The 57,487-nt window shown below is 57.2% G+C and carries 50 protein-coding genes and 2 pseudogenes (1 of these 52 cut by a window edge); 15 read left to right on the top strand and 37 right to left on the bottom strand.

Annotation, left to right across the window (positions count from 1 at the left end):
- The first annotated feature begins 155 nt into the window (after positions 1-155).
- From ssb1 to H7R76_RS21935, 4 genes are all read left to right on the top strand, one after another.
- Positions 156-692 (top strand): single-stranded DNA-binding protein SSB1, encoded by a 537-nt coding sequence (gene ssb1 / locus H7R76_RS21950; RefSeq protein WP_064546676.1) that lies wholly within the window; start codon positions 156-158, stop codon positions 690-692.
- A gap of 236 nt (positions 693-928) precedes the next feature.
- Positions 929-2,539, top strand: a complete 1,611-nt coding sequence (locus H7R76_RS21945) for a gamma-glutamyltransferase family protein (RefSeq protein WP_286187622.1) — start codon at positions 929-931, stop codon at positions 2,537-2,539.
- Positions 2,540-2,571: 32 nt separating this feature from the next.
- Positions 2,572-3,891 (top strand): oxalate/formate MFS antiporter, encoded by a 1,320-nt coding sequence (oxlT, locus tag H7R76_RS21940; protein WP_374956747.1) that lies wholly within the window; start codon positions 2,572-2,574, stop codon positions 3,889-3,891.
- Positions 3,892-3,905: 14 nt separating this feature from the next.
- Positions 3,906-4,610, top strand: coding sequence for a GntR family transcriptional regulator (locus tag H7R76_RS21935; RefSeq protein WP_106928541.1), 705 nt, complete (start codon positions 3,906-3,908; stop codon positions 4,608-4,610).
- Positions 4,611-4,616: 6 nt separating this feature from the next.
- Here the strand turns inward: H7R76_RS21935 and H7R76_RS21930 are convergent, their stop codons facing one another.
- The 3 genes from H7R76_RS21930 to soxS all read right to left on the bottom strand — a co-directional run bounded on the left by H7R76_RS21930 (position 4,617) and on the right by soxS (position 7,074).
- Positions 4,617-6,110 (bottom strand): MltF family protein, encoded by a 1,494-nt coding sequence (locus tag H7R76_RS21930; protein ID WP_227673992.1) that lies wholly within the window; start codon positions 6,108-6,110, stop codon positions 4,617-4,619.
- Positions 6,111-6,241: 131 nt separating this feature from the next.
- Positions 6,242-6,523, bottom strand: a complete 282-nt coding sequence (locus H7R76_RS21925) for a YjcB family protein (RefSeq protein ID WP_106928537.1) — start codon at positions 6,521-6,523, stop codon at positions 6,242-6,244.
- 221 nt (positions 6,524-6,744) lie between these two features.
- Positions 6,745-7,074, bottom strand: a complete 330-nt coding sequence (gene soxS / locus H7R76_RS21920) for a superoxide response transcriptional regulator SoxS (RefSeq protein ID WP_106928535.1) — start codon at positions 7,072-7,074, stop codon at positions 6,745-6,747.
- An 87-nt stretch (positions 7,075-7,161) separates the two neighbouring features.
- Here soxS and soxR point away from each other — a divergent pair, with 87 nt between their 5' ends.
- The 3 genes from soxR to H7R76_RS21905 all read left to right on the top strand — a co-directional run bounded on the left by soxR (position 7,162) and on the right by H7R76_RS21905 (position 11,207).
- Positions 7,162-7,620 (top strand): redox-sensitive transcriptional activator SoxR, encoded by a 459-nt coding sequence (gene soxR / locus H7R76_RS21915; RefSeq protein ID WP_106928533.1) that lies wholly within the window; start codon positions 7,162-7,164, stop codon positions 7,618-7,620.
- Between the two features lie 395 nt (positions 7,621-8,015).
- Positions 8,016-9,365: an NCS2 family permease gene (locus H7R76_RS21910; protein WP_106928531.1), complete on the top strand. Its 1,350-nt coding sequence runs from the start codon at positions 8,016-8,018 to the stop codon at positions 9,363-9,365.
- A 195-nt stretch (positions 9,366-9,560) separates the two neighbouring features.
- The gene (locus H7R76_RS21905; protein ID WP_106928529.1) at positions 9,561-11,207 is read left to right on the top strand and encodes a Na+/H+ antiporter; all 1,647 of its coding nucleotides are present in this window, start codon (positions 9,561-9,563) and stop codon (positions 11,205-11,207) included.
- Positions 11,208-11,279: 72 nt separating this feature from the next.
- Here the strand turns inward: H7R76_RS21905 and H7R76_RS21900 are convergent, their stop codons facing one another.
- Positions 11,280-12,164 (bottom strand): LysR family transcriptional regulator, encoded by an 885-nt coding sequence (locus tag H7R76_RS21900; RefSeq protein ID WP_106928527.1) that lies wholly within the window; start codon positions 12,162-12,164, stop codon positions 11,280-11,282.
- A 102-nt stretch (positions 12,165-12,266) separates the two neighbouring features.
- Here H7R76_RS21900 and H7R76_RS21895 point away from each other — a divergent pair, with 102 nt between their 5' ends.
- Entirely contained in the window at positions 12,267-12,677 is a 411-nt protein-coding gene (locus tag H7R76_RS21895) for a CidA/LrgA family protein (protein ID WP_106928525.1), read from the top strand.
- The gene (locus H7R76_RS21890; RefSeq protein WP_106928524.1) at positions 12,670-13,359 is read left to right on the top strand and encodes an LrgB family protein; all 690 of its coding nucleotides are present in this window, start codon (positions 12,670-12,672) and stop codon (positions 13,357-13,359) included. The genes H7R76_RS21895 and H7R76_RS21890 overlap by 8 nt, the downstream gene beginning before the upstream one ends.
- Before the next feature lie 83 nt (positions 13,360-13,442).
- Here the strand turns inward: H7R76_RS21890 and H7R76_RS21885 are convergent, their stop codons facing one another.
- Positions 13,443-14,732, bottom strand: coding sequence for an ABC transporter substrate-binding protein (locus tag H7R76_RS21885; RefSeq protein ID WP_374956748.1), 1,290 nt, complete (start codon positions 14,730-14,732; stop codon positions 13,443-13,445).
- Positions 14,733-14,836: 104 nt separating this feature from the next.
- Complete coding sequence (locus tag H7R76_RS21880) at positions 14,837-16,132, bottom strand: Gfo/Idh/MocA family protein (protein ID WP_106928520.1); 1,296 nt, start codon at positions 16,130-16,132, stop codon at positions 14,837-14,839.
- Between the two features lie 48 nt (positions 16,133-16,180).
- Here H7R76_RS21880 and H7R76_RS21875 point away from each other — a divergent pair, with 48 nt between their 5' ends.
- Together H7R76_RS21875 and H7R76_RS21870 are read left to right on the top strand one after the other, a co-directional pair.
- Entirely contained in the window at positions 16,181-17,758 is a 1,578-nt protein-coding gene (locus H7R76_RS21875) for a hypothetical protein (protein ID WP_182966487.1), read from the top strand.
- 397 nt (positions 17,759-18,155) lie between these two features.
- Positions 18,156-21,131 carry an alpha-mannosidase gene (locus H7R76_RS21870; RefSeq protein ID WP_182966485.1) on the top strand — a complete coding sequence of 992 codons (2,976 nt, stop codon included), beginning with the start codon at positions 18,156-18,158 and terminating at the stop codon, positions 21,129-21,131.
- Between the two features lie 66 nt (positions 21,132-21,197).
- On the opposite strand, the gene H7R76_RS24980 is transcribed toward H7R76_RS21870, so the two are convergent.
- The 5 genes from H7R76_RS24980 to acs all read right to left on the bottom strand — a co-directional run bounded on the left by H7R76_RS24980 (position 21,198) and on the right by acs (position 26,829).
- Positions 21,198-21,683 (bottom strand): type 2 periplasmic-binding domain-containing protein, encoded by a 486-nt coding sequence (locus H7R76_RS24980; RefSeq protein WP_227673933.1) that lies wholly within the window; start codon positions 21,681-21,683, stop codon positions 21,198-21,200.
- A gap of 6 nt (positions 21,684-21,689) precedes the next feature.
- Positions 21,690-22,493 (bottom strand): ABC transporter substrate-binding protein, encoded by an 804-nt coding sequence (locus H7R76_RS24975; protein WP_227673932.1) that lies wholly within the window; start codon positions 22,491-22,493, stop codon positions 21,690-21,692.
- A gap of 288 nt (positions 22,494-22,781) precedes the next feature.
- Positions 22,782-24,431: a cation/acetate symporter ActP gene (gene actP, locus H7R76_RS21860; RefSeq protein ID WP_035895955.1), complete on the bottom strand. Its 1,650-nt coding sequence runs from the start codon at positions 24,429-24,431 to the stop codon at positions 22,782-22,784.
- A complete protein-coding gene (locus tag H7R76_RS21855; protein WP_106928512.1) occupies positions 24,428-24,742 on the bottom strand; it encodes a DUF485 domain-containing protein in 315 nt (104 codons plus the stop codon). Before H7R76_RS21855 ends, actP begins: the two co-directional genes overlap by 4 nt.
- Positions 24,743-24,870: 128 nt before the next feature.
- The gene (gene acs / locus H7R76_RS21850; RefSeq protein WP_182966483.1) at positions 24,871-26,829 is read right to left on the bottom strand and encodes an acetate--CoA ligase; all 1,959 of its coding nucleotides are present in this window, start codon (positions 26,827-26,829) and stop codon (positions 24,871-24,873) included.
- A gap of 414 nt (positions 26,830-27,243) precedes the next feature.
- Here acs and gltP point away from each other — a divergent pair, with 414 nt between their 5' ends.
- Positions 27,244-28,557 carry a glutamate/aspartate:proton symporter GltP gene (gene gltP, locus H7R76_RS21845; RefSeq protein WP_182966481.1) on the top strand — a complete coding sequence of 438 codons (1,314 nt, stop codon included), beginning with the start codon at positions 27,244-27,246 and terminating at the stop codon, positions 28,555-28,557.
- Between the two features lie 127 nt (positions 28,558-28,684).
- Here the strand turns inward: gltP and H7R76_RS21840 are convergent, their stop codons facing one another.
- The 7 genes and pseudogenes from H7R76_RS21840 to H7R76_RS21800 all read right to left on the bottom strand — a co-directional run bounded on the left by H7R76_RS21840 (position 28,685) and on the right by H7R76_RS21800 (position 38,838).
- Positions 28,685-29,368, bottom strand: coding sequence for a tetratricopeptide repeat protein (locus H7R76_RS21840; protein WP_106928506.1), 684 nt, complete (start codon positions 29,366-29,368; stop codon positions 28,685-28,687).
- A gap of 92 nt (positions 29,369-29,460) precedes the next feature.
- Positions 29,461-31,598: pseudogene (gene fdhF / locus H7R76_RS24970) on the bottom strand (formate dehydrogenase subunit alpha).
- A gap of 289 nt (positions 31,599-31,887) precedes the next feature.
- Positions 31,888-33,342, bottom strand: coding sequence for an MdtP family multidrug efflux transporter outer membrane subunit (locus H7R76_RS21820; protein WP_182968057.1), 1,455 nt, complete (start codon positions 33,340-33,342; stop codon positions 31,888-31,890).
- A 2-nt stretch (positions 33,343-33,344) separates the two neighbouring features.
- Positions 33,345-35,312 (bottom strand): multidrug efflux transporter permease subunit MdtO, encoded by a 1,968-nt coding sequence (gene mdtO / locus H7R76_RS21815; RefSeq protein ID WP_106928502.1) that lies wholly within the window; start codon positions 35,310-35,312, stop codon positions 33,345-33,347.
- Positions 35,312-36,343 (bottom strand): multidrug transporter subunit MdtN, encoded by a 1,032-nt coding sequence (mdtN, locus tag H7R76_RS21810; RefSeq protein ID WP_106928500.1) that lies wholly within the window; start codon positions 36,341-36,343, stop codon positions 35,312-35,314. Before mdtN ends, mdtO begins: the two co-directional genes overlap by 1 nt.
- Positions 36,344-36,362: 19 nt before the next feature.
- A complete protein-coding gene (locus tag H7R76_RS21805; RefSeq protein WP_182966477.1) occupies positions 36,363-36,638 on the bottom strand; it encodes a YtcA family lipoprotein in 276 nt (91 codons plus the stop codon).
- Positions 36,639-36,855: 217 nt separating this feature from the next.
- Positions 36,856-38,838 (bottom strand): alkyl/aryl-sulfatase, encoded by a 1,983-nt coding sequence (locus H7R76_RS21800; RefSeq protein WP_182966475.1) that lies wholly within the window; start codon positions 38,836-38,838, stop codon positions 36,856-36,858.
- 280 nt (positions 38,839-39,118) lie between these two features.
- Here H7R76_RS21800 and yjdP point away from each other — a divergent pair, with 280 nt between their 5' ends.
- Positions 39,119-39,445, top strand: a complete 327-nt coding sequence (gene yjdP / locus H7R76_RS21795) for a DDRRRQL repeat protein YjdP (RefSeq protein ID WP_106928496.1) — start codon at positions 39,119-39,121, stop codon at positions 39,443-39,445.
- Here the strand turns inward: yjdP and phnP are convergent.
- The 17 genes from phnP to kdgT form a co-directional block, all read right to left on the bottom strand.
- On the bottom strand, positions 39,442-40,200 hold the full coding sequence (gene phnP, locus H7R76_RS21790; protein WP_182966473.1) for a phosphonate metabolism protein PhnP: 759 nt from the start codon (positions 40,198-40,200) through the stop codon (positions 39,442-39,444). The two genes, yjdP and phnP, sit on opposite strands and share 4 nt — an antisense overlap.
- Before the next feature lie 9 nt (positions 40,201-40,209).
- Positions 40,210-40,644 (bottom strand): aminoalkylphosphonate N-acetyltransferase, encoded by a 435-nt coding sequence (phnO, locus tag H7R76_RS21785; RefSeq protein ID WP_106928492.1) that lies wholly within the window; start codon positions 40,642-40,644, stop codon positions 40,210-40,212.
- Positions 40,631-41,188, bottom strand: a complete 558-nt coding sequence (gene phnN / locus H7R76_RS21780) for a ribose 1,5-bisphosphokinase (RefSeq protein WP_182966471.1) — start codon at positions 41,186-41,188, stop codon at positions 40,631-40,633. The genes phnO and phnN overlap by 14 nt, the downstream gene beginning before the upstream one ends.
- The gene (gene phnM / locus H7R76_RS21775; RefSeq protein ID WP_182966469.1) at positions 41,188-42,324 is read right to left on the bottom strand and encodes an alpha-D-ribose 1-methylphosphonate 5-triphosphate diphosphatase; all 1,137 of its coding nucleotides are present in this window, start codon (positions 42,322-42,324) and stop codon (positions 41,188-41,190) included. Before phnM ends, phnN begins: the two co-directional genes overlap by 1 nt.
- Positions 42,321-43,007 (bottom strand): phosphonate C-P lyase system protein PhnL, encoded by a 687-nt coding sequence (phnL, locus tag H7R76_RS21770; protein ID WP_182966467.1) that lies wholly within the window; start codon positions 43,005-43,007, stop codon positions 42,321-42,323. The genes phnM and phnL overlap by 4 nt, the downstream gene beginning before the upstream one ends.
- A 125-nt stretch (positions 43,008-43,132) precedes the next feature.
- A complete protein-coding gene (gene phnK, locus H7R76_RS21765) occupies positions 43,133-43,891 on the bottom strand; it encodes a phosphonate C-P lyase system protein PhnK (RefSeq protein ID WP_106928484.1) in 759 nt (252 codons plus the stop codon).
- The gene (gene phnJ / locus H7R76_RS21760; RefSeq protein WP_182966465.1) at positions 43,888-44,733 is read right to left on the bottom strand and encodes an alpha-D-ribose 1-methylphosphonate 5-phosphate C-P-lyase PhnJ; all 846 of its coding nucleotides are present in this window, start codon (positions 44,731-44,733) and stop codon (positions 43,888-43,890) included. Before phnJ ends, phnK begins: the two co-directional genes overlap by 4 nt.
- Complete coding sequence (locus tag H7R76_RS21755) at positions 44,726-45,790, bottom strand: carbon-phosphorus lyase complex subunit (RefSeq protein ID WP_106928480.1); 1,065 nt, start codon at positions 45,788-45,790, stop codon at positions 44,726-44,728. The genes phnJ and H7R76_RS21755 overlap by 8 nt, the downstream gene beginning before the upstream one ends.
- 1 nt (position 45,791) lies before the next feature.
- Complete coding sequence (phnH, locus tag H7R76_RS21750) at positions 45,792-46,376, bottom strand: phosphonate C-P lyase system protein PhnH (protein WP_182966463.1); 585 nt, start codon at positions 46,374-46,376, stop codon at positions 45,792-45,794.
- Positions 46,373-46,825: a phosphonate C-P lyase system protein PhnG gene (gene phnG / locus H7R76_RS21745; RefSeq protein ID WP_182966461.1), complete on the bottom strand. Its 453-nt coding sequence runs from the start codon at positions 46,823-46,825 to the stop codon at positions 46,373-46,375. Before phnG ends, phnH begins: the two co-directional genes overlap by 4 nt.
- Positions 46,826-47,551, bottom strand: a complete 726-nt coding sequence (gene phnF, locus H7R76_RS21740) for a phosphonate metabolism transcriptional regulator PhnF (protein ID WP_182966459.1) — start codon at positions 47,549-47,551, stop codon at positions 46,826-46,828.
- Between the two features lie 20 nt (positions 47,552-47,571).
- On the bottom strand, positions 47,572-48,354 hold the full coding sequence (gene phnE, locus H7R76_RS21735; protein ID WP_182966458.1) for a phosphonate ABC transporter, permease protein PhnE: 783 nt from the start codon (positions 48,352-48,354) through the stop codon (positions 47,572-47,574).
- Positions 48,355-48,452: 98 nt separating this feature from the next.
- Positions 48,453-49,469, bottom strand: coding sequence for a phosphonate ABC transporter substrate-binding protein (phnD, locus tag H7R76_RS21730; RefSeq protein ID WP_182966456.1), 1,017 nt, complete (start codon positions 49,467-49,469; stop codon positions 48,453-48,455).
- 23 nt (positions 49,470-49,492) lie between these two features.
- Positions 49,493-50,281, bottom strand: a complete 789-nt coding sequence (gene phnC / locus H7R76_RS21725; protein WP_182966454.1) for a phosphonate ABC transporter ATP-binding protein — start codon at positions 50,279-50,281, stop codon at positions 49,493-49,495.
- Between the two features lie 130 nt (positions 50,282-50,411).
- Positions 50,412-50,858, bottom strand: coding sequence for a VOC family metalloprotein YjdN (gene yjdN, locus H7R76_RS21720; protein WP_106928466.1), 447 nt, complete (start codon positions 50,856-50,858; stop codon positions 50,412-50,414).
- Between the two features lie 184 nt (positions 50,859-51,042).
- Positions 51,043-51,378, bottom strand: coding sequence for a zinc ribbon domain-containing protein YjdM (locus H7R76_RS21715; protein WP_106928464.1), 336 nt, complete (start codon positions 51,376-51,378; stop codon positions 51,043-51,045).
- A 253-nt stretch (positions 51,379-51,631) separates the two neighbouring features.
- Positions 51,632-52,630, bottom strand: a complete 999-nt coding sequence (kdgT, locus tag H7R76_RS21710; RefSeq protein WP_106928462.1) for a 2-keto-3-deoxygluconate transporter — start codon at positions 52,628-52,630, stop codon at positions 51,632-51,634.
- 665 nt (positions 52,631-53,295) lie between these two features.
- On the opposite strand from kdgT, the gene proP reads away from it, so the two are divergent.
- Positions 53,296-54,798: a glycine betaine/L-proline transporter ProP gene (gene proP / locus H7R76_RS21705; RefSeq protein WP_182966452.1), complete on the top strand. Its 1,503-nt coding sequence runs from the start codon at positions 53,296-53,298 to the stop codon at positions 54,796-54,798.
- A gap of 205 nt (positions 54,799-55,003) precedes the next feature.
- Here the strand turns inward: proP and H7R76_RS21700 are convergent, their stop codons facing one another.
- The gene (locus H7R76_RS21700) at positions 55,004-56,368 is read right to left on the bottom strand and encodes an HlyD family type I secretion periplasmic adaptor subunit (RefSeq protein WP_106928458.1); all 1,365 of its coding nucleotides are present in this window, start codon (positions 56,366-56,368) and stop codon (positions 55,004-55,006) included.
- A pseudogene (locus tag H7R76_RS21695) lies at positions 56,355-56,954 on the bottom strand (ATP-binding cassette domain-containing protein); the annotation flags it as partial. The gene H7R76_RS21700 and the pseudogene H7R76_RS21695, both read right to left, overlap by 14 nt.
- On the opposite strand from H7R76_RS21695, the gene H7R76_RS21690 reads away from it, so the two are divergent.
- Positions 56,935-57,487, top strand: a protein-coding gene (locus H7R76_RS21690) for an IS3-like element ISEc27 family transposase (protein ID WP_148116659.1) whose coding sequence is annotated in 2 segments (ribosomal slippage) — positions 56,935-57,250 and positions 57,250-57,487 — 1,230 coding nt in all (it continues 676 nt past the right edge of the window). Because the reading frame shifts where the segments join, the coding sequence is not laid out codon by codon here. The pseudogene H7R76_RS21695 and the gene H7R76_RS21690 overlap by 20 nt on opposite strands.

The raw sequence follows: 57,487 nt of genomic DNA, 5'->3' as shown, positions 1-57,487 counted from the left end.
ATTGGGTGCCTGCTTCCAGCGTGCAATGCAAAAATGTCGTCACCCAGTTTGTTTGTCTGAATAGACCTCACATGCTATCAAAGCGCCACTTTGTAATGCTACAATCCCCCGTTTACACTTATTAAGTAACTAGACTCGTATCAGGAGAGACAATCATGGCCAGCAGAGGCGTCAACAAGGTGATTCTCGTCGGTAATCTGGGCCAGGACCCGGAAGTACGCTATATGCCGAATGGTGGCGCAGTCGCCAACATTACGCTGGCTACTTCCGAATCCTGGCGTGATAAAGCGACCGGGGAAATGAAAGAGCAGACCGAATGGCACCGTGTAGTGCTGTTTGGCAAGCTGGCGGAAGTGGCAGGTGAATACCTGCGTAAGGGCTCTCAGGTTTATATCGAAGGCCAGCTGCGTACCCGTAAATGGACCGATCAGTCCGGCGTTGAAAAATACACCACCGAAGTCGTGGTCAACGTGGGTGGCACCATGCAGATGCTCGGCGGCCGTCAGGGCGGCGGTGCACCGGCAGGCGGCAACATGGGCGGCGGCCAGCAGCAGGGCGGTTGGGGTCAACCTCAGCAGCCGCAGGGCGGCAACCAGTTCAGCGGCGGCGCGCAGTCTCGCCCGCAGCAGCAGTCTGCTCCGGCACCGTCTAACGAACCGCCGATGGATTTCGATGACGATATCCCGTTCTGATAAGCCGCCGCTCAACGGCCCTTATTAAGACGTTCAAAACCCTGCTCCGGCAGGGTTTTTGCTTTTTTATTGCGCACCATCTGCCCACATCAGCACCGCTTCGGTGCGTCAATTGCTCTGTATTGCGCTCATTATTTTCGGCTTAATTAGATTAACTAAATGAAAATTAATATAAATTTATATCTGGCACGTTTTGTGCCTACATCAGTGTATACACACATGTAGGCAAGGTGCAGATGATGACTCAGATCCAATCAGCAAAATGTATGCAGGGCATGGCCGTTGCGCCGCACTCGCTGGCTGCGGAAAGCGCGGTGGCCGTTTTACGCGATGGCGGTAATGCGGTTGAAGCAATGGTGGCTGCGGCGGCGACTATTGCTGTGGTTTACCCGCATATGAACGGCATCGGCGGTGATGGATTCTGGTTAATCTCCCGGCCCGGCGAAGAACCTGTGGCGATTCAGGCCTGTGGCTTCGCGGCGGAAAAAGCGAATATCGATTTTTATCGCCAGGCGGGTTATGCACAGGTGCCGGTGCGCGGACCGTTGGCGGCCAATACCGTTGCGGGCACGATTGGCGGTTGGGAACGTGCGCTGGAGTGGGCGAGAGAATATGAGGCAAATGCGCCGCTGCCGTTAACGCGCTTGTTAAAGGACGCCATACACTATGCGCGTCATGGCGTGCCGGTTACCGCAGGGCTGCATCAACAGATTGCCGTACGGCTGCCACAGCTGGGCCAGTATCCAGGATTTTGCGGTCTGTTTGCGCCTGAAGGGCAGGCGCTCGGCCCAGATGAATTGCTGCTTCAGCCTGCACTCGCCAACACGCTGGAACGGCTGGCAACCCATGGGCTGGGTGATTTTTACCACGGTGAGACCGCCCGCCTGATCGCCAGCGAACTGGAGGCAGCCGGAAGCCTGCTGCGCTTTAGCGACCTTGACGCTTATCGTGCCGCACGGGTGAAGCCGCTGGCGCTGGAAACGGAGAGAGGGACGGTTTATAACCTTCCACCGCCGTCGCAGGGCCTGGTTTCGCTGCTGATTACGGGCATGATTGAGCAGCAGCGTAACAAGGGGGCTATTGCCGACGAAGCCGATTTTGTCCACCACTGTGTCGAAGCCACCAAGCTGGCTTTCAGCCTGCGCGATAGCCATATCACTGATCCGGCCCACATGACACTGGATCCACAATCGCTGCTGACGGCAGACAGCATCGCTCAGCTCAGCGCGCAGATTGTTCCCGACCGGGCGGAGGCCTGGGGTAAAGGTCGCGGGCCGGCGGATACCATCTGGATGGGCGTTATTGATGCTTCCGGCACGGCGGTCAGCTTTATTCAGAGTATCTATCACGAATTTGGCAGCGCGGTGGTTCTTGCCGATAGCGGCATCATCTGGCAGAACCGCGGAAGTAGTTTTTCGCTGGATCCCAATGCCACTAACCCCCTACAGCCGGGTCGTCTGCCGTTCCATACCCTTAACCCAGGGTTGGCGAGGCTGAGCAATGGCGACGCGCTGGTCTACGGCAGCATGGGCGGCGACGGCCAGCCGCAGACGCTGGCAGCCATCTTTGACCGCATCCTCCATCAGAACATGACGCCTCAGGCGGCGGTCGCCGCGCCGCGCTGGTTATTAGGGCGCACCTGGGGTGAGAGCAACGACACGCTTAAGATTGAAAGCCGCCTTAGAGCGGAGACTACCGAGACCCTCAAACAGTACGGCCATGACGTCGAGATATACCCCCCTTATGACGACCTCATGGGGCATGCCGGGGCAATCCTCCGGCACCGCAACGGCATGCTGGAAGGCGGAAGCGACCCGCGCAGCGACGGTGGCGTCGCCCGCTGGTAACCCAGCATTTTTCCAAATGAAACATTCCTGGAATGACGCGGCGCGCAAAGCGTGCCCGCTTTCTGGCGACATTTTTTCGTCTATTGGAGCGTAAAATGACCGTTCTCAGAGAACCTTTGGTGGCACCAAAATTGGGCAAATGGGCGCAGCTGGTGCTGGGTCTTATCTGTATGGCCTCTATCTCCAGTCCGCAGTATGTGTGGACGCTGCTGACCAAACCGCTGACGGAAAAGCTGGGCGTAGGCCTGCCGGAGCTGCAGGTGACCTTTTCGCTGTTAATTATTCTACAGACCTTTTTTTCCCCCTTTCAGGGGCGGCTGGTTGAACGATTTGGCCCCCGGCTGTTGATTTCCATTGGCACGGTGATGGCGGGAATGAGCTGGGTGCTCTCCGCTCATATTAACGGCCTGATGGCGCTGTACCTGGTGTACGGCTGCATCGGTGGATTGGGCACCGGGATTGTGTATATCGGCGTGGTGGGGCTGATGGTGAAGTGGTTTCCGCAAAACCGTGGTTTTGCTGCGGGGGCGGTGGCTGCGGGTTACGGCATGGGGGCGATATTAACCACCTTCCCGATCTCGATTTCTCTGGGTCACTACGGTCTGGAGCAGACCATGACCGTGTTCGGCATCGTCTTCGCCGCCGTGGGGTTGCTGGCCAGTCAGGGGCTGAGCCTGCCGCCCAATTCGACCGCGCAGCCCGCCAGCCGGAAAATCGTGCAGGGAACGCGTCAGTTTTCCTCTCGTGAAATGCTGCGCCAGCCGCTGTTCTGGCTGATGTTCGCCATGATGGCGATGATGTCCACCTCCGGGCTCATGGTCACCTCGCAGATGGCCATCTTTGCCGAGGATTTCGGCATCAGCAAAGCCGTGGTATTCGGTATGGCCGCGCTGCCGCTGGCGTTGACCATCGACCGCTTTACTAACGGGCTGACACGGCCGCTGTTCGGCTTTATTTCTGACCGCTACGGTCGTGAAAAAACCATGTTCATCGCCTTTGCCCTTGAAGGGGTTGCGATGACGCTATGGCTCGCCTGTCGCGAGGACCCGCTGCTGTTTGTGCTGCTTTCCGGGGTGGTGTTCTTCGGATGGGGCGAAATTTTCTCTCTGTTCCCCTCGACGCTGACCGACACATTCGGCAGTGAGAATGCCGCCTCGAACTACGGCTGGTTGTATATTTCGCAGGGGATAGGCTCCATCTTTGGCGGGCCGCTGGCTGCGCTGTTGTACCAGCACACTCAAGGGTGGCATGTGGTCTTCGGCTGTGCAATTACCCTTGATTTCGTCACCGCAGGGCTGGCACTGTGGGTGCTGAAACCCTGGCGTGCACGCTTTATTCGCCAGCACAGTTAATCGCGGAGCACTTTATGACGTTCACGACATCGGAACCCACGCCGCTTCTTGCGCATTCAGATCGCGTATTTCTGCAGCTGCGACAGGAGATTTATCAGTTCGTCCTGCTGCCCGGCGATCGTTTTACGGAGGTGGACATTGCCCGCCGCCTGGGGTGTTCCCGCACGCCGGTTCGCGAAGCGCTGCTGCGGCTGCAAAACGAGGGGCTGGTCAGGCGCTGTTTACGTAACGGGTGGGAAGTCTTCCCCATCGATTTCGATGTCTATGAAGATCTGTACGAGACGCGCGCGCTGATTGAAGTGAATTCGGTGCGCAGTCTATGCAGTTCTACGTCAGTAAAAGTGAATCGGCAGGTACTCGCCGGGCTGAACGCTATCTGGCGGGTTGCGCCGCAGGAGATGCTGGCGTGCGATGATATTGCCTCGCTGGACGAGCAGTTCCATCTGGCGCTAACCGAGGCTGCGGGCAACCGGGAGTTAACGGCTATTCTGACCAATATCACCAACCGCATTCGCATTATGCGGCGGCTCGATTTTGAATATGAATCCCGTATTACCCAGACCTACAGAGAGCATGCTGAGCTGCTGGAAGCCATTGAACAGCGCGATGAAGCGCGCGCGATAGCGCTGATCTCGGCGCATATTCAGGATGCTTACCAGGGCGCCAGCACCATAACCCTGCGACGCTTGCAGGGGGTGCGGGTCAAGCAGATTCTGTAACCGGGGCTAGCCGTTGTTTTTATCGGTCGCGGGCAAAATCGGCGGTTTCCCCATCGCCGCCCGCTTCCGGTTCATCTCATCCAGAATCAGCCGGTAGGCGATGAAGTACTTGTAGATATTGCTCACGTAGGTCACCGTCTCGGCGCCAATTTTCTCGGCAGCCAGATTTTCCACGTTGCCAAACCAGACGTTGGGGTCAAAACCGCGTTTTGCTGTCTCCTGGCGCAAACGCGCAATGCGTGCGGGCCCGGCGTTGTACGCGGCAAAAGAAAACAACGCCTTATCCAGCTGCGTCATCGGCTCGTCGCCGTAGTAGTGGTCAATCATCCAGCGCATATACTTCACCCCGGCATGAATGTTCGGGTCCAGCTGTTTAATGTCGCCCACCTTCAACGCTTTACCGGTGCCAGGCATCACCTGCATCACGCCAATCGCGCCGACATGACTGCGCACCGACTGATTAAGTCGTGACTCCTGGTAACCCTGCGCGGCCATTAGCAGCCAATCAACGTCATAGCGGTCGCCGTACTTGCGGAAAATCTCCACCATCGTCAAAAACTTGCGCCGTTCTTTTTCCGCGGCGGCGTTTTTAACGTATTTCGCGTTCTTCAGATAGCGCAGCAGCAGGGTATTTCCCAGCGTACTGCCCTGGCGGTTATCTTTGATAAAGCCGTTGAGCGCCGCCAACAGCTGCGGCTCATCCTGGCGCACAGCCCAGGCAATACTGCCGTTTTCGCGCAGGACGATATCTTCATGAACCTGAATTTTAGGGAAAACCTGTTTCCAGAACAGCGCCTTGTGACGATCGACGATGATAAGCGGGATCAGCCCGGCACTCAGCATTTCCAGCAGATCTTCATCTTCCAGCGCTTCGGGCGCGGGCTGGATAATGACCGGCGGCCGGGAGGCTGAAGCAAAGCGCGCGTTAAGCGCGACCAGGCTCTCATAGTAGCTCGACGATCGGCGGACAAAGACCGTCTTGCCGGAGAGATCGTCAATATTCTTTACCGTGGGGGAGGCGGGGCCGGAGATTAACAGTTCCTGGATATTGTTGTAGATAGGGTCGGTGAAGGCGACCGCCTGCTGGCGCGAGGGGGTTATCGTCAGGTTCGCGGCGGCAATATCGCCCTTGCCGGCGTTAAGCGCGGAAAGAAGATTATCGCGAGTGACCGGCACAAAAATGATACGCACCTTGAGATGGCGCTGTTGCAGCTTTTTCTCTTTGGCGAGCCGGGCGTTCAGCGCTTTTTCAAATTCGGCGAAAATATCGTGTGTGGCGCCGCGCTGCTGACCTTTATCAATAAAAAAGAAGGTCTTACTGTAGGTGGTGAGGACCCGAATAACGCGCCTGTCGAGCATGCCCGGCAGGTCGCCGCGCCAGGGTTGCATAACGCTGTCGATGTTAATTTCCAGCGCATCGGTTTTTTCCTCCGCCTGTGCGACGGCGCAGATAAGCAGCAGCGCGCTGAAGCTGGCCGTAATCAGGCGATAAAAAGGCATGGCGTTCATGAGGCGACGCTCCGCTGGGGGATCTTTCTATTTTAGCTGAGCGGCGTCAAAAGCCCTTTCCGGGATAGGGCTTTTTCATAGGTTCGGGCAATAAAAAGCCCCGACGCATCGGGGCTTCATTATCAGTAGAGGGCGACCGGCCATTCCGGCGGCGCCTGGCTCATCACTTCCACCATCACATCTTTAATATTGTTGAAGATAGTGGCGATATCCACGAGGGTGATGCCCAGTAATCCGGTCGCAAACCAGCAGGCGGCGGCTACCCCTAACAGACCGCTGATGACGGCGAGCCCGGCATAGTCAGATTTACGAAATTGAATTTTCAGCGTACTGGCGAGAAACATCAGTACCGCGCTGGTCAACGGCCAGCGTAACAACGCAACGCCTGCGGTAATCGAAACCATGAGACCTTATCCTCAGAGATAAACAACAAGCTGCCCTGACAGCACTTATTGATTGAGGCGCGAGGCGCTCAGGCTATCTAAAGGCATTCACAAATCGAATGAAACAGTGTTTTTGTTTCATCTCAATGTGTGAACTATATCACGTTTGTTGTTTTATTCACCAGAGGTAAACGCAGGATTTTTGTCAACGCCGCGGCCCCGTGAGCCGCGGCAGAGCAATACTATGCGGAGATATGGTGGCGATAATCCGTCGGCGTGCGGTCGAACTCACGGCGGAATACCCGAGAGAACGTCTGCTGTGAGACATAGCCCAGATCCATGGCAATATCGAAGATGGGGCGCTGGGTGGTGCGCAGCGCTTCTGCCGCCAGCAGCAGGCGTCGCTGGCGAATATACTCCCCTAGCGTCTGGTGCATCACGGTGCGGAACATCCGTTGCAGATACCACTTCGAATAGCCGGATTTTCTGGCCACGATGTCGATATTAAGCGGTTGATCGATATGTTCATCTATCCATTCAATGAGCGTATGAATAATATCCCGATGTGACATAAGGCTCTCCCCGTTGTCTATTTTCGCGTCGATTTTTTGTCTGTCGGCGAGTATAATTCCTCAAGTTAACTTGAGGTAAAGCGTATTATGGAAAAAAAATCGACCCGCATAAAATCTCTGCTAACGCCCGGTGAGGTAGCGAAACGAACTGGGGTTGCGGTCTCTGCACTGCATTTTTATGAGAGTAAAGGGCTGATTCATAGCACGCGCAACAGCGGCAACCAGCGCCGTTATAAGCGCGATGTGCTGCGCTATGTGGCGATCATTAAAATCGCGCAACGCCTCGGTATTCCGCTGGCGACCATCGGCGATTCCTTTAGCGTGCTGCCGGAAAACCACACGTTAGGGCCGCGCGACTGGAAGCACCTCACCACCCAATGGCGGGAAGAGCTGGATAAGCGTATTCATGCCATGGAGGCCCTGCGCGACCAGCTCGATGGCTGCATTGGCTGCGGCTGTATGTCGTTGCGCGATTGTCCACTGCGTAACCCGGGCGATAAACTCGGTCAGGAAGGTACCGGCGCACGTTTGCTGGAAGACGAATAACGCTTATCGATTAGCGACATCTTTGCCACAGAATTGTTGCCGGATTGCGCATAAACGATAACGTTTGCGCATGGGTTGGCCAATTCTTCATCGGCAATCGTTAATTTTCATAAACCAGGGCAAACTTCTGTTGAAAAAGAGGGCATAAAAGCCAGATAATCGTTTGCCTTGAATTTCCGGCCGCATCTTGTGCCGAAAATGACCAGGCTCACCTCATATCGCACCCGCGAAGATGAGGTATTCCGATTCTCGTTTTGTCTGCGCGGAGTTAATCGTTTGCTTTTTTTGTGGCTCCCCTTTGCCGCAATGTAGCACATGGAGATGACGCTTAGCTGGCAGTGGATGTTCCACCACGCAGACGCACGAATGATAAAAACTCTCAGGGGATGTTTTCTATGTCTACGCCTTCAGCGCGTACCGGCGGTTCATTAGACGCCTGGTTTAAAATTTCTGCTCGTGGTAGCTCCGTTCGTCAGGAGATTGTCGCCGGTCTGACGACCTTCCTGGCGATGGTTTACTCGGTGATCGTCGTGCCGGGTATGCTGGGCAAAGCGGGCTTTCCGCCCGCGGCCGTCTTTGTGGCGACCTGCCTGGTAGCCGGTGTCGGCTCTATCGTGATGGGGCTGTGGGCGAACCTGCCTTTAGCCATTGGCTGCGCCATTTCACTGACCGCCTTCACCGCCTTCAGCCTGGTGCTGGGCCAGCACATCAGCGTGCCGGTAGCCCTGGGCGCCGTGTTCCTGATGGGCGTGCTGTTTACCATTATCTCAGCTTCCGGTATTCGTAGCTGGATTTTGCGCAATCTGCCGCAGGGCATTGCGCACGGCACGGGCATCGGTATCGGCCTGTTCCTGCTGCTGATCGCCGCTAACGGCGTGGGCATGGTGGTGAAAAACCCACTGGACGGCCTGCCGGTGGCGCTGGGCCAGTTCAACAGCTTCCCGGTGGTGATGACGCTGGTGGGGCTGGCGATGATCATCGGGCTGGAAAAACTCAAGGTCCCGGGCGGCATTCTGCTGACCATTATTGGGGTGTCTATCGTCGGCCTGATTTTCGATCCGAACGTGCACTTCTCTGGCGTCTTCGCTATGCCGTCGCTGAGCGATGACAACGGCAACTCGCTGATCGGCAGCCTGGATATCATGGGCGCGCTGAACCCGGTCGTTCTGCCAAGCGTGCTGGCGCTGGTGATGACGGCGGTATTCGACGCTACCGGCACCATCCGCGCGGTAGCCGGGCAGGCAAACCTGCTGGATAAAGACGGTCAGATCATCAACGGCGGTAAAGCGCTGACTACCGACTCCCTGAGCAGCGTGTTCTCGGCGGTCGTGGGTGCCGCACCGGCGGCGGTGTATATCGAATCTGCTGCGGGTACCGCGGCAGGCGGTAAAACGGGCCTGACGGCCATTACCGTCGGCGTTCTGTTCCTGCTGATTCTGTTCCTGTCCCCGCTGTCCTACCTGGTTCCGGGCTATGCTACGGCACCGGCGTTGATGTACGTTGGCCTGCTGATGCTGAGCAACGTGGCGCGCATCGACTTCAACGACTTCGTTGACGCCATGTCCGGTCTGATCACCGCGGTGATGATTGTGCTGACCTGTAACATCGTTACCGGCATTATGATCGGCTTCGCGACGCTGGTCGTAGGCCGCGTGGTATCCGGCGAATGGCGTAAACTGAATATCGGTACCGTGCTTATCGCCGTCGCGCTGGTGGTTTTCTACGCAGGCGGCTGGGCTATCTAAGTCTATTCTGGTCTCTCAAGAACCCGCCGGCTGGCGGGTTTTTTTTTTGTTCACCCCCGTCGAACTACGGGTCTGGACTTTTTTTCTCTTTTCGGCCACTTCTCGTTTCCTTTTGCGTTACTCTGATACGCGTATGATTAGAAGCACGACGCTTCATGCTTTGAATAATAAGACAACGCTGTAAACAGGGAACGCATGGAAATATTCTTTACCATACTTATCATGACCCTCGTGGTTTCGCTCTCCGGGGTGGTTACGCGCGTACTGCCCTTCCAGGTCCCACTTCCTTTAATGCAAATCCTCATCGGTGCGCTACTGGCCTGGCCGACCTTTGGTTTGCACGTTGAATTCGATCCTGAGCTTTTTCTGGTGCTGTTTATCCCGCCGTTGCTGTTTGCCGACGGCTGGAAGACACCGACCCGCGAGTTTATCGAACACGGCAGGGAGATCCTCGGCCTGGCGCTGGCGTTAGTGCTGGTGACGGTGGTCGGGATTGGCTTCCTGATCTACTGGATTGTCCCTGGCATTCCGCTGATTCCGGCGTTTGCGCTGGCGGCGGTGCTGTCGCCAACCGATGCGGTGGCGCTTTCCGGCATCGTGGGCGAAGGGCGTATTCCGAAAAAAATTATGGGCATACTACAGGGCGAGGCGTTGATGAACGACGCTTCTGGCCTGGTGTCGCTGAAGTTTGCCGTGGCGGTCGCGATGGGCACCATGGTCTTTACCGTTGGCGGGGCCACGGTAGAGTTCCTCAAGGTGGCGATCGGCGGTATCCTGGCGGGCTTCGTGGTGAGCTGGCTGTACGGCCGCTCAATGCGCTTTCTCAGCCGCTGGGGCGGCGATGAGCCTGCCACGCAGATTGTCCTGCTGTTCCTGCTGCCGTTTGCTTCTTACCTGATTGCTGAACATATCGGCGTCTCCGGCATTCTGGCGGCGGTCGCCGCCGGGATGACCATCACCCGCTCCGGCGTAATGCGTACCGCACCCCTGGCCATGCGCCTGCGCGCCAACAGTACGTGGTCGATGCTCGAGTTTGTGTTCAACGGCATGGTATTCCTGCTGTTGGGTCTGCAGCTGCCGGACATCCTGCACAGCTCGCTGGTGGCTGCGGAAGCCGACCCGAACGTGGAAACGTGGATGCTGTTTACCGACATTATCCTGATCTACGCGGCGCTGATGTTGGTGCGTTTTGGCTGGCTATGGACGATGCGTAAGCTCAGCCAGCGCTTCCTGAAAAAGAAACCGTTGGAGTTCGGCTCCTGGACCACGCGCGAACTGCTGATCTCTTCGGTTGCCGGGGTGCGCGGGGCGATTACGCTTGCCGGTGTTCTCTCTATTCCGCTGCTGCTGCCGAGCGGCGACGTGTTCCCGGCGCGCTATGAGCTGATTTTCCTCGCTGCCGGGGTCATTCTGTTTTCGCTGTTTGTCGGCGTCGTGGCGCTGCCGATTCTGCTGCGTCATATCGAATCCACCGATCATGTCCAGCAGCGTAATGAAGAGCGTCTGGCGCGCGCGGCAACGGCCGATGTGGCGATTGTCGCTATTCAGAAAATGGAAGAGCGTCTGGCGGCGGATGCCAACGAGAACATTGATAACCAGCTGCTTACTGAAGTCAGTTCAAGGGTCATTGGTAATCTGCGCCGTCGGGCCGACGGGCGTAATGATGTGGAGACGTCGATGCTGGAAGAACAGCTGGAACGCCGTTTCCGCCTCGCGGCGCTGCGCTCGGAGCGCGGGGAGCTGTACCACCTGCGTGCGACAAGGCAGATCAGCAATGAGACGCTACAGAAGCTGCTGCACGATCTCGACCTGCTGGAAGCGCTGTTGATAGAAGACGCGTAATACGGATAAAGCGTGCGCCGTTGTGTTCCCTCTCCCTTAAAAAGGGAGAGGGAACACACCGCGCCTGAACTTCTACTCCGGCACCTTAAACCCCTCACAGCACTTCAGCCACGCCTGGGCGCTGTGAGACAAATAGACACCTTCCCGCCAAATCATTCCCAACTGCCAACGCAAATCGCTCTCCAGCGGCAGCCAGCGCAGGGTTTTCTCATCAAGCCTGCGGCAAATCGGCTCCGGCAGAATCGCCACGCCGACGCCCGCCTGCACCATCGCGGCGAGAAAATCCCACTGACCGCTGCGCACCGCAATACGCGGCTTCACGTTGTGACGGGCAAACAGCTGCATCAGCTGGCGGCTCAGGGCGAAATCTTCGTTGTAGATCAGCAAAGGATGGGCGGCGAGCTGCTGCGGCGACACCGAGGTTTGCTCCAGCCAGTCGCCGGAGCGCGGTACCAGCACGCAAAGTGGGTGGCTGAACAAGAGCCGTGTGGTCAGCGCGCTCTCTTCTTCTACCGGCAGCGCCGTCATGGCCAGGTCCAGTTCGCCGTTCATCACCGCCTGTTGCACGGTTAAGCCGCCGAATTCGGCGATTTTTAGCTCAACGCCGGGGTAGCGCTGACGAAACAGACCAATCGGCCCGGCCATCAGCATGCCGACCATTGGCGGAATGCCGAGACGCAGCACGCCTTTGTTAAGATGATTAATGTCGCTGAGCTCGGCTTCCAACTGGCGAAACTCATCGAGAATCGCCAGCCCGCGCTCGAACACCACTTGTCCGGTATCGGTCATCAGCAGTTTGCGCCCATCGCGAATCAGCAGAGTACAGTTCAGCTCATCTTCCAGATTTTTGAGCATCTTGCTGATCGTCGGTTGCGTGACAAAGAGCTTCTCTGCGGCGCGGGTAAAGCTCTGCTGGCGAACGACTTCGACAAAGTAGCGCAGCGTTCTAATGTCCATGATTATGCCTCTAAACTATGCTACCGATGAGTTTAATTCATTTCTGTCATCATCGTTGCCTCACTATACTGTGCGCCTGTGATTTTTTCTGGACATCCCTCCATGGCTGAGGCCTTAGGGCGCGTTGTGCCCTCCGTGTTAAACCGTCTGCAGGTGCCGGTACAGGTTGTGCTGTACGCAGGACTGTTTGTTTTTGCTGAATATCTGGTGCGCTGGTGGCATCTGCCGCTGCCCGCCAACCTGGTGGGTATGATGCTGCTGCTGGCGCTGATTGTCTGCCACGTGGTGCCGCTGAAGTGGGTGCGTGCCGGGTCGCGCTGGCTGCTGGCGGAGATGCTGCTGTTTTTCGTGCCGGCGGTTGTGGCGGTAGTGAATTACGCTCAGCTGCTGATGGTCGACGGCTGGCGTATTTTTCTTGTCATCGCGCTGAGCACGATGATGGTGCTAGGGGCGACCGCGTGGGTGGTCGATAAGGTTTATCGCTACGAACTGAAGCGGATGCGCCATGAGTAACTTTCAGCTGAGCGTGTTATGCCTGGTGATTACCCTGGTACTTTACTTTGCCAATAAGCGCCTGTATCGCCGCTTTCGTAAGCTGCCGCTGATGCCGCTGGTGCTCACGCCGGTACTGCTGGTGCTGATGTTGGTGTTTGGTCATATCTCCTACCAGAACTACATGGGCGAGGCGCACTGGCTGCTGTGGCTGCTGGGGCCGGCGACCATCGCGTTTGCGGTGCCGGTGTACGATAATCTGGCGATTATCAAACGCCACTGGATGTCGCTTTCCGCCGGGGTGGTGACGGCAACGGTGGTGGCGGTGACCAGTTCCGTGTGGCTGGCGCGGCTGTTTACGCTGTCGGATGAAATTCAGCGCAGCCTGGCGGTGCGTTCAATCACCACGCCGTTTGCGCTGGCGGCGGCGAAATCGCTCGGTGGCCAGCCGGAGCTGGTGGCGCTGTTTGTCGTTGTGACCGGCGTATTTGGTATGGCGATTGGCGACGTCCTTTTTCTGCGGCTCGCGATTCGCGAAGGAATGGCCAAAGGGGCCGGATTTGGCGCGGCATCGCACGGCGCCGGTACGGCGCGATCCTATGAGCTTGGCCCGCAGGAAGGGGTTGTGGCAAGCCTGGTGATGATGCTTTCCGGCGTGGTGATGGTGTTGGTTGCTCCGCTGGTTGGCTGGATTATGTTCTAGGCCTCGGTGGTGAATTTTGCCGGGTGGCGCGTACGCTTACCCGGCCTACATTCGACGTGGTAGGCCGGGTAAGCGCGGCACCATCAGGCTCCGCGGTTCAAACGCCGAACGATACGCTCCACCTGCTGGCGGAAATCGGCGGCCACCTGAGCAGGCGTTTGATTGCCCTGATCGAGCTTCTCGCGTGCGGACATGAACTGATCGACAACCTGTAAATCTTCAATATACGGCGTGGCGACAACCGTCGTCGGCAGCGCCTGAGCCTGGCGTAGTCCCGCCACCACCGGATCGTTCGGGTCAATAACCCCTTGTTGTGTTAGCAACGTTTCTGCTGCTTTGCTGAGCGGAATACCGCGCTCCAGCCCCAGCGCTGCAATAGACTGCGGGTCATTAAGCAGGAAATTGACCAGCATGGCGGCCTCTTTTGGATGGCGGGTCGATTTGGCCACTGAGAACATTTGCGCCGTTTTAAAGTAGACGCCGGATTCGGTTGTGCCAGGCTGCATAACGTAATCCCCCAGCACCAGATGGGCAGGGGGCGTCAGGTTATTGATGTACATGCGGATGGAGATATTCCAGGTGAACGTGCCGCCCCATTCTCCGGCAATCCATGGCTTCATTTCATACAGATTGCCTTTGCCGTATGACGAAAGCTTCTTGGGCGAAGGCACCACCCGATCGTCGCTCAGGCGCTTCACAAAGCTAAACGCTTCGGCCCACTGCGCGTCATCCCAGGTAAACTTGCCGTCGTTATCGAACATCGGCTTTTGGTATTTCTGCATCATGTAGGCGTTCAACAGCAAAATAACGTCCTGGTCGACCATGGCATACGGGTAGTAGTTGTCGCCCAGCTTTTGCTGGAACACTTTTCCGGCGGCAAACAGCTCATCCCAGGTTTTCGGATAGGCCAGCCCGGCCTTTTTCCAGGAGACGTCGTTGTAGTAAAAGACCGGCGCGTTGACCGAGATAGGCAGGCCGTTAAGTTTGCCTTTCACGGTCGTGGACTGCAGATCTTTCGCCTGATACTGGCTTAAATCGAGTTGGTCTTTCAGTTTGTTAAGATCGTAATAGCCTTCGCCATTTTTGGAGAAAATAATCAGCCACGGCCAGTTGGTCTGCATCACGTCCGGCTCGGTGCCGCTTGCGATTTGTGTGGTCAGGCGTGAGAGATGGCCGTCCCAGCCGGTGTATTCGGCCTTTACTTTGATATCGGGGTATTTTTTCTCGAAGGCCTCGAGCGCCTTGAGGGTGGCCTGGTGGCGGCTGTTGCCCCCCCACCACGACATACGCAGTTCAACGGGCTGCTGGGCCCAGGTAGCGGTACAGGAAAATAACAGCGATGCGATAACACCTGAAACGAGTTTATTCATTATTGTCTCCGGGACAGAGCCAGAAATCATGTTATTAAACAGGTGAGTAACTGCAAAATACTGACCGGTCGCTCCGGCGCGGTACGGGCCGCGCCGGAATGAAACGCTTAGCGTTTCGCCAGACGGGAAACCAGCTCAAACTCCTTAAAGTTCACCGGGCGCTGCTGCTGCATGGAGATGTTGCCCGCAATACCGGTGAGGATGGACATGGCCCCCGCGCGATGGTCGGCTGCGCGCTGTAATGGGTCATTGCCCGGCTCGCCGAACAGGTCGGCCAGCATGGCGTTATCGCCGCCGCCGTGGCCGCCTTCGCCCAGGCTGAACTCGGCTTTCCACGGTTCGGCAAACATCGGGAACACGGTGATATCACACTGTTCCAGGCTGCCTTCGTTCTCGCGTTTACCACCGGCGTTAACGTAGGATTTCTCGACGATTTTCATCTCCAGACGGCCTTCGGTACCGTTGAAGACCACGTTCAACCCTTCCCACGGCAGGTAGGCGTTCAGTGAATAGGTGAGCTGCACCTGGTTCTGATACTTCACCAGCACCGACATGGTGTCTTCGATGGTGATGCCGTCGCTGAACACGCTCTGATCGCGGAAGTAGTTATCTTCATGCTCGGCGTCGAGGTACAGCGCCTTCAGCTGAGCGTTGTCCGCCATGTTGAGCGCAAACGGATCATCTTTGGCCTCCGCGTAGCCGTGGGTGCGTGGATAGAACTGGGTTACGCCGCGTTTTTCGGCGTTCTCTTTGCCGTAAAATTGCAGGCTGCCTTCGGCGTAAACGCGCTCAGGGTAGCTCGCTAGCCAGAAGTTCATCAGGTCGAAATGATGGGTGGATTTATGCACCAGCAGGCCGCCGCTGTTGCGTTTTTCTCGGTGCCAACGGCGGAAGTAGTCTGCGCCGTGTTCGGTGTTGAGCAGCCACTCGAAGTGCACCGAGGTCACGTTGCCAATCACGCCCTGCATCAGCAGTTCGCGCACTTTGCTATGGTGTGGCGCGTAGCGGTAGTTGAACGCTACGCGGACGGAATGCCCGGTCTCTTCAATCGCGTCGAGAATACGCAGCGCGCGCTTTTCATCGATGGTCATCGGCTTTTCGGTGATCACGTCGCAGCCCGCATGCAGCGCGCGGACGATGTAATCATCGTGGGTGCGGTCCATGGTGGTGACGATGATGATATCCGGACGCGTTTCGCGGATCATCTCTTCAAACTGTGCCGCTTTCCAGGTCGAAACCGGCTCGGCGCCTTCTTTTTGCAACAGTTGGTTGGCGTAGTTCATGCGCGTCTGATTGGTATCGCAAAAGGCGACCATTTTCGCATTCTCACGCCACTGTCCGCCAATGGCGGAAATATACAGACCCGCACGACCCCCGGTACCGACCAGCGCATATTTTTTCATGACATCCTCGATTATGATAAGCACATATTTATTTGCAGGGTGAGGGCGATGAAACGTATTCCACATCAGCTGATGGAGCTGAATAGCACTTTTATCTGGAACTGGCCCTGGTTTATTCAGGGTGTTAAAAGTGCGAAACAGCATGGTTTCACCGGTATCATCCTGCACCAACAGGAACTGCTTTCTATTCTGGCTACGCCCTCGCCGTTGAGTCAGAAGCTGAACGTCGAGAACCTTATTCATCAACAAAATTACGCGTTGCAGTATTTAAAACGCGTCGATCGTTATCTGGCGGAAAATAATCTCTCCTTCTGGCTTCAGGGTGAGGCCGCGCCGACGGACGACATCATCAAGCGTAAATTCCCGGAATTAACGTTCGACGAAAAAAGCTCACCGGATTTCTGGCCACATTTTTATGCGGCAATATTTTCCCCGCTTCTTCCGGCGCTACCGCATCTCAGCGGCGTGGTGCTTGGCCTGACGACGCCAGCCTTCCAGACCGCGGGCTGGCAGCAGGGGCTTTACAGCGTCTGGAGCCAGCTGCGCAGCCACGGTAAAAAGCTGGTGCTGCGCGACTTTATTGATGACAGCTGGCCGCGCCAGCAGCTGGCGACGGTGCTCTCCGCGCTGCCGGATGACGTTCGTGCCGCCGTCAAAGCCACCGAAATTGACTACCATCCTGGTTTTGCTAACCATCCGCACATCGTCGGGCTGCCCGGCCACAAAAAGTGGATCGAATACGATCTGGTCGGCACTGGCTACGGCTGGACGGCGCTACCGTGCTACCTGGCCGATGAAATCAGCGGTCGTCTGAGCTGGGCCATCAGCGCCACCGGCAACGAAGTGGAGGCGATTACCTCCCGCGTGAGCTGGCAGTGGATGCCCGACAGCCGGGTCATGGACTCGGCAAACAGCATCAATTTGATTGGCCTGATGGCCGCGAACCAGATCACGGACGGCGCGACGGCGTCGGTGTTCGACCGCTGGGTCGAGCAGCGACAGCTGCGCTTTCGCACGCCGCAGGACCGGCAGCGGCTGGCGGCGTTGTTTCCTTCCAGCTACGACTGGCTGTGTAAAACGCCCAACCTGCTGGGCCGCCGCCTGCATTATCAGAGCCAGGTACCGGACGGTATTTCCCAGGCGCAGCAGGTGCTACATATGGACACCCGCAGCGCCAACTGGCTTCAGGCCTGGCAGCCGCTGATTCCGGCTGACGATCTGCCATTAGGCCAGGAGCAGCGCCAGATGATTAGCCTTGAAAAGGAAGCCGCCTGCTTCCTTGCTGCCAACGCGGTGCAGACGCTGCGTGAGCTACTGCCACGCATAACCTGCCCTGACGATTCGCTGGAGATTTTGCACGCCGCCTGGCGCAATGCGGAAATCTACAGCCAGATGTTCTCCCGGGTAGCCGGGGCCACCGTTGACCTGCTTTGGCGCGACCGCTACGGCGATAACGCGCTGCCTGCCGATACGCTGCGCCAGCATCAAAACCAGCTTTTGCACTATGTCGACACGCTGGAACGCTGGCTAACGTCGCCGCCCGCTGGCAGCCCGCTGTTTTTGCCGCTGCTGTTAAGCCCTCAACGCCTGGCCCGCTTTGCGCGCAGCCTGACCGAGTCCGAATGAGCTAAGCATAAAAAGTGAGACCTGAAATGTCGCGCGTCGGCGGCATGCTCAGGCCGCGTTATGGCGCATCGACGATGAAAATGAGGTACTGGTCACAGAGATTAAAAATTTAAAGTGATCATCGTCATTCTTTTTTATAAAGCAATCGTGATGCTTATCACCTGCTGCGGTGAATAATGTGATCTTATGCAAGATGAATCTTAAGGGATAAATAGGATGGAGTTGAGCATGAAAATATATTGAGTATTAATTATTTATTAAATAAATAGGTATTAAATATTTACCTTCTTATTTTTCTTTTTTTGTCGCGAGTCACGGATTTCAATATTCATAACTTATCTACTACCTGCGCTTTATTTATCTTTCCGCCCGCCCTTCGCCTATAAAGGAATATTGCATGCTCAGCTTCGATGATAAATTACTGCGTGGTATTGATTATCAAATTCAACAAATAAAAATGGCGATCTATACGCCGGTGTGTGAATTAACGGTAAATGGATTTTTGACGCCAGAACCGGTGCCTTTTGCCCGGCGTGAACAGGGTGAGCCGCATGAATTTCACCTCGGAGAACGCTGGGGAGCGCTGTGGGACTGTGCATGGGTGAACGTGCGCGGCGTGGTGCCGGACGGTGTGAAGGTGGAAGAGGCGGTGGTGCTGTTCGACTGCGGCGGCGAAGCGCTGGTGGTGGCGAGCGACGGCACGCCGCTGCGGGGGCTGACCAACGTCGACTCCACCTTTGAGCCCAGTCTTGGCCAGGCGGGGAAAGTGGTGTTGCCGCTGGAGGGGCGGCGAGAGGTCGATCTGTGGCTGGATCTGGCCTGTAACGATCTCTTTGGATCGCTGCGCAGCGGCGTGCTGGCACAGGCGCATATTGCCACCTGCAATGCGGCTTTGCGCGATCTTTACTACGATGCCTGGGTGTTGGCCGATCTGCTGGGCTGTCTGGATCGCGCTTGCGCCCGCTTCAAGCGCGTGTTGTCCTGCCTGAGCGAGGCGCTTAACGGTCTGTCCCGCTACGATGATGAAACGATTGCGGCCTGCCGGCGGGGGCTGGCGGTAGAGCTTAATAAGCGTGGCGGCGATCCGACGGTCAGCGTGGTGGGGATCGGCCATGCGCATATCGATCTTGCCTGGCTATGGCCGATCCGGGAAACCAAACGCAAGGGCGCGCGCACCTTCGCGACGGCGTTGGCACAGCTAGCCGACGATCCGGACTACCATTTTGGCGCCAGCCAGCCGCAGCTGTTTCAGTGGGTGAAGGAGGACTACCCGCAGCTGTATGCGCGCGTGCAGCGTCAGGTGCGAGAAGGGCGTTTTGAGATTCAGGGCGACATGTGGGTAGAGGCGGATACGAACGTGCCCAGCGGTGAGTCGCTGGTGCGTCAGTTTCTCTACGGCCGCCAGTTCTTTCAGCGTGAATTTGGCCAGACGACGCGGATGCTCTGGCTGCCCGATGTGTTTGGCTACAATGCCAACCTACCGCAGATTATGCGCAAGTCTGGCGTTGACTACTTTATGACGCAGAAGCTGTCGTGGAATGAGCATAACGCCTTTCCCCACCATACGTTCATCTGGCACGGAATTGACGGCAGCAGCGTGCTGGCGCATATGCTGCCGGAAGAGACCTACAACGGCCCAGCCGCGCCGCGTAGCATTCGGCGTATTGAAACGGCCTACCGTGAAGCGGCCGTCTGCGACCAGGCGCTGATGCTGTTTGGCATTGGCGACGGCGGCGGGGGCCCTGGCGAAGAGCATCTGGCGCGGCTGCGGCGAATCAAAAACCTCAGCGGTATCGCGCCGGTGAAGCAGGGCTACGCGATCGACTTCTTCCAGCATATTGCCCAGCGCTGCGAGCGCTATCCGCATTACCACGGCGAGCTGTATCTGGAGAAGCATCAGGGCACGCTGACAACGCAGGCGCGCAATAAGTGGTTTAACCGTAAGCTGGAAAATGCGCTGCGCGAGCTGGAGTTTGTCGCCAGCCGCCGCTGGCTGCACGATGAAACGGCGTACCCAACGGCGCAGCTTGAGGCTATCTGGCAAGAAGCGCTGTTGTACCAGTTCCACGATATTCTGCCGGGCTCATCCATCAAGCGCGTGTACGACGAATCTGTCGCCCGCTATGAGGCGCTGCTGGCGCAGGTGGAACAATTCATCGGCGATGGCCTTGCGCGCGCAGGCGAGCGGCCCGATGCTTTCGTCATTCATAATCTGAGCGGTTTCGATCGCGAAGAGTGGCTGATGCTGGCGGGCCAGCCCGCACGCGTGGCGGTACCGGCATTTGGTTATCGGATCGTTGAACCCACCGTGCCTGCGGCGCTTCCGCAGGCGGTGGCGCAGCCGCAGCGGCTGGAAAACGATCTGCTGTGTGTTGAGTTTAATGCGCAGGGGCATATCGTGGCGCTGGTGGACAAGCAGGCCGGCCGCTCGCTGCTGCAACCTGGCACCGTCGGCAACCGGCTGGCGGTGTATGACGACATCTGCGGCGACTGCTGGGATATCGACATTACCTACCGTCAGCGTGAACCGGCGTGCTTTGAGATGATCGCGACTTCGGCCCGACGCGAAGGCGCAGCCGCCGTTGTTGAGCAGTACTATCGCTATGGTCGCTCGACGCTGACGCAGAAAATCAGCCTGCAACCCGGCAGCAAACGGCTGACCTTTGAAACCGTCGTGGGCTGGCATGAACGCGAGAAAATGCTGCGTACCGCCTTTGCGGTGAACGTGCTGAGCGAACGGGTAAGCTGTGACATTCAGTTTGGCAAAATTCGCCGCAGCGCCAGGGTCAATAACGTTTATGACGCAGCGCAGTTTGAGATTTGTGCCCATAAGTGGATTGACTACTCGCAGCCGGATTACGGCGTGGCGCTGCTGAACGACAGTAAATACGGGCACTACGCCAAAGACGGCGTGCTGGATCTCAATCTGCTGCGCTCGCAGCGCTACCCGGGCGTCAACGCCGATGCCGGCGAGCATCGTTTTTCCTATGCGCTGTTCCCACACTGCGGCGATGAAGTGGTGGGTGCAGTAAACCGCGAGGCGTATTTATTCAACAACCCGCTGCGGGTGTATCAGGGTGCTGCGCGGCCGCAGGAGGCCGAAGAGGGCGCATCGTTTGTGGCCTGCGACTCGCCGCATGTGTGCCTGGAGACGGTCAAAAAAGCGGAAAACGTCCGCGCGCTGGTGCTGCGTGCCTATGAGTTTGACGGCGTGCAGGCGGCGGCAACGCTCCGGTTACCGGAGGGCGTGACGTGCTGCTACCTTGCCAACCTGATGGAGGAGGTGGAAGGGGAGATCGCGGTCGTAGAGGGAAGCGTGACGCTGATGTTTACGCCGTTTGAGATTAAAACGCTGCTGCTGATGTTGCCGTAAGGCAGCGAATGACGCGGACTGCGGCATCAACCCTCTCCCCTGTGGGGAGAGGGGCAATCACCGCCGCTAATGACGCGCTGCAGACCGCTTCATCAACCGCTCAGCCTTTGCCACAAAGTCATCTGCCGCCTGTTCCGGCGTCATCCGCCCGTAGTCCATATTCTGTCGCGCCTCCTTGAAAAAGGACTGCATTTTCTGATCCTCCATCCACGACGTGGCCGTTGATTCAGACGTTAACCTCTGTGCGGCGTTAAATCCGGCGACCGACGGATTGTCATTGGTCAGCGTGCCGTTGTCGGTGAGCGTTTTGATCGCAATGCTGCTCAACGGAATGCCGTTCTCCAGCCTGATGGCTGCAATGGCCTGCGGATCGTTGAGCAAGAAATTCAATAGCTTTGCCGCCTCCTTCGGATGCTTCGTTACCTTGCTGATGGCATAGGTCAACGACACTTTAAAATAGGCGCTGGCGTTAGTGGCTCCGGGGTACATGACATAGTCACCCAGCACCAGCTTCGCCGGCGGCGTCAGCTTTGGCGCATAGTACTGAATCACCACGTTTCAGGTGTAGGTGCCCGCCCATTTGCCGTCCTGCCAGTATTTGCTGTCGATAAAATCGAATTTACCGAACGAGGCGAGGTATTTCGGGCCGGGCATCACGTGATCGTTGACCAGACGCTGAATAAAATTGAAGGCTTCATGCCACTGCGCTTTGCTCCAGGCGAAGTGGTTACCATCGGCGGTAAACATTGGCGTATTGTACTTTTGCGACATATAACAGTTCACCATCAGGAAGGTATCCTGATCGTTAAAAATAAGCGGGTAATACTCATCGCCGAGCCGCGTTTTAAATATTTTGCCAGCGGCAAACAGGTCGTCCCAGCTTTGCGGGTAGGTGAGCTGGGCCTTTTTCCAGGTTTCCGTATTGTAATAAAACCCGGGCACGTTCAGCGAAATGGGAATCGCATTTAGCTTGCCATTAATGGTCGTGGATTTTAATTCTTTCGCCGGATACTGGCTGAGGTCGAATACATCACCCAGTTTGTTGATATCGTAAAACCCATCGCCGGCGCGGGAAAAAATGGGGAACCAGGGCCAGTTAATTTGCATCACATCCGGCTCCTGGCCACCGGATATCTGCGTGGTCATGCGCTCAAGATAGCCGTCCCAGCCCATATACTCGGCGTGCACTTTGATCCCCGGATGACGAGCTTCAAAGTCTTCCAACGCTTTGAGCATCACTTCGTGGCGTGATTTCCCTCCCCACCATGACATTCTGAGGGTGACATCCTGCTGAGCGAAGCTGGAGGCAGCCGTTAGCAGGCCGCTCGCGCAGAGCAGGCTGACGCAGAATAAACGTTTCATGAATTATTGCTCCTGTAGGATAAATACAATGAATTAATAAAAGGCTATTTTTGTTATTAGCTAATAATATTAGTCAGAGGAGCATAGAAATAATTTTTCGTCAGCGAGTGGGTAAGGGGAGCAGAATAATAAAAAAAGCGGAGAAAAATTCTGGAGTGGAAGGCGCTTCACAACCTGGAAATAATCATTGTGAAGTGGGATACGTATTCCCGGTGAATAAACGTGACGGGCTTCATCTGCGGGGGATAAAACTGTGATCCCCGGCCTGGAAGGCCGGGGAGGATAACATTAATGTGCACGGCCCTGGTCGATGCCCAGACCGGTCTGCGAACGAATGAACTGCGCGCGGAACTGCTCGCGTTCAAGATTACCTTCGGCGGAGTTATCGGTAGCAGAGAAGAACCAGATCCCGATAAAGGCGATGGCAATCGAGAACAGCGCCGGGTATTCATACGGGAAGATAGCCTTCTCGTGACCGAGGATCGTCACCCAAATGGTTGGGCCGAGGATCATCAGCACCACCGCCGTCAGCAGGCCCAGCCAGCCGCCAATCATCGCGCCACGGGTGGTCAGCTTCGACCAGTACATGGAGAGCAGAATGATCGGGAAGTTGCAGCTTGCCGCGATGGAGAACGCCAGGCCTACCATGAACGCGATGTTCTGATTCTCGAACAGAATACCCAGCAGAATCGCCACCACGCCCAGCACCAGTACGGTGATTTTAGAAACCTTCAGCTCTTCACGTTCGGTCGCGCCTTTCTTAAAGACGTTAGCGTACAGGTCGTGAGACACCGCCGAAGCGCCCGCCAGCGTCAGGCCAGCAACCACCGCCAGAATGGTGGCAAAGGCGACCGCAGAGATGAAGCCCAGGAACAGGTTACCGCCTACGGCATCGGCCAGGTGAACCGCCGCCATGTTGTTGCCGCCAATCAGCGCGCCCGCGGCATCTTTAAACGCCGGATTCGCCCCTACCAGCATGATCGCGCCAAAGCCGATGATAAAGGTCAGAATGTAGAAGTAACCCATAAAACCGGTGGCATAGAACACGCTCTTACGCGCTTCGCTGGCGTCGCTGACGGTGAAGAAACGCATCAGGATGTGCGGCAGACCAGCGGTACCAAACATCAGGCCGAGACCCAACGACAGCGCCGATATCGGGTCTTTCACCAGCCCGCCTGGGCTCATGATGGCTGCGCCTTTCGGGTGCACCGCCATGGCTTCAGTGAACAGATTATTGAAGCTGAAGCCGACGTGTTTCATCACCATAAAGGCCATGAAGCTGGCGCCGAACAGCAGCAGTACCGCTTTGATGATCTGTACCCACGTGGTGGCGAGCATGCCGCCGAACAGCACGTACATCACCATCAGCACGCCCACCAGCACCACGGCGACGTGGTAGTTAAGGCCGAACAGCAGTTCGATAAGCTTGCCCGCGCCCACCATCTGGGCAATCAGGTACAGCGCCACGACCACCAGTGAACCGCAGGCGGAAAGCATACGGATTGGCCCCTGCTTCAGTCGGTAAGAGGCGACGTCGGCGAAGGTGTAGCGACCGAGATTACGCAGACGTTCGGCAATCAGGAACAGAATAATCGGCCAGCCAACGAGGAAGCCGAGCGAGTAAATCAGCCCATCGTAGCCGGAGGTGTATACCAGCGCGGAAATACCGAGGAATGACGCCGCTGACATAAAGTCACCGGCGATCGCCAGCCCGTTCTGGAACCCTGTAATGTTGCCGCCAGCGGTGTAGTAATCGCTGCGTGAACGTACGCGCTTCGAGGCCCAGTAGGTGATATACAGCGTCAGCATAACGAAAATCAGGAACATGATAATCGCCTGCCAGTTGGTCGGCTGACGCTCAACGTGCCCGCTAATCGCATCGGCCGCGTTGGCTGCGAAAGGAAGTGTGGCGGCAAGCGCCGTCAGGACTTTCTTCATGATGCTTTTACCTCACGCAGTACGGCCTTGTTCAGGCGATCGAATTCGTTGTTAGCCCGCCAGACATAGACGCCGGTCAACAGGAAGGAAATGACGATAATACCGATCCCAATCGGGATACCGCGCGTGACGCTGGTGCCCGGATGGAGCGGCGTGCCAAGCCAGCCAGGGGCAAAAGCGATGAGTAAAATAAAGCCGACGTACACGACTAACATAATCAGCGATAAGAAGGTGGCAAACCGTTGCCGTTTTTCGACGAGCTCCCTGAAATGCGCACTATCTTCTATCTGCTGACAAATTTGATCATTCATCACAGAGTCTCCAGAGGTACAGGTTGTTGTTGTTTTAGAGCTGTCTGTTGCCGGATGGCGACTGGCGTCTTATCCGGCCTACAATTCGCGTAGGCCCGGTGAGCACAGTGCCACCTGGCAAACTGTCGTTATGACGGCATCGTGATGGCCTGCTTCTCTTCCAGCAGTTTATCCACCACGCCAGGATCGGCGAGCGTTGAGGTATCGCCGAGGTTGCTGGTGTCGCCCGCAGCGATCTTGCGCAGAATGCGGCGCATGATTTTGCCAGAACGGGTTTTGGGCAGCGAGTCGGTCCAGTGCAGCACGTCCGGTGTTGCCAGCGGGCCAATCTCTTTACGCACCCAGTTGCGTACCTCGGCGTACAGCGCTGGCGTCGGCTCTTCGCCGTGGTTCAGCGTGACGTAGGCGTAGATGGCCTGGCCTTTAATGCTGTGCGGAATGCCGACGACGGCCGCTTCGGCAATCTTCGGATGCGATACCAGCGCTGATTCAATTTCTGCAGTCCCAAGGCGGTGGCCGGAGACGTTCAGCACGTCATCGACGCGGCCGGTGATCCAGTAGTAGCCATCTTCATCACGACGCGCGCCGTCGCCGCTGAAGTACATGTTTTTGAAGGTGGAGAAGTAGGTTTGCTCAAAGCGCTCGTGGTCGCCAAACAGGGTACGCGCCTGGCCCGGCCAGGAGTCGGTGATAACCAGGTTGCCTTCGGTCGCCCCTTCCTGCGGATGGCCTTCGTTATCCACCAGCGCGGGTTGTACGCCGAAGAACGGACGGCTGGCGGATCCCGCTTTCAGCTCGATAGCGCCCGGCAGCGGCGTAATCATGAAGCCGCCGGTTTCGGTCTGCCACCAGGTGTCCATCACCGGGCACTTCTCGTTACCGATCTGCTTCCAGTACCATTCCCAGGCTTCCGGGTTAATTGGCTCACCTACGGAACCCAGGATGCGCAGCGATGAACGATCGGTGCCCGTCGTCGCTTTATCGCCCTCGGCCATCAGCGCGCGGATGGCGGTTGGTGCGGTATAGAGAATATTCACTTTATGTTTATCAACCACCTGGCACATGCGCGCCGGGGTTGGCCAGTTAGGCACGCCTTCAAACATTAGCGTCGTGGCGCCGCAGGCCAGCGGTCCGTACAACAGATAGCTGTGGCCGGTAACCCAGCCCACGTCGGCGGTACACCAGTAGATGTCGCCCTGATGGTAGTCGAAGACATATTTAAAGGTGGTTGCGGCGTACACCAGATAGCCGCCGGTGGTGTGCAGCACGCCTTTCGGCTTGCCGGTGGAGCCCGAGGTATAAAGGATAAACAGCGGGTCTTCGGCGTTCATCTCTTCCGGCTGGTGCTGGTCGCTGGCGTTTTCCAGCAGGTCATGCCACCACAGGTCGCGGCCTTCGTACCAATCGATGTTGCCGCCGGTGCGCTTGAGCACCACCACGTTTTCGATAGTTTTGACGTTCGGGTTTTTCAGCGCGTCATCGACGTTCTTTTTCAGCGGCACATTACGTCCGGCACGCACGCCTTCATCAGAGGTAATGACCAGGCGGGCGCTGGAATCAATAATGCGACCGGCCACCGCCTCCGGCGAGAAGCCGCCGAAGATCACCGAGTGGATGGCACCAATGCGGGCGCAGGCCAGCATGGCCACCGCCGCTTCCGGCACCATCGGCATATAGATAGCCACCACGTCGCCTTTTTTCACGCCCAGAGAGAGCAGTGTATTGGCGAAGCGGCAAACATCGCGGTGCAGTTCGCGATAGCTAATGTGTTTACTTTGGCTGGCATCGTCGCCTTCCCAGATGATGGCGGTCTGGTCGCCGCGGGTTGCCAGGTGGCGGTCGAGACAGTTAGCCGCCAGGTTCAGCGTACCGTCTTCGTACCATTTGATGGAGACATTGCCGGGAGCAAAGGAGGTGTTTTTAACTTTCGTATACGGCCGAATCCAGTCGAGGATCTTTCCCTCTTCACTCCAGAACGCGTCCGGGTTGGTGACTGACTGGTGGTATTTGGCCAGGTATTGCTCCGGGTTTATCAGGCAGCGGTCTGCAATATTTGCAGGAATAGGGTGTTTATGAATTTGGCTCATGCTTTTTTTCTCCTTGTAAGATGTTAATAATATGTCTCATAAAAGTTAATAACAGAGGTACGTGTCGCTTTGTTTACTATTTGCGCGGCAGATCACGCATTATTGGAATTGTTCAAATAACGTTCACTTGAATCTTTGAACGAAAATAATTACGGAAGGGGATTTATAGAAAATGGAGGAAAAATTTTGTTTTTATAACAAAAACTTATAAATAATTACTGGTGGAAATTAGCAGTAATATGATTTTTGTCAGTGAAAAGCCCTGTTCTGAAAGGGTTGCGCGAGACACCGTACAGATGATACTGATACTGCGCGTTAAAAACCTCTAAAAGTAAACGCAACACAAATCACCCCCTTTCAAGTGAATACCATTCCTGTATGGCATGGTGTTTTTCATTGAGGAAGTTTGCCGTTATGAAGAAAACACGTGTCAGCTTAGCCTGGCAAATTCTCATCGCCCTCGTGCTGGGTATTATTCTGGGTAGTTATCTGCATTATCATAGCGATAGCCGTGACTGGCTGGTTATGAATCTGCTGTCCCCGGCTGGCGATATTTTCATCCATCTGATTAAAATGATTGTGGTGCCGATTGTTATTTCGACGCTGATTGTCGGAATAGCCGGCGTTGGCGATGCAAAACAGTTGGGGCGAATTGGCGCCAAAACCATCATCTATTTCGAAGTGATCACGACGATTGCGATCATTATCGGTATCACCATGGCCAACGTGTTCCAGCCGGGTGCCGGTATTGATATGTCGCAGCTGGCGACGGTGGATATTTCGAAATACCAGAGCACAACGGCAGAAGTGCAGAGCCACGCGCATGGCCTGATGGGCACGATTCTGTCGCTGGTGCCGACCAATATCATCGCCTCCATGGCGAAAGGCGATATGCTGCCGATCATCTTCTTCTCGGTGCTGTTTGGCCTGGGCCTTTCTTCGCTGCCCGCGACGCACCGTGAGCCGCTGGTGACGGTATTCCGTTCAATTTCCGAAACCATGTTTAAAGTGACCTATATGGTTATGCGCTACGCGCCGGTCGGCGTGTTCGCGCTGATTGCCGTCACGGTCGCTAACTTTGGCTTCGCCTCGCTGTGGCCGCTGGCCAAGCTGGTGCTGCTGGTGCACTTTGCGATTCTGTTCTTTGCGCTGGTGGTTCTGGGTATTGTGGCGCGCATTTGCGGGCTTAAAATCTGGATCCTGATTCGCATCCTGAAGGACGAGCTGATTCTGGCTTACTCTACGGCCAGCTCCGAGAGCGTGCTGCCGCGTATTATTGAGAAGATGGAAGCGTACGGCGCGCCGGCGTCAATCACCAGCTTCGTGGTGCCGACCGGTTACTCCTTTAACCTCGATGGCTCTACGCTGTACCAGAGCATCGCGGCTATCTTTATTGCCCAGCTGTACGGTATCGACCTGTCCATCTGGCAGGAAATCGTACTGGTTCTGACGCTGATGGTGACCTCAAAAGGGATTGCCGGCGTACCGGGCGTCTCCTTCGTAGTGCTGCTGGCTACGCTGGGCAGCGTAGGCATTCCGCTGGAAGGCCTGGCCTTTATTGCTGGCGTTGACCGTATTCTCGACATGGCGCGTACCGCGCTGAACGTGGTCGGTAATGCGCTGGCGGTGCTGGTGATTGCCAAGTGGGAACACAAATTTGACCGCAAAAAAGCGCTGGCCTACGAGCGCGAGATGCTGGGCAAGTTTGATAAAACTGCCGATCAATAATAGAAAAGAAACAACAACGCCGGGCATGCCCGGCGTTGTTATTTTTGTGGTTTTGTAGGACTGATAAGCGTAGCGCCATCAGGCAAGCCTGCGTACATTGCCGGATGGCGGCGAGACCTTATCCGGCCTACTCAGAGCTTAACTTATCAAACTCCTCGCAGCCGGTATCAAACCCTTCCGTACAGCTCAGATTCAGCCACTGTAGCGCCTTTTGTTTATTGGGCGTGATAAACCCTTTCTCACCGCTCTGGAACATCATGCCTGCCCAGTATTCGGCATAGCCGGTACGTGACAGCGCCGAGCTATTTTTGAAGTAGTCGGTGGCTTTTTCATCGTCTTCTTTCACGCCTACGCCGTTGGCGTAAAGCAGCCCCAGCAGCATCTGCGCATCGACCGCAAAGTCGTTTTCAGTATTCATCGATGCCTGCTGTAGCAGGTTGATGGCGCGCGGGTAGTCGGTCTTGCCCGCCTGGCTGTTAATTAAAATTCGCGCCAGGATGACCTCACCGGCTTTGCTACCTGCGTGGGTAGCTTTCTCCGCCAGCGCCCTGGCCGCCGGATAATCCAGGCTAACCGGATTAGTGATTTTGATCTGCGCCAGCAGCGCGCAGGCGTCGGCATCGCCGGCGTCGGCGGATTTCTGCGCCCAGAATTCGGCTTTACTCAAATCGCCTGAGCTAAACCAGGTATCGGCCAGATAATACTGCGCGCGCGCGTCTCCGGCCTCGGCGGCCTGTTGATACTGGCTGCCCGGCTCTTCGGCGTGTACTGACAGCGTGGCGAGCCACAGCAGTGCTAAAAGTCGTTTCATTGTTTTATGTAGGTGGTCGAGGAAGTGGGCAGTATAAAGAGAATACGAGGATAAAAAAACGCCCCCGAATGGGGGCGTTGAAACGAGTCCGCTTAGCCCATTGCGCTTTCGCGCAGGCGAGCCTTCAGCTTATTATACTCATCAATAACATACTGCTCTGCGGCACGCTGGTCGGCAATCGGCTCAACGTTGACGGCGCAGTATTTATACTCAGGCGTTTTGGTAATCGGGCTCAGGTTCTCGGTTACCAGTTCATTACAGGCCCCAATCCACCACTGGTAGGTCATGTAAATCGCGCCTTTGTTCGGACGGTCGCTAACTGCCGCACGGGTGATGATTTTGCCTTTGCGGGAGTTCACCCACACCAGCGCTTCATCCTCAATGCCTAAACGCGCCGCATCGGCGGTGTTGATCTGGGCATAGCCCGGTTCATCCGCCAGCGCCGCCAGCGCCGCACAGTTGCCGGTCATCGAACGGCAGGAGTAGTGGCCGACTTCACGCACCGTCGACAGTACCATCGGATACTCTTCGGTGAGCTTGTCGATAGGCGCTACCCAGTCGCAGGTGAAGAACTGCGCCAGGCCGTTCGGGGTGTCGAACTTCTCTTTGAAGAGGTAGGTCGTCCCCTGGTCGGCATCCGAAGTATCGCGGCAAGGCCACTGGATAAAGCCCAGTTCGCCCATCTTCTCGTAGGTGGCACCGTAGAAATCCGGGCACAGATGACGCAACTCGTCCCAGATTTCCTGGGTGTTGTTGTAATGCATCGGGTAGCCCATACGGGTGGCGATTTCACTGATAATCTGCCAGTCCGTTTTCAGATCCCACTTCGGCTCCACGGCTTTAAAGAAGCGCTGGAAGCCACGGTGAAGACGCCTTCATGCTCACCCCAGGACGTTGACGGTAAAATTACATCCGCCGCCGCCGCGGTTTTGGTCATAAAGATATCCTGGACGATAACCAGTTCCAGATCTTCGAACCCTTTACGTACCGCAGAGAGTTCGGCATCGGTCTGTAACGGGTCCTCACCCATAATGTACGCCGCGCGAACTTCGCCATGCGCCGCGCGGTGCGGCAGTTCGCTGATGCGATAGCCGGTGTGCGCAGGCAGGCTTTCCACGCCCCAGGCCTTGGCGAACTTCTCGCGGTTGGCCGGATCTTTCACGTACTGATAGCCCGGATAGGTATCCGGCAGCGCGCCCATATCGCACGCGCCCTGAACGTTGTTCTGGCCGCGGACAGGGTTAACGCCGACGCTTGGCTTACCGAGGTTGCCGGTCAGCATGGCGAGGCTGGTCAGGGAACGCACGGTTTCCACGCCCTGATAGAACTGGGTGACGCCCATACCCCACAGAATCGCCGCGCTTTTGGCGCTGGCATACATCCGCGCCGCCTGACGAATTTCCTGCGCGCTGACGCCGGTAATGTCTTCGACGGACTCTGGCGTGTAGCCTTCGACAATCTTACGGTACTCTTCAAAACCTTCGGTACGGTTAGCGACAAACGCCTGATCGTACAGATTTTCTTCAATAATGACGTGCCCCATCGCGTTAAGCAGCGCGATATTTGAGCCGTTTCTTAAAGCAATGTGCATGTCGGCAATACGCGCGGTTTCAATTTTACGCGGATCGCAAACGATGATTTTCGCCCCGTTACGTTTGGCGTTAATGACGTGATTCGCCACGATAGGGTGAGAATCCGCCGGGTTGTAGCCGAAAATAAAGACTAAGTCAGTGCCATCAATTTCATTGATGCCGTTACTCATTGCGCCGTTACCGACCGATTGGTGCAGACCTGCAACCGAAGGGCCGTGTCAGACACGTGCGCAGCAGTCGACGTTATTGGTACCAATAACGGCGCGCGCGAATTTTTGCATGACGTAGTTTGTTTCGTTACCCGTTCCGCGTGAGGAACCGGTTGTCTGAATAGCATCCGGGCCGTATTTCGCTTTGATCGCGCTCAGGCGATCGGCTACGTAATTCAGCGCCTCGTCCCAGGAGACGGATTCCAGCTTGCCGCCACGCTGGCGACGAATCATGGGGGTTTTCAGACGTGGCGTCAGGATCTGGGTATCGTTAATAAAGTCCCAGCCGTAATAGCCTTTCAGACACAGGGTACCCTGGTTGGTTTTCCCCTGAGCCGCCTCTGCCCGGACGATTTTTCCGTTATCGACCACCAGGTTGATTTTGCAACCTGATGCGCAATACGGGCAAACCGTGACGACTTTTTTCATCGGTCTCGCTCCAGTTAATCAAATCGCGCATACGCGCTGTCGCCCTCAGTATGCATCTTTTATGCCACTTTTTTATTGTGGGCATTCCCTGATAATACGGGTGATTTCTGGGCAAAACCCTGACGAAAAACAGGCTGTCGTCATATTTGACGTGTCGAAGGGAAAAGCCGCGTGACGGTAATCACGCGGCGGGGACTGCCTGACGGGCCTGAGACCTGTAGGGCGGATAAGGCGAAGCCGCCACCCGGCAACCTGCGCCAGCTACCTGGTGGCGCTAGGCTTATCAGGCCTACTCGCCGGGGGCGGCCTGATAGCCGCCGCCCAGCGATTTGATCAGCTGGATGCTCTGAATCACGCGTTGGGTATCGATTATCAGCAGTGACATCTGCTCGGCAAGCACCGGCAGACGCGCTTCGGTTGCCTTCAGGCGGCTGCCGAGACCGCGGCCAAAAGCGGCTTCGGCGGCGCTCTGGGTATAGCGGGTGGCATCTACCCGTTCGGCCTGCATCATCCGCTCGTCGTTGAGCGTTTGCAGACGGGTACCGTTAATGGCGACATCGCGCACCGCATTCAGTACCGACTGGTTGTAGCGTTCTATCATCATGTTGCTGGCGGCACGGGTGTTTTTCAGGTTGGCGTTGAGGCGACCGCCGTCAAACAGCGGCAGGCGCAGGCCGGGGATAAAGTTAATTTGTCGGCTGGTCCCCTTAAACAGATCGTTGATATGAATCGCATCAAGGCCGAAGAACATTTTGATATCGAAGCTGGGGTAGAATAGGGCCCGCGCGGCATCGACCCGATCGAGCGAGGCCTGCACGTACCAGCGCATGGCCTGAAGATCCGGCCGGCGAGCGAGCAGTTGGTAGGAGAGCGTTGCCGGGATCCCCGTCTGTACCTGTGGCAGCGCCGTTGGCTTGATGTCTAACCGCGTATCGGCCCCCGCGCCCACCAGCGCGCGTAGCGATTCGCGTGTCTCTTTGAGCTGGCCTTTGGCTGCGGCGATTTGCTTATCGACGGCCAGCATCTGCGCCCGTGCGCCGTGATACGGCACCTTCGCTTCCAGCCCCTGGGCCACTTTGCTCTGATGCGCTCGTACCGCGTAATCAATCACATCGCGGGTTTGCTCCAGCAGGTCGAGCATCTGATAGCTGGCCTGCATGCTGTAGTACAGCTGCGCGACGGCCACCGAAAGCGACAGTTCGACGGCGGCAGTTTCTGCGACGGCCGCGTTTTGCGCGCCGATGGCCGCTGCGACGGCCGAACGGTGCTCGCCCCACAGATCGAGATTCAGCCCGGCGACCAGGCCAACGGTGGCCTGCGTGTAGTATGGGCCATCCATACCAAGCTTCGGCGCATCCAGCGCATAGGGGCCAAGAAAGCCGTTGGCGGAGGCTCGCTGGCGGTTAATCATGCCTAGTGCCGCCATTTGCAGCTGCGAGCCGCCCTCCAGCAGTTCGGCCTGAGACTGCGCTTGTTCTTCACGCAGCCTGGCTTCAGTAAGGGTGTGGGAACCGGAGAGCGTTTTGTCTATCAGCGCCGCCAGCTGTGGGTCGTTAAACTGCCGCCACCACTGCGCCTGCGGCCAGCCGCTACTGGCCAGGTGGATGTCATCGGCCAGTTTGATTTGCTCCGGCGCCAGTTGCTGATGCGGCGAGGCATCTTCGCGGATCAGCGCGCAGCCTGAGAGCACCGTCGTGCTCGCAAGCAGACTGCAAAGGAGTAAAGGAGAAAGAGAACGGATCATGGTCATGGGGTTCCTTGCGCCTGTTTTCCGGCCGGAAGGGCCGCCCGGTGAGTCCAGTCGGGTAAATGGGCTATCTGCTGCATCACGCCTTGGGCATGCGCGGCGAGTGAAGGGGGATATTCAAAAGGGGCTACCGACGCCGTGATGCCATTTTCCAGACTTGCGGCGTAGTGCTCCAGGGCTTCGGCGAGCCGAGGCTCGGGAGCGGAAGCGCCCTCCCAGCGGTAGAGGATCTCGCGACCGCAGGCGATAACGGCGCGGCTGTTGGCCAGCAGCGCGCTTCGCGCGTCGGCGTCAAGCTGATGCTCCAGCGCGACGCGTTCGGCCATTTCTTCACAGGCATTAAAGGCTGCATGGCAGCCGATGCGCAGCTGTAAATAGCTGCGCTGGGTCGCGGGTTCCTGCTGCGGAAGACGCAGCATTTTGCCAAGCATACCCAGTGCGGCGGCCAGCTTTTTCGGCAGAGCCTGGGCTTCGCTTTCCGGCCAGACAAAGGTATACACGACGGCGGAAACGGCGGTGCCAATCAGAATACCGACGGCGCGATCGCGTATTTCGGTCAGATCGTAAGCCGGGCCAAAGACGTTTTCGACCGTCGCCAGCGCAAAGGTGACGATCATCTGTGTGCCGATATAGGACGATCGTTCCGATCCGGTAGCGATCCATGCGCCGAACAGGAAAATGGGGGCCAGCAGACACAGCAGCTCGGCGATGTTATCCAGCCACGGCATGATGAAAATGGTGACCAATAGCGCCAGTACAGCGCCGCAGACTGCGCCGCCGAAGCGTAGCGCCATTTTCTGATACGACGATCCGATGCTGGGGTTGGCGACAATCACGCAGGTCAGCATGCAGGTGTGGATCCCTTCCCAGTCGACGCCGGAGTAAAAGACATAGCAAATCATGCAGGCCAGCAGCGTTTTCAGCGCATAGCGGATGTAGTGAGGATTCGTGAAGGCATCTGCGGCCATGGATGGTGGCTTCACGGCGGGCGTGGGCGGCGTGTCAGGATCCATCTGCCCCAGCAGACGTAGCTGTTCGCACAGGTTCTCAAGGCCGTATTGCCGGGCGATGGCGTGCTCATCGTCGCTGAGCGTCCAGCGGCTCTGCCAGCACTGACCGGCGGCAATGGCCTGACGTAGCGACAGCATTTCATCTCTTAGCCTGTCGGTGAGCGCACGCGGTGCGGTGCCCGAGTAGCGGTTGAGCGTGGTATACAGGAAGGTCACGGTGGAGACGCAGCACTGCCACCAGGCGCTGCGCGCCTTCCAGTCGGCATCATCGGCCATACAGAAGACATTCAGCTTCTGCAGCGCCAGCGCTTCCCGCTCGACGTATTTTTCCGCCAGCGGTGCGGCGGGCGTTGCCAGATGGCCAAGCGCGTCATCGAGCCTGGCACACAGCGCTTCCTGCATCTGCTTTCCGGCGCGCAGAGGAAACCAGAGCACGCCAAGCAGTACCATCAGCAGCGTTGGATACAGGCCAACCACAATGCACCAGAGGGTGAGGCGTACAACAATTTCCGGGTAATCGAGCATGCCGGGAAACGTCTGACCATAGACCGCGATGATTGCCACGGCGAAGAACAGCAGCCCCAGGCGATGGGTGCGCATCATAAACATGCAGCCGATCAGGATAGCGCTGGCGATAATCATGCGTGCCAGCGGATAGCCGTACGACCATTTGTAGATAAGAAACAGGCTGCCGATTTCCAGTACCGTCGCCATGATGAACAGCACGGCGACGAATTTAGTGTAAAACGCGTTCGACTGTACGCCGTAAAACAGCACCGCCAGCGAGATGGCCATAAAAGGGATCTCGAAGGTCATGGAGATCAGCACCACCAGCAGACAGCCCGCCCATAGCTGCATGGTGTGGGTGAATCGCCCGGGCCGCTTCTCGCTCAGCTCCTCACGGAAAAATGCCAGCAGCCTGACCAACGGTAGCGGCAGGTAGGAGAGTATGTTCATTATGGCGACTCAAGCGTGGCAACCGCCGAGGCTCCGATGCGGAACGTCTCTGCGTCTGGCTTGTCGACCATAATCTTCACCGGGAAACGCTGGGCCACGCGTACCCAGTTGATGGAGCGCGCAACGCGCGGCAGTCCGCCCATCACTATACCGCCGTCGTCGGGCAGCACGCCGTAGCCGATGGAGTCTACTTTACCGCTGAAGGCTTTACCGCTGTCACTCATCAGATGTACGGTGGCGGGGGTGCCTGGGCGGATATTTTTCAGCTCGGTTTCTCGGAAGTTGGCGATCACATACCAGTGGCGGGTATCAATCAGCGTGAAGACCGGCTTCATGGCCGAGGCGAACTGGCCGATGGCGGTTTTCAGCGAGACCACGCGGCCGTCGAACGGTGCGCGAACCGTCGCCATCTCAAGGTGCAGCTTAGTCAGCGCAATATCGGCCTGCACCGCGACGCGCTGGGCGACCAGCGCATCAACGCCGCTCACCGCGCTAGCGGCCTGCTGCGCTTGCAACAGCACGGCGTTAAGATCGGCTTCGCTGGCGCGCTGGGCGGTTCTGGCGCGGTCGACGTCTTCGGCGGAAACAAATCCCTGGGCCAGCAGCGGTTCGGTGCGCTTCAGCGTATCGCTGGCCTGTTTGGCCGCCGCGCGCGCTTTGGCTACGGTGGCTTCAACGGAGCCGGCCGCAAATTTCTGGGCATCAACGCTGCGCTGGGTCAGCATAATTTGTTTATCCAGCGCGGCCAGCGAGGCTTCTGCTTTGGCGAGGCTGGCTTCATAAGGCCGGGGGTCTATCCGAAACAGCAGGTCTCCCTGCTTAACCTGCTGGTTATCTGCTACCGCCAGTTCAACGATACGGCCACTGACTTCGGGCACCACGTCAATGGTGTCTGCGGATGCATAGGCATCGTTAGTGGAAGGCGACGTTTCCATGCGCCAGATAACGAATACCATCACGACGAGGGCGAGCAGGGCCAGCGCCAGCGCGTGGGCTTTACGACGAGGAACGTTTTTCTGCGTGCTTTCCATTAGCGCATCTCAATATAAATTAGAAAAAGACCAGCCAGAACAGCATGGAGTAGAGGGCAAAGAGGGCGGTATAAACCACGCCGGCCAACGGCATGGCGTGACGCTTACGTAAAAGAATTCGCCGGGAGAGCAGCGTGAGAATAACGCCGACAATCATGCACAGAAGCCAGCCGGGGTAATAGGCGCCAATAAACGGAATGGCGGGGGGCAATGAACACCCGGCGAGCATCACGAGCGGCGTGAAACAGGCCCCTTTTATTAGCGAACGGATGGCCCTGGATTTAACGATTTGCATAATAAAATACATCCTGTGTATTTCGAACAATATCCGGAGTGAATATGAAATAACGTAAAGCGACAGTATGGCTATTTTCGCAGGGTGAGAAAAAGGATTTTATTTTGCCACCGCATCTATAACTTATTTATAATTTTAATTATAAAAAAAGATCTATTTAAATTGTGAATTTAACCGTGGTCAGCGGTAATCATACCGCTGACCCGGTTATTTGCTATTAATTTGGCGTGACGATATTGACCCACAGCTCAAATTTATCAAGGCAGGCAAAAATGGCGTTAAGCTGCTCGGCATTGCCGATGGCTTTGACTTTTTTCGCCTGGATCAGGTCAGCCATTTTGGCCTGGCCCGTGAGCACCGCATGCAGATCGTCCCGGCTGATATAAAACGAGGCGTCGGCCTTCGGTTGCAGGGTATGGCGGTAGTTGAGCACGCTGTTGTTCAGCGTCAGATTCAGATTCTCGTTGTTGCCCAGATTGAAGTTCAGGCTAATGTCTTTGCCTGCCGCTTTATTGCTATCCAGACGCACCGCCATATAGTCAAATAACATTTCGACCGTCATGCCTTTGATGGTATCCGGCGAGTCGGTTGTACCGTGGCTAAACTTGCGTACGCCCTCGCGCAGCTCTTTTGCGCCGGTCAGGTAGAAGCCGCGCCAGGTGGCAGACTCTGCCTGGTAACCCAGCTGTTCAAAGGTATTGGCCTGCAGGTTTTTGGCAATCTGGTCGCCAGGGTCGGCGGCAATAACCTGCTTGAGCAGTTCTGCTGCCCAGCGGTAGTCGCCCTGTTGATAGGCGTCGCGGGCAAGATTAATGGCATGAGCAGAGCCGCCCAGCGCCTGCACGTAGCGTTTGCCCATCTCGACCTGGCCGTAGGGGTGAAGGTTTGCCGGGTTGCCATCGTAGTAGCCGAGATAGTAGTTATACACCGCCCTGGCGTTGTGGCTGACTGAACCGTAGTAGCCGCGGCTGGCCCAGTTATTGGCCAGCGGCGTCGGCAGTTTCACCTTGTCGCCGATCTCATTGAGCGTGTAGCCCTGATTGGCCAGGTGCAGCGTTTGGTCGTGAATATACTTAATGGTATCGCGATATTTACCAATATAGTCATTGATTTGCTGGTTTCCCCACACCGGCCAGGTGTGCGGCATAAACAGGACTTCGGCCTGGCCGCCCCATTTATCCAACGTTTCATTCAGATAGGACGCCCATTTGCCGGTGTCGCGCGTTTTCGCGCCGCGCAGGGTATAGAAATTATGCAGCGTGTGGGTCGCGTTCTCCGCCGTGCACAGTGCTTTGAGCGCCGGGATATAGAAGTGCATTTCCGCTGGCGCTTCGCTGCCCGGCGTCATCAGGAATTCGAATTCCAGACCGTCGATCGTTCTTTTCTCGCCGGTTTTGTTAATCGACACCGTGGGGGCAATGATGGTGGGGTAACCGCTCGCCAGCGTGACGCCCAGGCCGTTACCAATATTGCCTTGTTCGTTGCGTGGCAGCAGCAGGCCATACGAGTACAGCGCGCGGCGGCTCATGATATTGCCGGCCATCACGTTTTCACTGATGGCTTCAGCCATCAGACCGGCTGGGGCGATAATTTGTACTTTGCCCGCTTTGACATCGGCTTCGGAGACGATTCCCTTAATGCCGCCGTAGTGGTCCGTGTGACTGTGGGTATAGATAACGGCGACGATCGGCTTTTGTGGGCGGTGCTGGAAATAGAGATCGAGGCTGGCTTTGGCCGTTGCGGGAGTGACCAGCGGGTCGATGACGATAATGCCGGTATCGCCCTCGATAAACGTGATATTAGCGATATCCTGACCGCGTACCTGATACATGCGATCGGTCACTTTGAACAGGCCGGAAATTCCGTTGAGCTGCGCCTGACGCCAGAGGCTCGGGTTGACGGTTTCCGGCGCAGTGGCGTTGAGATCGAATTTGTAATCTTCCGCGCGATAGTACGTTTTGCCATCTGGCGTTTTTAATTCACCGTGATTGAGCAGCGGCGCAATAAATCCGCGCTGCGCATCGTCAAAATCCTGACGGTCGCTGAACGGCAATGCGCTAACATACTGCTGATTAACCTGCTGCGTGAACGATGTTGCCGGCTGGGGCGATTCAACCGCATAGGCACCGTGGCTGCATACGCTGGCCAGAGTAATGGCAAGACAGGTTCGGCTGAAAGAAAATAATCTTTTGCTGCCCATATAAATCTCCATTTTATTATTAATTCAATGAATTAATTTATGCTTAGATATGGCGATCTATACTAAAGCGATTTGTTTTTTTTGCGTAAAGGCGGATGTGAGGGCGATCGTTTTTTTAATAAGGTATTTGTGCGAAATAATATAAATAATAGTTTTTCTGTATTTTAATGATTGAATAATTCTTAAAGAATATTATTCCCCTTCGAATTGAGATTCCTCCGCTACACAGTTTCTACGCTGGAGCCTAGTCTGAGGGCAGTATCCCGACGAGACTGGTTCTATGAAACGTTATCTGACCGCAGCCCTTTTTTGCGCTCTGTCGCTGAGCGGCCCGTTGGCGCATGCCGACATCATCGACGATGCCATTGGCAATATTCAGCAAGCCATTAACGATGCCTATAACCCGGCGAGCGATCGTGAGGATAGCGACGATCGCGGCTGGGACGATCGTCGCTCGACCTCACAGAGCAGTCAGCAGTATCACGATCGCCGACGTCAGTTGGACGATCGGCGGCGTCAGCTTGACGATCGTCAACGGCAGCTCGATCGAGAACGCCAACAGCTTTCTGATGAAGAGCAACGTCTCGAGGACGATGATGACCGCTAGGCGAGGTTAATCATCATGCCGTCATAGCCGGGTTCAATACCCGGCGGCAGGCGATGCGTCATCATCCATTCATCAAACTGGTGGCTGATGTGGGTGAGAATGATACGCGGGCAGCGGAGGCGTTCGTTGAGCGCCAGTACCGTGGTTAAATCACTATGGTTGCGCGGCGGCGTTTCACAGGGCGCATGGCTGCAGTCAATAACCATAACCTGCGGACGGTTGTTGCTTAAAAAAGTCAGCGTTTTTTCCGGTAGGCCTGCGGTGTCAGAGAGCCAGGCGATACGGCTGTGCGGCGTTTCCAGCAGGTAGCCAAAGGTCAGCCTGGAGTGTTCCAGCGGGACGGGCGTCACCTGCAACCCCTGTAAATCAAACACGACAAACGGTGCGACGGTATGGCTGAAATCCAGCAGCCCGGGATGTTTGAAGAGATCGTCGCAGCCCTGCTCGTCCGGTGGCCCGTAAACCGGCACCGTCTTGCCCACGCCCCAGCGCAGCGGGAAAAGCCCCTGGACGTGATCCATATGGTAGTGAGTCAGCAAAAACTGGTGGAACGATCCGGCGGGCCAGCGATCGCAAAGATCGTGTATACCCGCGTCGAGAAGGGTGATCGCGTCGTTAAAGCGAACCACGCCGCTACACGCGCGGCGCCGGTATTGTGGCGCACGCCTGGCGCGGGCGCAGGCGGCGCAATCACAGCCCCAGGCCGGGACGCCCTGCGCACCGCCGGTGCCGCTGAGAGTGAGGGTTAAACTCATTCCGCTTCCTCATAACGCTTTGGTGAATCGAACGTGGCTGGGGGCGTAGCCTTCGCGCTGATAAAAGCGGTGCGCATCAAGGCGACGAGTGCTGGTCGAGAGCTCGCAAATCTCCGCACCCGCATCGCGCGCGGTCTGCTCTGCCCAGGCCAGCAGGCGGCTGCCGACGCCGGAGCCGCGCGTCAGCGGCATGACGACCAGCTCCTGAATCTCACCCACCCAGTTGGCGTGATGCAGATGGAACTGCAAATGTAAGCTGACCATGCCGACGACGCTATCGTCGATCAGGGCCAGCTGGTAGTGCAAATGATGATTCTGGAGATTGGCGGCAAAACCGGTGTCAAAGGCATCGCGACAGTACTCGGCCTGCTTCAGTTCGCACATCAGCGCGTAGACGTCGTCAATATCGTCAAAGGTAGCATAGCGAAGCTCACAGACAGACATGATCCCTCTCCTTGCGCCCCATCAGGGTCAGTAAAATCTCTACTGACTGTAGCAAACTGCCGTCATTATTGAGCGTAGGGCAGTTGGGTGGCGCATAGCGGGCGGCGCGTTCCAGGCGAGCGGCAATCTCTGCGCCATTCTCCCGGCCACGCGCCTGCAGGCGCTGGCGTAGGATATCGGGTGACACCTGTAAACAGACCGGCAGCAGCGCATCGGCATAGCGGGCTTTTGCCTGCGCCAGGTGCGCGCGCGAGCCGTTGACGATGACGTCGAAGCCCGCGTGCAGCCAGAGGTCAATTTCTACGCCGACTCCGTAATACAGGCCGTTGGCGTGCCAACTCAGCGCCAGCAGGTTATGCCCCGCGCGGGTAAAAAACTCCGCTTCGCTAAGCGCAATATGGTTCTCGCAGCCCGCGTTGGCCGGACGGGTGATATAGCGGTGCGCGACCAGTAGCTGAGGATGCGCCTGCTGACGAAGGACTTCCAGCAGGCTGTCTTTACCGGAACCCGATGGGCCTATTAACCAGATCAGTTTACCTTTCATCAGAACACCCTTTTTCCCTGACGCCAGACGTGGTCGATATGAATGTGTTCGCCTTTGCGGTGCGCCAGCACCAGGTCGGCGCGTTTGCCTTCGCCAATGACGCCGCGATCGTGCAGATTCAGCGCGCGGGCCGGATTCTGACTCACCAGCGCGATAGCCTGCGGGAGCGTAAACCTGTTCTGCTCGTCATCGGCGACGCGGAAGGCGGCGTCCAGCAGGCTTGCCGGGTAGTAATCGGAGGAGAGGATATCCAGCAGGCCCAACTGCGCCAGTTCGTGGGCCGCTACGTTGCCGGAGTGCGAACCGCCGCGCACAATATTCGGCGCGCCCATCAGGACGTTCATGCCGTGGCGACGCGAGGCCTCGGCGGCTTCAAACGTGGTCGGGAATTCGGCGATCACGCTACCGAGCTGATGCGATTCCACGACGTGCGCGTGGGTCGCGTCATCGTGGCTGGCCAGCGCAATCCGGCGCTCCCGGCACAGCCCGGCAATGGCCCTGCGGTTGGGCTGCGACCAGCGGGCGGCGAGCGCCAGCTGTTCTTCCTCGTACTGGCGCATCTGTTCATTAGTAAGTGAGTACTTACCTTGGTAGTATTCCCGGTACTTTTCCCGGTTAGCAAACTGGCGTTGACCGGGCGAGTGGTCCATCAGGGATACCAGCGATACCGGCTCGCGGCCAACCAGTTTTTCAAACAGCGGCAGCGTGGTGTGATGCGGCAGTTCACAGCGCAGGTGCAGGCGATGCTCGGCACGGTTGAGGCCGCGCTTTTGTGTCTCTTCAACGGCGTTAATCATCTTTTCCAGGTTTTCCAGACGATCGCCGCCATCGCGTACGTCGCCGATCGCCACGGCGTCCAGTACGGTGGTGATTCCGCTGGCGACCATCAGCGCGTCGTGGCTGCTCATCGCCGAGTGTGCGGGCCAGTCAACCTTCGGGCGTGGGGTGAAGAATTTATCCAGATTATCGGTATGCAGCTCAATTAACCCCGGCAGCAGCCAGCCGCCCTCGCCGTCCAGAGCTTCCGGCAGGCGGCTCTGGCTTTCAGCAAAGGCGCGGATTTTACCCTCATGTACTTCCAGGGAACCGAGAACCACGTCGTTTTCCAGCACCAGCTTTACGTTATTGATAATCATGCAGGCGTACCCATTGGATGGAGGCGGTCAGCGACCTGGTTGCGGACGGCTTCGTCGTGGAAAATGCCCACAATGGCTGCGCCGCGGGCTTTGGCTTCATTGATCAGGCTAACCACCGCTGCGCTGTTTTTCGCGTCCAGCGAGGCAGTGGGTTCGTCGAGCAGCAGAATCGGGTAGTCGACGATAAAGCCGCGTGCGATGTTGACGCGCTGCTGCTCGCCGCCGGAAAAAGTCGACGGTGCGAGGTGCCACAGGCGCTCGGGGACGTTCAATCGCGTCAGCAGCCCGGCGGCTTTCGCGGCGCAGGTGTCGCGTGCTACGCCGGTATTGAGCAGCGGCTGCATGACCACTTCCAGCGTGGAGATTCGTGGGATCACGCGTAGAAACTGGCTGACCCAGCCGACGGTGTTTTTGCGAACTTCCACCACCTGACGTGCCGGGGCGCTGACCAGATCGATCCATTCGTCACCGTGTTTGATATGGATATGGCCTTCGTCCGGTAGGTAGTTGGCGTACAGCGAACGCAGTAAAGTGGATTTACCGCTGCCGGAGTGGCCGTGCAGCACCACGCACTCCCCGGTATTCACCGTGAGAGAGGCGTTACGCAGAACCGGCAACTGGACGCCGTTCTGTTGGTGCAAAACAAAGGTTTTACTGACGTTTTCGACGCGGATCGCGTTCATTTTTGCCTCTTTAACATTTGTACGGCCTGTTGCCTGATGGCGCTTTGCTTATCAGGCCTACAAGCGATGCGGACCCGTAGGCCGGATAAGGCGCAGCCGCCATCCGGCAATGCGCTGCTCGATAATTAATTCTGCAACACCGACGACACCAGCAACTGGGTATAGGGATGATGTGGATCGTCGAGTACCCGGTCCGTTAACCCACTTTCCACCACCTGACCCTGCTTCATCACCAGCAGACGGTCGGCGAGCAGGCGCGCGACGCCCAGGTCGTGGGTGACAATCACCACCGCCAGGTTCAGCTCTACCACCAGACCGCGCAACAGGTCGAGCAGACGTGCCTGTACCGACACGTCCAGCCCGCCGGTCGGCTCGTCCATAAACACCAGCTTCGGGTGGGTAACCAGGTTACGGGCAATCTGCAGGCGCTGCTGCATACCGCCGGAGAAGGTGGTGGGCAGATCGTCAATGCGCGATGCCGGGATCTCTACCTCCTTCAGCCAGCGCTGGGCGGTGGCGCGAATGTCGCCGTAGTGGCGCGCGCCGGTGGCCATCAGCCGTTCACCAATATTGCCCCCCGCCGACACCTGACGGCGCAGGCCATCCATTGGGTGCTGGTGCACCACGCCCCACTCGGTGCGAAGCAGGCGACGGCGTTCAGCCTCGCTCATCGCGTACAGCGATCGGTCCTGATAGCGAATCTCCCCCGCCTGCGGTGTCAGGCGTGCGGAGATCGATTTCAGCAGCGTGGTTTTGCCGGAGCCCGATTCACCGACGATGCCCAGCACTTCTCCCGGCCACAGATCGAACGAGACGTTGCTGAAGCCTTTGCCCGGCGCATAGAGATGGGTCAGGCGATCAACGGAAAGTAACGGTTGCGTCATGCGGGTTTGGCCTCGCTCTGTTGGCGGCAGTAGTCGGTGTCGGAGCAGACAAACATGCGTTTGCCGCTGTCATCGAGCACCACTTCATCGAGATAACTGTGGGTGGAGCCGCAGATGGCGCACGGTTCGTCCCAGCGCTGCACGGTAAACGGATGGTCATCAAAATCGAGGCTTTCTACGCGGGTGAAGGGCGGTACGGCGTAGATTCGCTTCTCGCGCCCGGCGCCAAACAGCTGTAGGGCGGGCATCATGTCCATCTTCGGGTTATCGAATTTTGGAATGGGCGACGGGTCCATCACATAGCGGTCATTGACCTTCACCGGGTAAGCGTAGGTGGTAGCAATATGGCCAAAACGGGCGATGTCTTCATACAGCTTGACCTGCATCACGCCGTATTCTTCCAGCGCGTGCATGGTGCGGGTTTCGGTCTCGCGCGGTTCAATAAAGCGCAGCGGCTCCGGGATCGGCACCTGGAAGATCAGGATCTGATCTTCAGCCAGCGGCGTCTCTGGGATCCGGTGACGCGTCTGGATCAGCGTTGCCTGTTCCGTACGCTCGGTGGTGTTGACGCCGGTTACGCGTTGAAAGAAATGACGGATGGAGACGGCGTTAGTAGTGTCATCCGCGCCCTGGTCGATCACCTTTAGCACGTCCGTCTCGCCAATGACGCTGGCGGTCAGCTGAATACCGCCGGTACCCCAGCCGTAGGGCATCGGCATTTCCCGGCCGCCGAACGGCACCTGATAGCCGGGAATCGCCACCGCTTTCAGAATCGCGCGGCGGATCATTCGTTTCGTTTGCTCATCAAGATAAGCGAAGTTATAGCCGCTGAGATTAGCCATTTTTCTGCTCCCGTTGCAGGCGTTTCAACAGTTCCAGCTCGGCCTGGAAATCGACGTAGTGGGGGAGTTTGAGATGCGAAACGAAGCCGGCGGCTTCAACGTTATCGGCATGGGCGAGAACGAACTCTTCATCCTGCGCCGGGCCAACCGCCTCTTCGCCGTACGCCGAGGCCTGGAGGGCGCGGTCGACCAGCGCCATCGCCATCGCCTTGCGCTCGCTCATGCCGAACGTCAGACCGTAGCCACGGGTGAAGTGCGGCGGTTCGTCAGCGGGGTCAACGAAGCCGTTCACCATTTCGCATTCTGTCACCAGCAGTTCACCGACGTTAACGGCAAAACCCAGCTCTTCGGGGATGATTGAAACGTCGACATAGCCGCTGCGGATTTCGGCGGCGAAGGGGTGGTTGCGCCCGTAGCCGCGCTGGGTCGAGTAGGCCAGACCGAGCAGGTAACCTTCGTCGCCGCGCATCAACTGCTGTAAGCGGGACGATCGCGAGCAGGGGTATACCGGCGGCGTGCGGGTAACGTCGTCCGGCGCTGCGCCGTTATCCTCTTCCGTTTTCGCCAGCCCCTGTTTCGCCAGCAGGCTAAAGACGTGAGGCGCGGGCGTCTGTCCGGCGTCGGTAGTGCTCAAGGGCGGAGCCTCGCCGTTGGCTAACAGCGTGAAATCCAGCAGACGGTGGGTGTAATCGTAGGTTGGGCCGAGAAGCTGACCGCCGGGCACGTCTTTATAGACGGCGGAAATGCGGCGCTCCAGACGCATGTCGGCGGTTTGTAGCGGCTCGCTGACCGCCAGCTTCGCCAGCGTGGTGCGGTAGGCGCGCAGCAAGAAAATGGCTTCCACGTTATCGCCGCTGGCCTGCTTCAGCGCCAGCGCCGCCAGTTCGCGGTCGGCGATGCCGCCTTCGGTCATCACCCGATCCACGGCCAGATTGAGCTGCTGTTCAATCTGGGCGACCGAGAGTTCCGGCAGTGCACGATCGCCGCGGCGTCGGTTTTCCTGAAGCTGATGGGCGGCGGCTATCGCCTTTTCGCCCCCTTTGACGGCAACGTACATATCAGCAAACCTCAACGTGAGTGGTGCGCGGAATAGCCAGCAGGCGCTCGCCGCAGGTGAGGATCAAATCCACGCCAAGCGGGAACGGATGCGGGCGTTCGGTCAGCTCGTGCAAAATGCAGTTTGGCAGTTGGGGAGCAATCATTCGCTCCTCGGCAATGCCCGCGCCGGTCAGACGCAGCATGCGGCCGCCGCTCAGGCTGGATACCTGAACAATCAGCGTGGCGCTGGTTTCTGGCGCGACGGCGCTGCCTTCGCACAGGGCGTTAAGCTGCTCGCTGCTGATGGTGTGGTTCGAGACGGCGAACGTCGCCTGCTGTGGCTGTTCAACCAGCGGAGCGTTGGTATGAAAACGCAGGCTCTGGCTGACAATATCGTTATGCAACGCGCCAGAGAGCCACACCGGCGTATCGTTATCGGCCAACGTCAGCAGCAGGCTGGTGGTGGCGACGTTGAGCGGCTGCCAACCGTGTTTGAGCTGATGCAACGAGACAATGGTGCCGGGTTCGCTCATGGCTTTAAGCAGGCGGCGGAAGCTGTGCTGGGCGTCCTGCACGGGAAGGGTAAAAGCGGTTTCCAGGGTCATGCGTTATCTCCGCGAACCAGGGTGAAGAAGTCGACCCGGCTGGCGTTGATTTCAGCCTGACGGGCGGCAATGCGCGCCGCGCGGTCTGCGTCCAGCGGGGTAATCAGGGTTTCAAGTAAGGTTTGGTAGTGGGCTGGCTGCTGCATCAGGGCGTCAATCACCGCGCAGCGCTCGGTGTGTGCCTTGTCGCGTCCCAGCGTCCAGGCGTAGCCGACGGTGCCGTTACGCAGTCGAACGGCGGCGCGGGTCAGCGTGGCGTCGCCGGTAAAAAAGCGTTCGCCGGTGCCGCCCATGCGGGCCTGAAGCTGCACCAGGCCGGTTTCAGCCGCACGGATCGTGTCGTAATCCGCGGTGACATTCAGGGCGACCATTTTTGCCGCAAGCTGCGCGGGGTCGCTGTGGGACAGCACCGACATCCAGTGCTGGCGGGTCGCGGTATCGTCGTGCATTCAGTGCTCCATAATAAATTCGATCATGTCGGCGCGGGTCAGGCTGACGGAGTACTCCATCGCCTGCGCATCGCCTTCACGGTGGTTCAGAGTGCGTACGCACAGCAGCGGCGCCATGTTGGGGATCTCCAGGCGCTGGCTCTCTTTGGCCTGCGCCCGACGCGCGCTGATGCGGGTCTGACTACGCTTCAGCGCAATACCGGTCTGCTCGCGCAGAAAGTCGTGCAGCGAGCCGTTGCTGAAGGTTTGTAACGTCGACCACAGGCTGAGATCGGCAAAGTAGTGGTCTATCAGGCACAGCGCCACGCCGTTGACTCGCCGCAGGGTGCGCAGGTGAATCACGTTGTCGCCCTCGCTAACGCCCAGCGCCTCGGCAATGTGTCCGGAGGCCGGGCGCAGCACTGACAGCAGCTTTTCGCTGGTAGGGTGGCTGCCCTGGTCGAGCAGGTTCTGGCTAAAGCGCGCCTGCGCGTTGAGCGGGTAGTCGAACGGGCGCATCAATACCAGGACGCCCACGCCCTGACGGCGCTGGACCCAGCCTTTCTCCACCAACTGGTCGATGGCGCGACGCAGCGTATGACGGTTGACTTCAAAGCGTGCCGCCAGCTGGTGCTCGGCGGGCAGATAGTCACCGCAGCGGTAGTTCTGGCGCAGCTCCTGTTCCAGGCGAGCGGCAATCTCTTGATAACGCGTCGGATAACTGGTCGGATGTGTAGACAAGTGCATAGCCAACAAGACCTCGCTAATCAGATGAAGTGCTTACGCAAACGCTGAGAAAGGAAATCCAGCAGGCTGACGGTGAGGATTATGAGCACCATCAGCGCACAGGTTTGCTGGAACTGGAAACCGCGAATCGCCTCCCACAGCGTTACGCCGATGCCGCCTGCGCCAACCATCCCGACTACCGTGGCGGAGCGGACGTTGGACTCGAAGCGGTAGAGCGAGTAGGAGATTAAGAGCGGCATGACCTGCGGCAGTACGCCGTAGAGGATCTCTTCGATTTTGTTAGCGCCGGTGGCGCGAATGCCTTCAACCGGGCCGGGTTCAATGGCTTCCACCGCTTCGGAAAGCAGCTTGGAGAGCACGCCAGTGGTATGAATAAACAGCGCCAGCACTCCGGCAAACGGACCTAAGCCGACGGCAACTACGAACAGCATGGCGAAAACCATTTCGTTGATGGCGCGGCAGGCGTCCATTAATCGGCGCATGGGCTGGTAAACCCACCACGGCACGAGGTTTTCGGCGCTCATCAGGCCGCAGGGAATGGAGAGGACGACGGCCAGTGCGGTGCCCCAGACGGCGATTTGCAGGGTCACGGCCATCTCTTTGAGATAGTCCTGCCACTGGCTAAAGTCCGGCGGGAAAAAGTCGGCGGCGAAGGTTGCCATGTTACCCGCGTCCTTGAACAGGGTCACCGGGTTCATTTCCGCCCCTTTCCAGGAGACGACGAGCACCGCCAGCAGGACGGTCCAGCTAATCAGCGAGAACCAACTACGCTTGGGCGGGGGAACGGTGATGGTGTGTTGCATGGTTGGTCTCCGTGCGTGTGTTATTGCCGGATGGCGGCGCAAGCGCCTTATCCGGCCTACCATCTGATTCCCTCTCCCAACGGGAGAGGGGGAAAGGATTACTGCACCGCTTTGGTCACTGACGTCATCGCGCCAATCGCCGCCGTGGTACGGTCAAGGTCGTTCAGGCGCGCCTGGATATCCGCGGTCTTAGTGGCCTTCTCCGCGTCGTTCAGCGTGCCGTTGCCCTTCACGGCCTGCATCTCTTTAAACAGCGTCAGCTGGCGAATCGGCAGCAGTTGCAGGTCGCTGGAAGCGCGGAACGGCGCCCAGCCCAGACGTTCCAGCACCGCTTTCTCTTCTGGCGTTTTGCCGTAGTTCATAAAGAAGCTGTACACCTTGTCCTTGGTGGACTCAGACAGGTTTTTACGCCACACGATTGGGTCGCCTGGGATCAGCGGTGACTTCCAGATAACCTTCAGCGCTTTCAGCTTGTCCGGCGCGGAGACCTTCAGCTTGTCGAGGTTTTCGGTGTTGTTGGTGGCGACATCCACCTGCTTGTTGGCAACGGCCAGGGCGTTGGTTTCATGGCTGGCGTTGACCGTGCGCTTGAAGTCGCTGGCGGAAGCGTTGTTTTTGGCGAAGACGTAGTAGCCTGGGACCAGGAAGCCGGAGGTGGAGTTCGGGTCACCGTTGCCGAAGGTCAGCTCTTTACGCTTGGCGAGCAGGTCGTTGAGGTTGTTGATTGGGCTGTCTTTGTTGACGATCAGCACGCTCCAGTAGCCAGGGGAGCCGTCGGCGGCCACGGTCTGAGCGAATACCTGACCGTTAGCGCGGTCCACCGCTTCCATGGCGGAGAGGTTGCCGTACCAGGCGATATCGACCTTGTTAAAGCGCATCCCCTGGATAATCCCCGCGTAGTCCGGTGCGAAGAAGGCGTTAACCTTTACGCCCAGCGACTTTTCCATGTCCTTCAGGAACGGTTCCCATTGCGGTTTTAAGTTCTGCTGTGATTCCGTCGAAATAATGCCGAAGTTCAGCGCTTTCTCCTGTTCCTCCGCGTGTACTGGCGTTAACAGGGTGCTGAGGCTAAACATGCTGGTAAAAGCCAGCGCGGCAACGGCTTTATAACTCATTTCCATTCCTCATGGTGGGGACGTTAAGCAGCCTGCGCGTTCTCTTCGACGCGATTAATGCTGCGGTAGAGATGGTCAAATCGTTCGTTATCAAACTGCTGGCTGCTGCCGTCGTAGAACACGTGTCCCTGACGCAGCGCGACGATGCGTTCGCAGTAGCGCAGCGCATAGTCGACCTGATGCAGCGTCACCACTACGGTGATGCCGTCGGTCTGGTTAATGTCGCGCAGCGTGTCCATCACGATGCGCGCGGATTCCGGGTCCAGCGAGGCGATAGGTTCGTCGGCGAGGATCACTTTCGCCTGCTGCATCAGCGCACGGGCAATCGCCACGCGCTGCTGCTGGCCGCCCGAAAGCGTCGACACGCGCTGGTGCGCCATGTGCGCCATGCCCACGCGCGTTAACGCTTGTAACGCGCGCTGCTTCTGTTCGCGGGTGAACCAGCTAAAGCAGGTGCGCCAGAACGGCGTGCTGCCGAGCGCGCCAATCAGCACGTTCTCCATCACGCTCAGGCGGTTTACGAGGTTGAACTGCTGGAAGATGTAGCCGGTGTGAGCGCGGCTCTGGCGGATGTCGCGCGCCAGGCGACCCGCCCGCTGGACGGTTTTCCCCAGCAGCTCAATGCGACATTCCGGCGTTTTATCGCCCACGATCAGGCCGCTCAGATGACGTAAAAGGGTGGATTTGCCGGAGCCGGACGGGCCAAGCAGAGCCACCATCTCACCGGCGTGCACGTTCAGGTCAACGGCGTGCAGCACCTGATGCTGGTTGAACGTTTTGTTGAGTTTTTCAACGCGAATAATCGTTTGCATGTTGGGACCCCTCAAAAAAGTGGCCCTATCGTGGCGAACTCGTGTGACATTTGGGTTAACGGGAGATGATCTGGCGATGAAGAATTAGCGAGAATTTCGTGACAAAACGGGAGGCGTGGCCTCCCGGGGATCAGAGGGTGGGTTCCTGCTGTTTGACGACGTTGATCATCCACGGCACGCCGTATCTGTCGATGACGCGGCCGAAACCGTGCGCCCAGAAGGTCTCTTGCCACGGAATCTCAACCTTGCCGTTGGCGGCAAGGTTGTCGAACCAGTGCTTACCCTCTTTGACGTCCTGGGTGTCGAGCACCAGCGTAAAGCCGGAATAGGCGTGGTCATCCGGCGCGGCGGTGTCGCTCATCATGATGTCGCTGCCCGCAATGTGGACGCTGGCGTGAGCGATGGCGCTGTCGGGGAACTGCTGGCCGGAGGGGCAGCCCCCCTCGTCATCCATCGCGGACGGCGGCATTTCACCGAAGGTGATTTTGGCGCGCAGCTCCGCACCCAGCGCCTGCTGATAGTAGGCAATGGCATCGGCGCAGTTGCCGGAAAAGGCGAGATAGGGACTTAACGGCATGATCGTTACCTCAGGTAAGAAGTGCTCATTAAGTGTAGTGCGTGTCGGTTCAGGGGGCGAAGCGGGGCGGGGAGCATATTGCCGGATGGCGATGCTACGCATCTTATCCGGCCTACCACGAGCCGTGCATTTTGTCGGCCGGATAAGCGAAGCGCCATCCGGCAATACTCTGCAACAAACTCAATCAGTTCTTTTTCACAAACTCGGATTTCAGCTTCATTGGGCCGAAACCGTCGATTTTGCAATCGATGTTGTGGTCGCCTTCAACAAGACGGATGTTCTTCACTTTGGTGCCGATTTTCAGCATCGAAGAGCTGCCTTTGACCTTCAGGTCTTTGACGACGGTCACGCTGTCGCCATCGGCCAGCAGGTTGCCGTTAGCGTCTTTAACGATCAGCTCGTCAGCGTCGTGCGCCGGCTCAGCGTCGTTCCACTCATGCGCACACTCCGGGCAGATGAACATGCCGTTGTCTTCGTAGGTGTATTCGGAGTTGCATTGTGGGCAGTGGGGTAATGACATGGATATATCCTCAAATGTGCAGTGCGAAAGGCAAAGGCCTGTAAAACGGCAAATCGCCGAAAATAGCCCTGATTATACAATAAAACCCTGCATTTGTCGGTGGTATCGAGGAATGGGTTGACGAATGGTCAGAAAACGAAGGGGGATTTTCCCCCTCTCCCCCTTGGACTGTACAGGACAGAGGGCCGGGGTGAGGGGGGAGTGCACCGATTTCCCCTCACCCTAACCCTCTCCCAGGGGGAGAGGGGACGGATTAGTGATGGGCGGACTCTGGTACGGTTTTGGCTTTATTTTCAGCCGACTGCGGTGCGCCATAACGTTTGGCGTAGAGCGCGGTAATAATCGGCACCAGAATCGCGGTAACGATGACGCTTGCGGCAACCAGCGCGGTAGCGGAGGCGGCCACCGGAGCGAACGAAGGGTTAATCTGCGCGATGATAACCGGGTTGGCGACGGCGGCACCGGCGGCGGAAGAGGCCGCGACGCCTGCAGTACCATTACCACCACCGATAACACGGTCGGCAATAATCAGCGGAATACCGGTGATGACGATAACCGCAACGCCCAGAACAATGCCCAGCAGACCGGTGTCGAGAATCACGTTCAGGTTGATGGTGTTACCCAGCGCGAAGCCGAAGAACGGAATCAGTACCGGCGTCGCTTTGCTGAAGAAGGTACGCAGATCGTGGTCCAGGTTACCCAGCGTGAAGCCGATCAGGAACGGCAGAACGGCGCCGATAAAGTGATGCGGTTCGAAGGAGGCCAGACCTGCGGAGCCGAGGATAACCATGGTCATCAGCGGGCCGGATTCCAGCGACATCAGAACAAACGCACCGGACTCTTCTTTCGTGCCGTACTGATTCATCAGGCTGGCATACAGGCCGCCGTTGGTCATATCCATCGCGGAAACGATCGCCAGTACGGAGAGACCCGCGAAGAAGCCGGTCTGAATGCCGGTATCTGGAATAAACATCGCCGCAATCATAGCAACGACCCACGCGACGGCGATTTTGGTCAGAACCAGGGTGCCGGATTTGCGTAATACCGTGCCGGTCGCGCGCAGGTCAATGGATGCCCCAATACAGAAGAACCAGACGGCCAGAATAGGTACCGTTCCGCCAATCATGCCTTTGGTGAAGGAGCCAAAATATTCGCCGGTGTTTGGCGCAAAGGTATTCAATACGGCGCCTAACAATAGCGGGATAAGCATCATCCCGCCGGGGATTCGTTCCATTGTTGCTTTAATTTTCATGAGGCATCCTCGCTTCGTACCCTTTTTTCAAGGCAGAAGAGGTTAAGTATAATATTATCAATTAGTTATGTTGCTATCATCGTGCGTTTATCATCCCTGAAATCGCGGCGGAAAGGCGGCGTTTTCTGGCATGTATAACGTTGTTTCGGAAGCTATAATGCATTTTGTGGAATGCCTATTCAATGAAAATAAAACGGTGTTTTAGTTAAATGGATCACATATTCCATAAGTAAAATATGAGTGATGGTTAATTTAATATTTGCTGTGAAATTGTTGTGAAATACTTGGAAGGAAAATGAGTGGAAAAACCGTCAAAAGACGAGGTCTGATACAGCGGAAGGCTGCTCAAATGTCAGTGAAATATTACCCCTATCGATGTGAGTGCTATTCTTTTGTTAAGTTGATCACATTATTAATCGCTGTTAGGGTAAATAGGATTACCCCTCAGCCGGTCATTTTAGAGGGGCCGATTTTTAACTGACTCGCCATCAGGCTCAACAGGTTTGATTGTCCGCAACGGCCAGACTCACGCAGACATGCAAACCTGCTACGCTTGGATAAGTGGAACCAGAATCTCCACGGTTCCCTTTACGCACCTTCGCAAACAATCGCATTGTTTGTCGCCACTGGGTGTGCGTTCAAGGCGAAATTGAACGAGGAAAACCATGCTTAGAAGGAAAAAAGTAAAACCGATCACGTTACGTGACGTCACCATCATCGATGATGCTAAACTACGCAAAGCGATCACCGCCGCCTCGCTGGGCAATGCGATGGAGTGGTTTGATTTCGGTGTTTATGGGTTTGTGGCCTACGCGCTGGGTAAAGTCTTCTTCCCGGACGCCGATCCTAGCGTACAGATGATTGCTGCGCTGGGGACGTTCTCGGTGCCGTTCCTGATTCGTCCGCTGGGCGGTCTATTCTTCGGGATGCTCGGGGATAAATACGGGCGACAGAAGATTCTGTCAATCACCATCATTATTATGTCCCTCAGTACATTCTGTATCGGCCTTATTCCGTCGTATGAGACGATAGGTATTTGGGCGCCGGTGCTGCTGCTGTTGTGTAAAATGGCACAGGGCTTCTCCGTGGGCGGTGAATATACCGGGGCGTCGATCTTCGTGGCCGAATATTCCCCAGACCGTAAGCGTGGCTTTATGGGCAGCTGGCTGGACTTTGGCTCGATTGCCGGTTTTGTGCTGGGTGCTGGGCTGGTGGTTCTGCTCTCCACGGCCGTCGGCGAAGCGAACTTCCTTGAATGGGGCTGGCGTATTCCGTTCTTCGTCGCGCTGCCGCTGGGTATCATTGGCCTCTATCTGCGCCATGCGCTGGAAGAGACGCCAGCGTTTCAGCAGCACGTGGACAAGCTGGAACAGGGCGATCGTCAGGGTCTGCAGGATGGGCCGAAAGTGTCGTTTAAAGAGATTGCCACCAAACACTGGCGCAGCCTGCTGGCCTGTATCGGCCTGGTTATCTCAACCAACGTCACCTACTACATGCTGCTGACCTATATGCCGAGCTACCTGTCGCATAACCTGCACTACTCGGAAGACCACGGGGTGCTGATTATCATCGCTATTATGATCGGTATGCTGTTCGTGCAGCCGGTAATGGGGCTGCTGAGCGACCGTTTTGGCCGTCGTCCGTTCGTCGTGGTGGGCAGTATCGCGCTGTTGGTGTTCGCTATTCCGGCCTTTACGCTGATTAACAGCAACTCCATCGGCCTGATTTTCACCGGTCTGCTGGTGCTGGCAGTGATCCTTAACTGCTTTACCGGGGTGATGGCGTCCTCGCTGCCGGCGATGTTCCCGACCCACATCCGCTACAGCGCGCTGGCCAGCGCCTTTAATATCTCCGTGCTGGTTGCCGGTCTGACGCCAACGCTGGCGGCATGGCTGGTGGAGTCGTCGCAGAACCTGATGATGCCGGCGTATTATCTGATGGTCGTCGCGGTGATCGGTTTGATTACCGGCGTGATGATGAAAGAAACCGCCAACCGTCCGCTGAAGGGCGCGACGCCTGCGGCTTCGGACATTCAGGAAGCGCGTGAGATTCTTCAGGAACATCACGACCACATTGAGCATAAAATTGAAGACATTGATGCTGAGATTGCCGCGCTGCAGGAGAAACGCTCGCAGCTGGTAATGCAGCATCCGAAGATTAACGAGTAGGCAGACTAAGGCATTACGCCCTCAGGTACGGCGCCTGATGGCGTAATGCAAATTTGTAGGCCGGATAAGCAAAGCGCCATCCGGCACACTGCGCACGGTAGGCCGGATGGCGGCGTAAACGCCTTATCCGGCCTACCGTGCCTGCTCCTGACTTCAACGCCTTAACTGACCCGCATCAGACTTATGGTGCCGGGTTTTTTTATGCTTAGCGTTCGCGAAACGCTTCGGCCCGTGCGCGTAGAATCGGTTTGAGCAGATAGGCGAGAATGGTTTTCTTACCGGTAATGATATCCACCGACGCCACCATCCCCGGAATAATGATCAGCGGCTTTTCGTCGCTGCCGAGGTGGTTTTTGTCCGTGCGCAGACGAATGACATAGAAGCTCTTACCGTCTTTATCGGTCACCGTATCGGGGCTGATTTGTTCCAGCCTGGCCTTCAGGCCGCCGTAGATGGTGTAGTCGTAGGCGGTGAATTTTACGATGGCTTCCTGACCCGGGCGCAGAAACGCGATGTCCTGCGGGCGGATTTTCGCCTCAACCAGCAGCGTATCGTCCAGCGGGACAATTTCCACCAGATCGTTACCCGGCTGAATTACGCCGCCAATGGTGTTAACCATTAGCTGCTGCACGATGCCGCGCACCGGTGAGGTGACGAGCGTACGGTTGACCCGGTCTTCAATCGCTTTGCCGGAGGCTTCGATTTTACTGAGATCGGTACGCGCCTCGTTGAGCTGCGACAGCGCTTCGCTGCGATAGCGGCCGCGCGTCTCGCCGATTTTGCTCTCAATCTCTTTAATCGCTGCCTCGGCCCTCGGGACCGCCAGCGTGACGGACTCAAGCTGGCCGCGTGTTTCCACCTCGGACCGGCGCAGACGCAGCACTTCAACTTTAGAAATCGCGCCCTTGGCGACCAGCGGTTCCGACATGCTGATTTCCTGCTGCAGCAGGCCCAGACTGCGGCGGTACTGCGAGCCTTTGGCCTGGTAGTCCAGCAGTTCCTGTTTCTTCTGCACCAATTGCTCGTTCAGCCCGGACAGCTCGCTCTGAATGCGCTTGTTGACGCTGGCGAACAACTCCATTTCCCCGTTAGCTATATCCGGCGATTTTTCGAGAATATCCGGCGATAGGGTCAGGGTTTCTTTATTATCCAGCTGCGCGGTCAGGCGCTGAATACGCGCCTCCAGCGCCAGGCGGTCGGCCTCCGATTCGCCCGCGTTGGAGCGAAAACGGGTGTCATCCAGGCGCAGCAGCGGCGCGCCGGCCTGTACCACTTCCCCTTCATGAACGAACACCTCGGCGACAATCCCGCCCTCCAGGTTCTGGATTTTTTGCAGACGAGAAGAGGGAATTGCCTTGCCGTCGCCGCGCGTCACTTCATCAATGTCGGCCAGCGACGCCCAGGTAATCATGACGATAAAGAAGCCGAGAATTGCCCACAGGGTGATACGCACCACGCGCGGGGAATCGTCGAGCAGTGCTTTATTCACCTCGTTGGCGGTGAGCGTTGCGGTATTTTTGTCGCCAAAAAGCCACTTCATCAGGCGGTTAAGTCGGTTAGCGTTGCGCATGAATTTGTCCTTTCTTCAGTGCGTTCATCACGCTTTCTTTCGGACCATCGGCGATAATTTTGCCGTTATCGAGGATGATCAGACGGTCAACCAGCGTCAGCAGCGAGGCGCGGTGGGTAACCAGCAGCAGCGTTTTATTGCGGACCACCGGCGTCAGCGCCTTCTTGATCAGGTCTTCACTGGTGTTATCCATCGAACTGGTCGGCTCATCCATCAGCAGCACCGGCGGGTCGAGCAGCAGCGCGCGCGCCAGGGTCACGGCCTGGCGTTGGCCGCCTGAGAGGTTCATCCCGCGCTCGCCGACCTGCATGTTGTAGCCTGAAGGATGGCGGCGGGCGAATTCGTGCACACCCGCCAGCGTGGCCGCGCGCAGCATGGTTTCTTCGTCCACGTAGCTGGCGCCGCTGAGCAAGTTGTCGCGCAGCGTGCCGCTGAACAGATGAATGTCCTGCGGCGCATAGCCCACGTTGTGGCGTAGACTGGCCCCCTGAATCTCCAGACAGTTGGTATCACTTAAGTTAGTGATAGTCTTAATACTAGTTTTTAGACTAGTCGTTGGAGTCCGAATGATTGATGTTTTAGGTCCAGAGAAGCGCAGACGGCGAAGTGTTCAGGAAAAAATCGCCATTGTTCAGCAGAGTTTTGAGCCCGGAATGACCGTGTCGCTGGTCGCCCGTCAGCATGGCGTTGCTGCCAGTCAGCTGTTCCTGTGGCGTAAGCAGTATCAGGAAGGCAGCCTTACAGCCGTTGCCGCAGGAGAACAGGTTGTGCCCGCGTCGGAGCTGGCATCTGCGATGAAGCAAATTAAAGAGCTGCAACGCCTGTTGGGCAAGAAAACCATGGAAAACGAGCTGCTAAAAGAAGCCGTTGAATATGGCCGACAAAAAAAGTGGATAGCGCACGTGCCCTTGTTGCCGGAGGATGGCGAATAAGCCTTGTCAGTCGTTGCCTCCGGGTCTCACGTGCGCAACTGCATGCCATGGCCCGTCGGTCAAAGGACTGGCAGGATCGTCGGTGCAAGCGCAAGCCTGATGATACTGACGCGCTGGCCCGTATCCATACCGTTATCGGCGATCTGCCCACCTATGGTTATCGTCGGGTATGGGCACTGCTGCGCAG

Source organism: Klebsiella sp. WP8-S18-ESBL-06, assembly GCF_014169755.1.
Lineage (GTDB): Bacteria > Pseudomonadota > Gammaproteobacteria > Enterobacterales > Enterobacteriaceae > Kluyvera > Kluyvera ascorbata_B.
This window is presented reverse-complemented; position numbering and strand designations above follow the sequence as displayed.

Coding starts and splice junctions, on each gene's coding strand:
- ssb1 (WP_064546676.1), top strand. CDS start 156: ATGGCCAGCAGAGGCGTCAACAAGGTGATTCTCGTCGGTAATCTGGGC.
- H7R76_RS21945 (WP_286187622.1), top strand. CDS start 929: ATGATGACTCAGATCCAATCAGCAAAATGTATGCAGGGCATGGCCGTT.
- oxlT (WP_374956747.1), top strand. CDS start 2,572: ATGACGCGGCGCGCAAAGCGTGCCCGCTTTCTGGCGACATTTTTTCGT.
- H7R76_RS21935 (WP_106928541.1), top strand. CDS start 3,906: ATGACGTTCACGACATCGGAACCCACGCCGCTTCTTGCGCATTCAGAT.
- H7R76_RS21930 (WP_227673992.1), bottom strand. CDS start 6,110: ATGCCTTTTTATCGCCTGATTACGGCCAGCTTCAGCGCGCTGCTGCTT.
- H7R76_RS21925 (WP_106928537.1), bottom strand. CDS start 6,523: ATGGTTTCGATTACCGCAGGCGTTGCGTTGTTACGCTGGCCGTTGACC.
- soxS (WP_106928535.1), bottom strand. CDS start 7,074: ATGTCACATCGGGATATTATTCATACGCTCATTGAATGGATAGATGAA.
- soxR (WP_106928533.1), top strand. CDS start 7,162: ATGGAAAAAAAATCGACCCGCATAAAATCTCTGCTAACGCCCGGTGAG.
- H7R76_RS21910 (WP_106928531.1), top strand. CDS start 8,016: ATGTCTACGCCTTCAGCGCGTACCGGCGGTTCATTAGACGCCTGGTTT.
- H7R76_RS21905 (WP_106928529.1), top strand. CDS start 9,561: ATGGAAATATTCTTTACCATACTTATCATGACCCTCGTGGTTTCGCTC.
- H7R76_RS21900 (WP_106928527.1), bottom strand. CDS start 12,164: ATGGACATTAGAACGCTGCGCTACTTTGTCGAAGTCGTTCGCCAGCAG.
- H7R76_RS21895 (WP_106928525.1), top strand. CDS start 12,267: ATGGCTGAGGCCTTAGGGCGCGTTGTGCCCTCCGTGTTAAACCGTCTG.
- H7R76_RS21890 (WP_106928524.1), top strand. CDS start 12,670: ATGAGTAACTTTCAGCTGAGCGTGTTATGCCTGGTGATTACCCTGGTA.
- H7R76_RS21880 (WP_106928520.1), bottom strand. CDS start 16,132: ATGAAAAAATATGCGCTGGTCGGTACCGGGGGTCGTGCGGGTCTGTAT.
- H7R76_RS21875 (WP_182966487.1), top strand. CDS start 16,181: ATGAAACGTATTCCACATCAGCTGATGGAGCTGAATAGCACTTTTATC.
- H7R76_RS21870 (WP_182966485.1), top strand. CDS start 18,156: ATGCTCAGCTTCGATGATAAATTACTGCGTGGTATTGATTATCAAATT.
- H7R76_RS24975 (WP_227673932.1), bottom strand. CDS start 22,493: ATGAAACGTTTATTCTGCGTCAGCCTGCTCTGCGCGAGCGGCCTGCTA.
- actP (WP_035895955.1), bottom strand. CDS start 24,431: ATGAAGAAAGTCCTGACGGCGCTTGCCGCCACACTTCCTTTCGCAGCC.
- H7R76_RS21855 (WP_106928512.1), bottom strand. CDS start 24,742: ATGAATGATCAAATTTGTCAGCAGATAGAAGATAGTGCGCATTTCAGG.
- acs (WP_182966483.1), bottom strand. CDS start 26,829: ATGAGCCAAATTCATAAACACCCTATTCCTGCAAATATTGCAGACCGC.
- gltP (WP_182966481.1), top strand. CDS start 27,244: ATGAAGAAAACACGTGTCAGCTTAGCCTGGCAAATTCTCATCGCCCTC.
- H7R76_RS21840 (WP_106928506.1), bottom strand. CDS start 29,368: ATGAAACGACTTTTAGCACTGCTGTGGCTCGCCACGCTGTCAGTACAC.
- H7R76_RS21820 (WP_182968057.1), bottom strand. CDS start 33,342: ATGATCCGTTCTCTTTCTCCTTTACTCCTTTGCAGTCTGCTTGCGAGC.
- mdtO (WP_106928502.1), bottom strand. CDS start 35,312: ATGAACATACTCTCCTACCTGCCGCTACCGTTGGTCAGGCTGCTGGCA.
- mdtN (WP_106928500.1), bottom strand. CDS start 36,343: ATGGAAAGCACGCAGAAAAACGTTCCTCGTCGTAAAGCCCACGCGCTG.
- H7R76_RS21805 (WP_182966477.1), bottom strand. CDS start 36,638: ATGCAAATCGTTAAATCCAGGGCCATCCGTTCGCTAATAAAAGGGGCC.
- H7R76_RS21800 (WP_182966475.1), bottom strand. CDS start 38,838: ATGGGCAGCAAAAGATTATTTTCTTTCAGCCGAACCTGTCTTGCCATT.
- yjdP (WP_106928496.1), top strand. CDS start 39,119: ATGAAACGTTATCTGACCGCAGCCCTTTTTTGCGCTCTGTCGCTGAGC.
- phnP (WP_182966473.1), bottom strand. CDS start 40,200: ATGAGTTTAACCCTCACTCTCAGCGGCACCGGCGGTGCGCAGGGCGTC.
- phnO (WP_106928492.1), bottom strand. CDS start 40,644: ATGTCTGTCTGTGAGCTTCGCTATGCTACCTTTGACGATATTGACGAC.
- phnN (WP_182966471.1), bottom strand. CDS start 41,188: ATGAAAGGTAAACTGATCTGGTTAATAGGCCCATCGGGTTCCGGTAAA.
- phnM (WP_182966469.1), bottom strand. CDS start 42,324: ATGATTATCAATAACGTAAAGCTGGTGCTGGAAAACGACGTGGTTCTC.
- phnL (WP_182966467.1), bottom strand. CDS start 43,007: ATGAACGCGATCCGCGTCGAAAACGTCAGTAAAACCTTTGTTTTGCAC.
- phnK (WP_106928484.1), bottom strand. CDS start 43,891: ATGACGCAACCGTTACTTTCCGTTGATCGCCTGACCCATCTCTATGCG.
- phnJ (WP_182966465.1), bottom strand. CDS start 44,733: ATGGCTAATCTCAGCGGCTATAACTTCGCTTATCTTGATGAGCAAACG.
- H7R76_RS21755 (WP_106928480.1), bottom strand. CDS start 45,790: ATGTACGTTGCCGTCAAAGGGGGCGAAAAGGCGATAGCCGCCGCCCAT.
- phnH (WP_182966463.1), bottom strand. CDS start 46,376: ATGACCCTGGAAACCGCTTTTACCCTTCCCGTGCAGGACGCCCAGCAC.
- phnG (WP_182966461.1), bottom strand. CDS start 46,825: ATGCACGACGATACCGCGACCCGCCAGCACTGGATGTCGGTGCTGTCC.
- phnF (WP_182966459.1), bottom strand. CDS start 47,551: ATGCACTTGTCTACACATCCGACCAGTTATCCGACGCGTTATCAAGAG.
- phnE (WP_182966458.1), bottom strand. CDS start 48,354: ATGCAACACACCATCACCGTTCCCCCGCCCAAGCGTAGTTGGTTCTCG.
- phnD (WP_182966456.1), bottom strand. CDS start 49,469: ATGAGTTATAAAGCCGTTGCCGCGCTGGCTTTTACCAGCATGTTTAGC.
- phnC (WP_182966454.1), bottom strand. CDS start 50,281: ATGCAAACGATTATTCGCGTTGAAAAACTCAACAAAACGTTCAACCAG.
- yjdN (WP_106928466.1), bottom strand. CDS start 50,858: ATGCCGTTAAGTCCCTATCTCGCCTTTTCCGGCAACTGCGCCGATGCC.
- H7R76_RS21715 (WP_106928464.1), bottom strand. CDS start 51,378: ATGTCATTACCCCACTGCCCACAATGCAACTCCGAATACACCTACGAA.
- kdgT (WP_106928462.1), bottom strand. CDS start 52,630: ATGAAAATTAAAGCAACAATGGAACGAATCCCCGGCGGGATGATGCTT.
- proP (WP_182966452.1), top strand. CDS start 53,296: ATGCTTAGAAGGAAAAAAGTAAAACCGATCACGTTACGTGACGTCACC.
- H7R76_RS21700 (WP_106928458.1), bottom strand. CDS start 56,368: ATGCGCAACGCTAACCGACTTAACCGCCTGATGAAGTGGCTTTTTGGC.